A 57,671-nucleotide genomic window follows, 5' to 3' on the forward strand; every position below is an offset into this window, starting at 1 on the left:
TCATCAGAACGGCTGTCAATTCAATATGTCTACGAACGTAATTTCTTTTCTTTTCCGCTTATCTCTCAAAGCGGGTGCAAAACTAAAACTTCTTTTTAAAACCTGCAAGAAAAATTTAAAAAAAATTTGAAACTTTTTTTTCGTCTCATTTTCTAATTTTTCTTCCAGTCTACCAAGGAACTTTCCGTGTTTTGCGGGGTGCAAATGTAAAAAGCTTTTTCAATTCCCGCAAGCTTTTTTTGAACTTTTTTTAAGAAAATTTCTTTTCATTTCAATTCAACTGCCTGACGGTATTTCTAAGAGCGTTTCGCTGATGCGGGTGCAAAAGTAGAACCTTTATTTACATTTACAAGCTTTTATTTTATATTTTTTCCATGTTTTTTAAAACTATTTCTTAACCCGCTGGCAGAAGTGCTTTTACATTTTGATTATTTTTAATTTCCTGTGGGGTTTTTCTGTATTCAGACGTGTTTTTCTTATTTTACCCATCGTTTAGATTGGCAGTTTTGCGGAATTTTCAGATTTTATGCCCGCTCTATGGAAAGAATTTAAGATCCGAAAGCCTCCCTTCTGCCCCTTCTGCTCTCGCAGAGGGGCAAAGACGCCAAGTTTTTCTCCATTTTTCTTTTGGAAACTGATTTCATAGCCCCGATAGGAGCGGAAATCCTTTTTGGGGCGGGGTTCGCCCCAAAAAGATTGAAGCGGATAGCGGGAAATAGCTCCTTATATTTATTAAAATTCTTAAATTCCAGATTCCAAAAGCTCCGGCTCCGCTCAGCCGGACAAGCTGTACTTATATATTATATATGTATAAAAAAACAAACCCGGCGGGTTTTAAAACCTGCCGGGTTGTATTATAATATATATAGGTGTATTATTTTTTGTTGACCTCTTTAGCTTTTGCTTCCCAATGATTCATGAGATCGTCGTAGTTAACTGGATTTGCAGATTTTTGGTTAACCAAGCGACCTGATTCGAATGCACGAACTAATATACTTTCTATTAAATAGTCTTCATTGACTTCATAGGGTTTGTATTCTGTCTTTAAACTTATATCAAATAAATTGGCTGTGGTGTTTGATACAAAAGCTTTGAATCCACTTTTTAAAGTTTTAATTAAATCATAGGCGGTGTTTCCTGTTTGACGATGAATCAGCTTTACCAAAATTTGTCCTTGTTTTCTAGAAAGTTTCTTTAATCGGTCTTCAAACTCATTATTAAGGTAGTCTTCTACAATTTTAAAGTATTTTTTCTTTTCACGATTTGTTTTTAAACGTGCCATACCAGCATTCAAAGCAGTTAAACGATCAGAAGCCAATCGCGCATAAGGATATACCTTATATACTCTCATCTGAAGAATCTGAAACTGCTTTAATTCTTCTGGACTCATCTTCTCTCCTTTCGAAATAATAATTTCCGGCAACTGGATTGTATCGTTAAGAATAGAATCTTTCTCAGTTAATATATAACCCATTTCCTGGTTTTCTTTTGGAGTAACCTGAGCTTGGCTTGTAAACGAAATCAATGTAAAAAACAGAATACAGATGGTATATCTCATAGAGTCTTAATTTAAATGTAAAATTATATATTTATACACAACTCTAATACCAAATTTATAAATTAGCGCAAAAATATTTTTATGAGCACAAAATCAATCTTAAATGATTCTTCTATTGCTTTCCTAGAAAGCTATCTAAATAACGCTTCGCCGACAGGTTATGAAAGCGAAGGGCAAAAACTTTGGATGAATTACCTGCAACCTTATGTTGATACTTTTATTACGGATACTTATGGTACAGCAGTTGGAGTTATTAATCCAGATACTCCATATAAGGTAGTAATTGAAGGTCATGCTGATGAAATTTCATGGTATGTAAACTACATTACTGAAGATGGTTTATTATATGTAATCCGAAATGGTGGATCTGATCATCAGATTGCTCCTTCTAAAAGAGTAAACATTCATACTAAAAACGGAATTGTAAAAGGTGTTTTTGGATGGCCTGCTATTCATACCCGTTTACGTGACAAAGAAGAAATACCTAAATTAAGTAACATATTTATAGATCTTGGTTGCGAAACCAAAGAGCAGGTTGAAGCTTTAGGGGTTCATGTTGGTTGTGTAATCACTTATCCGGATGAATTTATGATTTTAAACGAAAATAAATTTGTTTGTCGTGCTATCGATAATAGAATGGGTGGTTTTATGATTGCTGAAGTAGCTCGTTTATTAAAGGAAAACAAAAAAGAACTTCCATTTGGACTTTATATTGTGAATTCAGTTCAAGAAGAAATTGGTTTACGCGGAGCTGAAATGATTGCCCACAGAATAAAACCAAATGTTGCTATTGTGACAGATGTTTGCCACGATACAACTACTCCAATGATTGACAAAAAAGTAGAAGGTGATCTTAAAATGGGAAGAGGTCCTGTTATTGGGTATTCTCCTGCGATTCAAAATAAACTACGTGATTTAATTGTAGAAACCGCTGAAGAAAATAAAATACCATTTCAGCGCCACGCAACTTCTCGTGCCACAGGAACAGATACAGATGCTTTTGCTTACAGTAACGGCGGTGTTCCTTCTGCATTGATTTCATTACCATTACGTTATATGCATACCACTGTAGAAATGGTTCATAAGGAAGATGTTGAAAATGTTATTCAATTGATTTATGAGTCATTATTGAAAATTGAGAATAACGAGACTTTCTCTTATTTCAAATAAAAACTATTCCATATTAAATTCGGCTGTTTTTGAATGGCCGAATTTATAAATTCCCCCAAGAATGAAAATACTGCTGCTCGAAGACGATTTTACATTGTCTAAGGAAATCTCGGCTTTTTTTACCACTAAACAATTCGAGTGCATTCCTTATTATGATGGTTCGTTACTATTAAAAAAATACTTTCCATACGAATATGATTTAATCATTCTGGATATTAATGTTCCAGGCACAAATGGTATAGAGGTTTGCAAAGGTATCCGAGAAATCGACAAAAAAACACCTATTATAATGTTAACCGCTTTTAGTGAAATTGAAGACAAACTAGATTCATTTAACAATGGTGCTGATGATTATTTGGTAAAACCTTTTCATTTTGAAGAATTATATGCCCGAATTTCTTCTTTATTAAGACGAAAAGAAATACCACAGCAGATAGAACACAAAATCATTATTGAAGATTTAGAAATTCTGGAAGAAGAAATGAAAGTTTTTCGTTCAGGTGAAGAAATTAAATTAACTCCAAAAGAATTCAAACTTATTCTTATTCTGGCCCATGCCAAAGGAAAAGTGCTTTCTAAGCAGTTTATTGCAGAGAAACTTTGGGATTATCACATCGAAACCAATCAGAATACTATTGAAGTTTACATCAACTTTCTTCGCAAGAAAATCGATAAAGACCAAGAAACAAAACTTATCCGCACTAAAATTGGTTATGGATATTACTTAAGCAATCACGAATGACTTTAAAAAACAGAATATCATTATTGGTAAGTTTATTGTTTACAATCCTTTTTGGATTGGCATCAACCGTGATATTTGTTTTGTATTCTAATTTTAGAAAAGAAGAATTCCGTGAACGTCTCGAAATTAAAGCACTTTCCAATATTAAACTTTTAGTTGATGTAAAAGAAGTCGATGAACAGCTGCTGAAAATGATTGACCAAAATTCAATCAATAAATTATATGATGAAAAAACATTGGTTTTTGATTCGAATTTCAAATTAATTTACAGCAGTATTGACGACGCTAAAATAAAATGGTCTGAAGAAGATTTAAAATACCTTAAAAAGAACAAAACCTTTTTTAAACAGCAGGGCGATTATGAAGTTTATGGCGTTTTTTACGACACAAAAGACAAAGATTTCTATGCTTTAATATCCGCTACAGATGATTATGGAAAACGAAAACTTCTTTTCCTTAGATATACTTTGGTGGTTTCATACATATTTTTTACTTGCATTTGCTGGATTCTGACTTCTTTCATGGTAAGAAAGGCACTGAATCCGCTTGGATTATTTCATCAGAAAATAAAAAACATTAACGAAAACAATCTTGATTCGCGTATCGTTTCCAAAAGCAAGAAAGATGAAATTGATCTTCTGGCTAATGAATTCAATTACATGATGGATCGCATTGAGATTTCCTATCAAAAGCAAAAAGAATTTACGGCTCACGCTTCTCATGAATTAAGAACGCCTTTATCAAGAATAACGGCGCAGATCGAAAACACGATTGCAGATCCGGCAACTTCTATTAAAGGAAAAACTTTCTTAAAGGCTATTTTATCTGATGTTAATCATCTTACAGAACTAATAAATTCATTATTGATTTTATCTAAAATTGATACTAATGAAGCTGAAAACAATGAAATTCATCGTATGGATGAGATTCTATTTTCTGCCATGGAAAACCTCAAAAAGAGCTTTCCTGAATTTTCTATTTTATTTGAAATTGAAGAAAGTGATAATCTCGATACTTTATTGGAAGTAAAAGGCAATAAAAACCTTCTTGAAATTGCGTTAATTAATGTTTTGAAAAATGCCTGTTTATATTCTGACAACAATCAGGCAGAAGTAAAAATAAGCACAAACGAAAATCAGCTTATAATTTCGATATTAAACACCGGAAAAACCTTAAGCGAAAAGGAACAGAAGAATCTTTTCCAGCCCTTTATGCGTGGCAAAAATTCGAAAGGAACAACTGGATTTGGACTTGGTTTACGAATTGTCCAACGCATTTTAAACCTACATAAATCAACTATAACTTACAGTATTCCAGATATTAACAGTAATTTATTTCAATTATTTTTTCATTGATAATTTATTTTAAGCTAATTTTAAGCTAGATTTTAAGCCTTATTAAAGTCTGCCGATAGCATTTTTGTATAAAATAAATTTTTGATACAATGAGAAAACTCTATGCATTATTATTACTTGTATTTCTCAATCAAGTAGTAACGGCTCAAAATGCAGTCACGCTTGAGGATTGCGAGAGCCAGTTTCTTAAAAACAATCTTTTTTTACTGGCTTCGCATTATAATATTGATGCAGCAAAAGCCTTAACTATTCAGGCTCGAATTTGGGACAATCCCAATCTTACTGCCGAATTGAATGCTTACAATCCAGAAAGAAACCAATATTTTGATATTGGAAAAGAAGGACAAAAAGCATTTGGTATCGAACAACTTATTTATTTGGGAGGCAAAAAACGAAATGAAATAAAGCTGGCCAAAACCAACGAGCAATTGGCAGAGCTTCAGTTTAATGATCTTCTGAGGAATTTAAAGCTTCAGTTACGCCAGAGTTTTTATACGGTTTATTACAATACTAAAAGTCTGGAAACTACAGATAAACAAATCGCTCATATTGAAGATTTGATCAACTCCTACTCCATTCAGGCACAAAAAGGAAATATTCCCTTAAGAGATGTTGTGCGTCTGCAAACCTTGTATCTGAACTTTAAAAATGAACGGATGGAAGTTGTCAATGATAATATTGAACAACAAGCCAATTTGAGACTTCTTTTGAATTCTAAAGAAATGATAGTTCCAAAAGTTTATGAAAATGAATTTAGTAAATATTTAAAAGAAATCCCTTTTGATATAAAAGCTTTAGAAAGTGATGCAATTGCTAACCGACCAGATTATTTGGCAAAGCAAAAAGAAATTGAAGCTAATGAACTAAATATAAAGTGGCAGAAATCACTTTCTGTTCCAGATATTACGCTTGGTGCCAATTATGACCAGCGAAGCGGTGCTTTTAACCGTGAAGCCAATCTTACCGTTGGAATTCCATTGCCGCTTTGGAACAAGAACAAAGGAAATATCAAATATGCTCAAACCATTTTGGCACAGTCTAAAGTAGAAAAACAGAATTTTGATCTGCAGTTAGAAACCGAAATTACATCAGCATGGAATAAATGGGAAGAATCCCGTAAAAATTATGCTGTAATAAAACCGACTGTAAATGCCGATTTTGAAGCTGTTTACAACGGAATCTTAACCAATTTCCAAAAACGAAATATCAGTTTACTGGAATTTACAGATTTTATGGAAAGTTACAACCAAGCCAATGTTCAAGTTAACGAATTAAAGAAAAAACTGGCTTTATCTGGAGAAGAATTAAACAGCACCATCAACAAGGATTTATTTTAAAACTAAATAATAATGAGGCATACATTACTTATAGGAATTGCGTTGGTAAGTTTATCAATTGCAAGCTGCAAAAAGGAAGTTGAAAATCCTGAAACAAAAAGTACATTTTCGCTTAGCGATAATATGCTGAAAACAACCAGTACCGCCGAAGCAAAAACGGAACCTGTAAAAAATGAATTAAGTTTTTATGGAAAAATTACTGCCGACAATAATAAAATGATTGACGTTTACCCTCTTGTGGGCGGAAGTGTCGTTAAAGTAAATGTCGAATTAGGAGATTATGTAAAAAAAGGACAAGTTCTGGCTACGATAAAAAGTACGGATATTGCTGATTTTGAAAAACAATCTATCGATGCTAAAAATGATTTACTTGTTGCCAAAAACCAACTAAAAGTAGCCCAGGAATTATTTGATGGAAAATTAAATTCTGAAAGCGATGTGCTGCAGGCAAAATCAGAAGTAAACAAAGCGCAGTCTCAATTAAGCAAAATTCAGGAAACATATAAAATCTATAACATTAGAGCAGGTTCTATTTATGAAGTAACTGCACCAATCAGCGGTTTTATCATTCAAAAAAGCATCAATCAAGATATGTTATTACGTTCAGATCGTTCTGATAACATTTTTGATATTGCGGAAATCAGCGAAGTTTGGGCAATGGCAAACATCAACGAAATTGATATCAATAAAATAAAATTGGGAATTGATGCCGATGTTACTACTTTAAGTTATCCTGACAAAATTTTTAAAGGAAAAGTCGATAAAATTTTCAACGTTATCGATCCTGAAACCAAAGCCATGCAGGCGCGAATAAAACTTCAAAATCCAGGATTTTTATTAAAACCTGATATGAATGCCAATATCAAATTGTCATACAACGAACAAAATCAATCCATGATTGCGATACCAAGTAAGGCCATTGTATTTGATAAAAGCAAAAACTTCGTCATGATCTTTAAAGACCGTCACAATATCGAAACCAGACAAGTTGATGTTTACAGAGTTGTTGGAGAAACCACTTATATCTCGGGAGGTTTAAAAGAAAATGAAAAAGTCATTACCAACAACCAATTATTTATTTATCGCGCTTTAAACGATTAAGATATGAACAAATTCATACGCAATATAATTGCTTTTTCGCTTAAGAATAAAGCATTTACCTTCTTTTGGGTTGGAATGCTGGCTGTTGCAGGTTTTATTTCATTCAAAAATATGCCCATTGATGCCTTTCCAGATGTAACCAATACACAAATCATTATTATTACACAATGGAATGGTAAGAGTGCCGAGGAAGTAGAACGTTTTGTAACAACACCAATCGAAATTTCGATGAACTCCGTACAGAAAAAAACAAGTGTACGAAGCATCACGATGTTTGGTTTATCAGTAATTAAAATCATTTTTGATGATGGTGTCGACGATACTTTTGCCCGCTTTCAAGTCAATAATTTATTAAAAAACGTAACTCTTCCTGATGATGTTGAACCAGATGTTCAGCCTCCCTACGGACCAACGGGCGAAATTTTTAGGTATATTGTTAAAAGTGACAGCAGGGACAGCCGTGAATTATTGACTTATCAAAACTGGGTTATCGACAAGCAACTACGTGCCGTTCCCGGAGTTGCTGATTTAAATGTTTTTGGAGGCCAAACCAAAACATATGAAGTGGGTGTCGATCCAATTAAATTAGCGAAATATAATATTACTCCTTTGCAAGTTTATAACGCCATTGATGCAGGAAACTTAAACGTGGGTGGTGATATTATTGAGAAAAACGGGCAGGCTTTTGTTGTTCGCGGTGTCGGACTTTTAAAATCTAGAAAAGACATAGAAAACATTATTGTAGATGATGCTGGTGGAAATCCTATTTTAGTTAAAAACGTTGCCGATGTTTACGAAAGTTCTATGCCTCGCGTGGGACAAACAGGGATTGGCAAAAATGATGATGCTGTAGAAGGAATCGTCGTAATGCGTAAAGGCGAAAATGCAAAAGAAACTTTGGCTTTAATCAAAGATAAAATCAAAGATTTAAATGAAAATGTTTTACCAAAAGACATCAAAATAGAAACTTTTTACGATCGTGATAATCTGATGAATTTCACAACCGAAACCGTAATGCATAACTTATTTGAAGGAATCATTCTGGTTACTTGTGTAGTATTCTTATTTATGGCCGATTGGCGAACAACTTTTACGGTTTCAATTGTAATTCCGCTTTCCTTATTATTTGCATTCTTATGCTTAAAAATGATGGGAATGAGCGCCAACTTACTAAGTTTAGGTGCAGTCGATTTTGGGATTATTATAGATGGCGCCGTGGTTATGGTTGAAGGATTATTTGTAGTTCTCGATCATAGGGCACATCAACTAGGAATGACAGCTTATAATAAAATTGCCAAGGGAAGCATCATTAAAAAAACAGGAACTGAAATGGGTAAAGCGATCTTTTTCTCGAAACTGATCATTATTACCGCTTTACTCCCAATATTTTCATTCCAAAAAGTAGAAGGAAAAATGTTTTCGCCTCTTGCTTACACTTTAGGATTTGCCTTAATGGGAGCTTTACTTTTTACTTTAACTCTCGTGCCGGTTTTATCTCATATTTTATTGAATAAAAATGTAAAAGAAAAGAACAATCCTTTCGTGAATTTTTGGGATAGAATTGTAGCAAAAGGTTTTGCTTGGACATTCAAACATAAGGCAAAAACACTAATTGCTTCTACGGCATTAATTGCTGCTGTATTCTTTTCGGCAACTTTTTTAGGAACCGAATTTTTACCACAATTAAACGAAGGCGCTTTGTGGGTTACCGCCGAATTACCCATGAGTACGTCATTGCCAGAAAGTGTTAAAACAGCCGCAATGATTCGAAAAGATCTTGAAGCTTTTCCTGAAGTAAAAAATGTGTTATCGCAGACAGGGCGAAGTAATGATGGAACAGATCCAAATGGTTTTGGATTTATTCAGCTGCAAGTTGATTTAAAACCAAAAGCCGATTGGAAACGAAAAATTTCTATGGACGATCTTATAAATGAAATGGACGAAAAGCTGAAAGTGCATCAAGGAATAACTTATAATTATTCTCAGCCTGTAATTGATAACGTTGCCGAATCTGTAGCGGGATTTAAAGCTTCCAATGCCGTTAAAATTTATGGTGATGATTTGGATAAATTAGACGAATTATCGAATGAAGTTTTAGCGAAAATCAGAAATATTCCAGGTATAAAAGATGTGGGGATTCTGCGAAATGTGGGACAACCAGAAATCAGCGTTATTCTGGATCGAGAAAAAATGGCAGCGTATGGTGTAACCTTAAGCGATGCACAAGCCGTTTTAGAATTGGCTTTTGGAGGAAAAACGGCAACTCAGAAATATGAAGACGAAAAGAAATTCGATGTTAGAGTTCGTTTTTCTAAAGAATATCGTAAAGATGAAGAAGATCTGGCTGAATTAAAAGTTCCCACAATCAGCGGAGCTAAAATTCCATTGAAAGAAATATGTGATATCAAAACTATAACAGGTCCGGCATTTATTTACAGAGACAATACCAAACGTTTTATTGGAGTAAAATTTTCTGTTCGTGACCGAGATTTAGGAAGTACCATCGCAGAAGCACAATCAAAAGTAACGGAAGTTAAAATGCCGCCAGGGTATACCACAGGATGGACTGGAGAATTTGAAAATCAAGTTCGTGCAAGTGCCCGTCTGGCTCAGGTTGTGCCTATCAGTTTAATTGGAATATTTGTCTTACTCTTTATATTATTTGGAAATTTCAAAGATTCACTGCTTGTTTTAGCGAATGTGCCTTTTGCAGTAATTGGAGGAATTATTGCTCTACATTTAACCGGAATGAACTTCGGAATTTCTGCCGGAGTTGGTTTTATCGCCTTACTTGGAATTTGTATTCAAAATGGAGTTATCCTAATATCAGAATTCCATCATAATCTCAAGGCAAAACTCAGTCTACAGGAATCAGTTTTGCGAGGTGTAAAAGCCAGAACAAGAGCAGTAGTTATGACCGCATTAATGGCTTCAATTGGTTTAATGCCAGCTGCTATTTCAACTGGAATTGGTTCTGAATCTCAAAAACCGCTTGCCATTGTAATTATCGGCGGACTGGTTACTGCTACTATTTTAACTTTATTGGTTTTCCCAATTTTGTTCTGGGTATTTAACCGTAAAAAGCATGAAACAATCGAATAAAAAGTAAATTAATTTTGGTTAGATTAATTTGGTTTAAGAAGGAAAAGCATCATTTATATAAATGGTGCTTTTTTGATTTATAAAATATTGATCAAAAATAAGTGCATAAAAAAACGGCCATCCGCTCAAAGAAGGCCGTTTGTACTAACTCAAACTTTTAAAAACTGTTTTTTACAAATTTTTCAGAATAGCAATTGCTTCTGTAGCATTTGATAATTGTGCATATTTTAAAGCTGTATATCCTTTTTCGTTTTTATCGTTTGGACGAGCACCTGCTGCCAACAAAACTTTAATGATTTCTACTTTGTTGTAACGAGCAGCTGTCATTAATGGAGACATATCATCAGATCTCTCATTTACGTTAGCTCCGTACTCAATGAATTTTTTTACTACTTCAATATCACCTTTACTTACTGCAACTACAAGTGGTGTTCCTTCATCGTATGCAGCTGATACTGCAACTTGATTTTTAACAGCTGTGCTGTTTGAAGCGATAGAAACATTTGCGAATGCTAATAAAGCTGCTCCTAAAAAAATAACTGACTTTTTCATAATGATTGGGTTGTTTAATTGATTGATACTTATTTTGATTGATTTTGAATTTTAAATTCTTGACAAATGTAAATTAAAATTTGGTATTATGTATTACAAGCTACCATGTTTTAACTAATTCTTAACGTTATATTAATGGATTAAAAATATTGATGTCAAAAAATCGTGATTCTATATAAAAGACGCCACAAATGTAGAAATGTTACACGAAACAGAATATTTTTTCATTTTTTGATCTTTATTTTTTAGAAAAAACAACGGCTAATCTTGTAATGTTTTAACGCCATAACATTATGATATATAAAAAAGGCAGAAAATTTTCATTAATGTTAAAATTTTAGCCTACAAAATGTGAATTTATCATTAAAATAAATTATTTTCATAAATTTAAAAATAGTAAGAAAAATACGAAACAAAAACGTGGTAGTTGCATTATTTTAACACTAATGATGATTTAATATTTCAATTTCTTTTGATAAACATTCTTTAAGTCTGCTTCAAACAATATATAGTCGTCATTATAAAATTTGATAAAATTTGGAGCACTTATTTGTCCAGGAAATGGTGCATAATAATGTGTTGGACTCATTTTATCATTTCTCCAGACTAAAACGTAACATAATTTTATTTTCCCTTGCTTTAGAGATTTTAAAAGAACTTCTGTCCACCATTCTGGATTTGGTATTGATTCTAAACCAGTTTCGGTAAATGCAGCCAGTTTATTCTTTTTGACAGCTACATCAGAAATAATTGTAAGTTTCTTTACACCTGCTTCTAAATTGTAATTTCCGTCGCGTCCAAAATCGCCATAATTATCTATCCCAAACAAATCGACATAATCATCTCCGGGATAACGTTCTAGATATTCTTCTTCTGAATTAAATCTATTATCAGGAGAAAAGGCATAAATGAAATTATGAACTCCTAATTCGTTTTTTAAATAGGAAACTGTAAATCGCCAGACTTCTATAAAATCCTCACGTGACGTATATTTTTTTCCCCACCAAAACCAATCTCCATCAAATTCGTGAAATGGTCTAAAAATCATCGGGGCTAATTTTCCGTCTTTGGCTTTTACAGAATGAGCAAAATCGGCAATTGTTTTCAAAATTTCTTTGTATTGCTCATGATGAGAACCGCCTTTTTTAATAAATGACATGGCTGGCACCGAAACCGAATCTTTCCAGTAAAATCCGCCTCCAGAAGCAGGATTATTAAAATGCCATGAAACCGTAGTTATGCCGCCGCGTTCATACGTATCTATAACATTTTGTTTTAAAGTTTTTTGGGCTTTTTCAATTTCTTCTTTTGAACGTCCAGAAAAATCACTGAAATCAATTCCCACAACGGCAGGATGCGAACCGGTCACTAATTTCACATCAGATTTATTAGGTTCATTAGACCAACCATGCCCGTATTCAAAAGCATGCTGATGTCCAAACAAAATGTGTTTTTTTGAAATGATTTTAAGATTATGATACAGATTCTGGGTTTCTTTTGTCGCTTTTTTATCAATTTGCGCCAAAAGAAAATGCCCTGCTGTGATACACAATAGCAGGGCACTTTTTTTAGTTGTTATAAAATTCATGGTTTAAATAGTTAGTTTAAACCCGAAAAGTACTATTTTGATGAAAGGTATTCTAATACGTTTTTATCAATACGTTGGTCAATATTATCAATATCAGCTTTTACAAATTTTTCACCAATGATATTTTCATATAATTCGATATATCTTTCAGAAACTGATTCGATGTATTCATCCGTCATTTCTGGAATCTGCTGTCCTTCTTTTCCTTGAAAACCATTTTCGATTAACCAGCGGCGAACAAATTCTTTTGATAATTGTTTTTGCTCCTCACCTTTTGCTTGTCTTTCGGCATATCCTTCAGCATAAAAATAACGAGAAGAATCAGGAGTATGAATTTCATCGATTAAAACAATAACACCGTCTTTTGTTTTTCCAAATTCATATTTAGTATCTACTAAAATTAAACCGCGTTCAGCAGCGATTTCTGTTCCTCTTTGGAATAAAGCACGAGTATATTTCTCAAGGATTAAATAATCTTCTTCAGAAACAATTCCTTTTGCTAAAATATCTTCACGAGAAATATCTTCGTCATGAGAGCCATTATCCGCTTTTGTTGTTGGTGTAATAATTGGTTCTGGGAATTTGTCGTTTTCTTTTAAACCTTCAGGCATAGTAACTCCGCAAAGTTTTCTTTTTCCGTCTGCATATTCACGAGCAGCGTGTCCAGAAACATAACCGCGAATTACCATTTCTACTTTAAAAGGTTCGCATAAATGTCCAACAGCAACATTTGGATCTGGAGTTGCAATCAGCCAATTCGGAACAATATCCTCCGTTAATTCCATGAATTTAGTTGCAATCTGATTTAAGATTTGTCCTTTGTATGGAATTCCTTTTGGTAAAACCACATCAAATGCCGAAAGTCTGTCAGTTGCTACCATTACCAAAAGTTCATCGTTAATGTTATAAACTTCTCTCACTTTTCCGCGGTAAACTGATTTCTGATTCGGGAAATTAAAATTTGTGGTTGTGATTGTATTGCTCATTTTTAGTTGTGTTGTTTTTTATGAATGCAAATTTAAAATTATTTCAGAGAGTTACACCATGAAATTTTTAAGAATCCTAAATAAAAAATCCCCAAACAATTATTCAGGGATTTCTATTTTTTTGAAATATAAATCGAAAATCAGCCCGCAGCTAATTCTTTGTCTAAAATTTTTGAAGCAATATATTTCGCAACACCATCTTCTGCATTGGTTTTAATTACTTCTAAATCAGGCAGCGTTTCTTTTAAAATAGCAGGAGCATTTCCCATAATTAAACCTTTTCCTGACGCCGATAACATTTGTACGTCATTAAATCCGTCTCCAAAAGATACGGCTTCAGACAATGTAAAACCTTCTCTTTCTAAAACTCTTTCAATCGCAACAGCCTTATCGATAGATTTATCCATAAATTCCAAGCAAGTTGGAAGACTGAAAGCATGATGTAAATGTTCTGAAGAATTTGCCAAAATAGCATCTTTTAGTTTTACTAATTTTTCATGATCTTCGCATGAAAAGAAAATTTTAATCGCACCAAAATCTTCTAACGTTTTATAATCAACTAATTCTGGTTTGTATTTTAATTCATGCTGAAAAGCATTTAATCTTTCGTTTATTCTGTTGGTCTGCCAAACGTTTTCTTTAAATAAAACGACTGTAATTTCGGGATCAATTTCAACATTTAAAGCTGCTTTTACTATGTCGCTGTTTAAGTTGAAAGCGAAAAGTTCTTCTTTTTCTGGTGAATGAATTCTTGCACCGTTTGAACTGACTAAATAAACCGGAACTTCAAGCGTTTCTATAATTGCCGTCGCATCAAGATGATGACGTCCTGTTGCTACAACAATAAGATAATTTTGGTTGTGAAGTTCTTGAAATACGGATTTAGTATAATCGGATATTCTGTGCGAAGGGTTGAGTAAGGTTCCGTCAAGATCACTTACCACCACTTTCATATTTTTAAGTTTTGTCATATTAATAATCAAATTGGTATGATTGCAAATTTACGGTTTTAAGCTCGGAAGACCAAAGATTACAATCTTCAGAAAGTCGAAGTATTGTAAGTTTATTATTTATTTAACTATTTGATGAAACAACAATACAATTTTTTTAATTCTCATTTTGCAATTCTTCACTTTGAATTCTATCAAAAAAATATTCGTTTTATTTATTTCCAAAAAGAAACTAAATAAAACGAATATTAATAAATGTTAAAACACAATTCATGATTTACATTTAACATTTGACTAAATTTTATTAATCGTGATTTTCTATCTGCTTATACGCATCGATTACCTTTTTAACCAATCTGTGGCGTACAATATCTTTATCATCAAGATAAATAATTCCAATTCCTTCAATGTCTTTTAGAACCAAAAGAGCTTCTTTAAGACCAGAAATCGTTCGGCGTGGTAAATCGACCTGTCCTGGATCGCCCGTAATCATAAATTTGGCATTTTTTCCCATACGGGTCAGGAACATTTTCATTTGGGAATGCGTGGTATTTTGAGCCTCGTCAAGAATTACAAATGCATTGTCAAGTGTACGTCCGCGCATAAAAGCCAAAGGAGCAATCTGAATAATTCCTTTCAGGATATAATCTTCTAGTTTTTCATTCGGGATCATATCGCGTAATGCATCATAAAGCGGCTGCATATAAGGATCTAGTTTTTCTTTCATATCACCCGGTAAAAATCCAAGATTTTCTCCTGCTTCAACAGCCGGACGTGTTAATATGATTCGTTTTACTTCTTTATCCTTCAGCATTTTTACAGCCATCGCGACACCCGTGTACGTTTTTCCAGTTCCAGCTGGTCCTACCGCAAAAACCATATCATTCTTTTTGATTGTGTCAACCAGTAACTGCTGGTTTGGCGTCATCGCTTTTACAATTTTACCGCCAACCCCGTGAACTAATATTTTGTCATGATCGTATGCTCTTTTTTCATCCTGACCATCACTCATTATTACTCGTTCAATTACATTATCATCAATATTGTTATATCGGGTAAAATGGAGCATTAATCTTTGAAATCTTTTTTCGAATTCATCTAAGACTTCTTTTTCGCCAAATGCTTTCAAAGTGGTCCCTCGCGCTACGATTTTAAGCTTTGGGTAATACTTTTTAATAATTTCTAAATGGCTGTCTTGAGCGCCCCAAAACTCTTTAGGAGCGATGTCTATTAGCTCGATTATTCTTTCGTTCAAATGAAGTAGTTTTAAATTAAATTAATTCAGTTATTATATAATTGACTGTCGGGTACTTTTTAATCGCAGTATTCAGTGTTTTTGTCACAGCATTGTCGTTTTCTCTACATTTTGTAAACCGAAAACAGAGACTTATGATTTAAAACAACAACAGAAACTGCTATATGAGCTGCTTAGCCCTAAAAAACACAAATTGTCTTTTCTTTCTTTCAATTTGTGTTTACTATTATTAGCTTTGCATTTCTCAAATTTAATGAAAATTAGATTTAAATACTATCAATAGTTATAAACAAAATTATGTCAATAATTACCCTTACTACAGACTACGGCTTGAAGGATCACTTTGTGGGTTCGCTAAAGGGTAAAATTTTATCTGAATATTCAGAGGCTCAAATCATTGACATTTCTCACGATATTGATCCATTTAATACAGCAGAAGCCAGTTATGTAATTGGTGCTTCTTATTTAAGTTTTCCAAAAGGAACAGTACATCTAATTGGAGTCGATATTGAACGCAATAAAGAGAACCAGCATATCGCCATGCAGTGGAATGACCACTACTTTATTTGTGCCGATAATGGAATTTTGAGTATGCTTACGCAGAAGATAGTACCGCAGAAAATTGTTGCCATAAATATTCACGATCGTTTTCCAATAGAATCAACTGATTTGGATATTTTTATTCAAGTAGCTTGTCATTTGGCAAAGGGCGGTTTATTGAATGTTATTGGAAAAGAAATCCCATCTGTAAAAGAAGCAACAGAATTACAGTCTGTCGTAGCCGATGATGGAAATTCGATAAAAGGATATGTTATTTATATTGATCATTTTGGAAACGTAGTAACGAATATTTCGAAAAAGCAATTTCTGGAAATTTCACGTGGTCGTCCGTATGAAATTGTCATGAAACCAAAAAGCATCAAAACCATTCTGCCAAATTATTCGGCTATTGCCACTTCAGATAAATATCCGATTAAAACTTATGAAGGTGAAAAACTGGCTATTTTTAACGAAGCAGGATTTCTTGAAATCGCTATTTTCAGAAGCAATCCTTCAAAAGTAGGTTCTGCCAATAGTTTATTAGGATTGAACTATCGTGATGTGATTACCATTAAATTTTCTTAGAAAAATTTTAGATTTTAGATATCCGATTTTAGATTTGAAAACTTTAAAATTTGAAATTTGGAATTTCTTTATTGGAATTTTACTTTTTTATAAAAACAACAATCAAATTTGGTATTTTTGCGCACCTGTAAGACTTTAGAAAAATCTAAAGTCCAAAATCAACAATCTAAGAATAACACTATGTTCGTAAGAATAGTAAAAATGAGTTTTCATGAAGATAAAATTTCTGATTTTCTGGAGAATTTTGAATCTGTAAAACACAAAATACGAAATGCAGAAGGAAATCGTTTTTTAGAATTATATCAAGATAAAAATGACAAATGCATTTTCTTTACTTACAGCTACTGGGAAACCGAAGAGGATTTGGAAAAGTACAGACAATCAGAACTTTTTAATACGGTTTGGGATTTCACAAAGAAATTATTCAATGCAAAACCAGAAGCTTGGAGCGTTGATAAATTGGTTAGTTTAAATTAATATTTGAAAACTAATTTAACCGCAAAAAACGTAAAGCTTTTGAATAAAAACTTTGCAAACTTTGCGAAAAACTTTGGGATCTTTGAGGTTAAAAAACACAAAGAAAACAAGTTGAAACCTGAAACAAGAAAAACTTGAAACAAAATAAAAACAAATGAAATCAATCATTTTAAGAGAAATAAAATCCTTTTTTGGCTCACCAATTGGCTATTTAGTCATTGCAGTTTTCTTAATCATCAACGGACTTTTTTTATGGGTATTTGAAGGAGATTACAACATATTAAATACTGGTTATGCCGATCTGACTCCGTTTTTCACATTGGCACCTTGGATTTTAATTTTCTTAATCCCTGCCGTAACCATGAGAAGTTTCTCTGACGAAAGAAAACAAGGAACTCTAGAACTCCTCTTAACCAAACCATTATCGGTTTGGGAAATTGTAAACGGAAAATTTTTCGGAGCATTTTTACTGATTATTCTGGCTATAATTCCAACCTTGATTTATGTGTATGTAATTTACGGATTAGGTTCTCCTGAAGGCAATATCGATATGGGAAGCACAATCGGTTCTTATTTTGGATTGTTGTTTTTAATTACGTCTTATTCGGCAATTGGGATTTTTACTTCTACCCTTTCAGAAAATCAAATCGTTGCGTTTATAATTGCCGTGTTTGTATGCTTTATTTTCTATTTTGGTTTTGAAGGTATAGCATCAGTAATTCCAGCACAGTCAGGCATTATTTCTGCTTTTGGAATGCAGGATCATTTTAAAAGTATGAGCCGAGGTGTTATTGACACTCGTGATGTAATTTACTTTTTAAGTATCAGCGTGTTATTTTTATCTTTTACTGTTTATCAATTAAAATCTTTTAAAGCGTAATGAAAGCATCTAATAAATTAAATTTAAAGACATTAGGCATTACAATTTTCATTTTAATTGTTTTAAATGTATTAGGAAGCTTATTTTTCCACCGTTTTGATTTAACCAAAGACAAACGATATACCTTATCTCCTACTTCATTACAAATCTTAAAACAGGTAAAAAACCCGCTTTCGATTAAGATTTATATGCAGGGTGAACTTCCTGCCGATTTTAGACGTTTACAACAGGAAACTAAACAGTTACTGGAAGAATTTCAGGCTTATAATAACAACGTTGTTTTTGAATTCGTAAATCCGCTGGAAAACGAAGACGAAAGTATGGAAATGATAAAATCACTTTATCAAAAAGGACTTACTCCAGTTAACATTACGGTTGATGATAAAGGGAAACAATCTCAGGCAATGGTTTTTCCCTGGGCAATTGCTGTTTATAACAATAAAGAAGTTAATATTCCTTTATTGAAAAACATTATGGGAGCTTCGACTACCCGAAAAGTTATTGGTTCTATACAACACTTAGAATATTCAATTGCTGATGCGATTAATAAAGTAACGAAAGACAGACAGAAAAAAGTCGCTATCATTAAAGGAAACGGCGAATTATCTGAAATTCACATTGGTAAGTTATTACGACAAATCAAAGAAAGTTATTATATCGGGCCGTTTACTTTAGATTCTGTTGCTAAAGATCCAAACGGAACTTTAGATGCTCTTAAGAAATACGATTTAGCGATTATTTCAAAACCAACAGAAACTTTTACCGACGAAGAAAAAGAAGTTCTGGATCAGTTTATCATGAATGGCGGAAAAACGTTGTGGATGATCGATCAGGTTGCTGCCGATATGGACAGCCTTTACAACGACGCTGGTGCCACACTTGCTTATCCGAGAGATTTGAATTTAAACGATATGTTCTTCAAATACGGAATCAGAATTAATCCTGATTTGGTAAAAGATGAATACGGCAGTCCAATAAAACTAGCGACTGGCGAACAAGGAAGTGCAACTCAATATCAAGAATTTAAATGGAAATTTGCTCCAATTGTTGTTCCTGAAAGCCAGCATCCAATTGTAAAAAATTTAGGCGGCATTAAATTCGATTTTACCAGTCCGATTGACACTTTGAAAAACGGAATCAAAAAAACGGTTTTGTTACAATCTTCTCTATATTCAAAAAAAATAGGAACACCAGCCGAGATCAATCTGAATATGGTGACAGAACAGACTACTCCTCAGGATTATGCCAATAAAGGAAATCTGGTGCTTTCGGTTTTGTTAGAAGGGAATTTCCATTCTGTGTTTGAAAATCGTGTATTGCCTTTCAAGGACAATTCTTTCCAGCCAAAAGGAAAACCAACCAAAATGATTGTAATTGCTGATGGTGATATTGCCCGAAACCAATTAGACAAAAACATGCTTCCGGTTGAACTTGGCTACGATCAAAGAACTGGAAACCTTTATGACAACAAGGATTTCATGATGAACTGTGTTAATTATTTATTGGACGATACAGGACTTATTAACATTAGAAGTAAAGATGTAGAACTGCCATTACTGGATAAAGAAAAGGTTTACGAAAAGTACACCTTTACCCAATTCATAACTATCGGACTTCCAATTCTAATTTTATTGATTTTTGGATTACTATTTACATTTATCAGAAAAAAGAAGTACAGCCGATAGATGTTAATAAAAAAATTACGAAACTAAGAATGTTTACGATATATTTGTAAAACCATACCTGTTCTCAAAAAATTGAGAGAAAAAGCAAAAAATAAAACAAAAGACGATGAAATTTATAGTATCGAGTTCGTACTTATTAAAACAATTACAAGTATTAGGTAGTGTTATTAATAGCAGCAATACACTTCCTATTTTAGATAACTTTTTATTTGAACTAGACAATAGTGAGTTGACTGTTTCGGCTTCAGATCTTGAAACCACAATGTCTGCTACATTATCAATCGATTCTAAAAGTAAAGGCAGCGTTGCGGTACCTGCAAAACTTTTACTTGAAATTTTAAAAACATTTCCAGAACAGCCTTTAACTTTTACTGTTGAAGATAACAACACAGTAGAAATCAGTTCTAACTCAGGTAAATATGCATTAGCATATGCTGCTGGAGAAGAATTTCCTAAAGCTGTAAATCTTGAAGAACCGTCTGTTACTTTAGTTCCTGCTGATGTTTTGGCAACCGCTGTAAGTAAAACTATTTTTGCTGCCGGAAACGACGATTTACGTCCGGTAATGTCTGGTGTTTTCTTCCAATTCTCTCCTGAAGGTTTGACTTTTGTGGCTACAGACGCTCACAAACTGGTAAAATATGCTCGTGCAGATGTAAAAGCATCTCAGGTTGCTGATTTTATTATGCCGAAAAAACCTTTGAACATTTTAAAAGGAATTTTAGGTTCTTCTGATGCTGAAGTAAAAATTGAATACAACGATTCAAATGCGACTTTCTCATTTGACAATTATATCTTAATGTGTCGTTTAATCGACGGAAAATACCCTAATTACGAAGCGGTAATTCCAAAAGAAAATCCAAACAAATTAATGATCGATCGTTCTTTATTTTTAAGTTCTGTTCGTCGTGTTGCGATTTTCTCAAACAAAACAACACACCAAATTCGTTTAAAAATTGCTGGTGCTGAATTAAACGTTTCTGCTGAAGATATTGATTACTCAAACAAAGCCGAAGAAAGATTAACTTGTGATTATCAAGGTGATGATTTACAAATTGGATTCAATTCACGTTTCTTAATCGAAATGCTTACCAATTTGCAATCAGACATGATTATGTTAGAAATGTCATTGCCAAATAGAGCTGGAATCTTAACTCCGGTTGATGGTCTTGAAGAAGGTGAAACCGTAACGATGTTGGTAATGCCAGTGATGTTAAATAGTTAACATCAAAGTTTCTTTTTGTTACAGGGATTTTTTTTAGTTTAAAATTAAAGACATATCATTGTAAAAAAAATAATATCGCTATTAACCAACCATTTTTTATACCTAGAAACCGCAATTCTTTTTTGAGAGTTGCGGTTTTTTAGTTTTAGTTGTTTTTTATTTAACCGCAAAGAACGCTAAGGTTTACGCAGAGTTCGCAAAGTTTTTTTCAAAGCCTTTGCGAACTCTGCGTTTTATTTAGTTTCATAATGATTAATTCTTTGCGTCCTTTGAGGTGAAATCATTTGAAACAAAATAACCTGAAACAAATTTTCCGTATTTTTGTAAAATGAAAATAGAAATTTGGTCGGATATCATGTGTCCGTTTTGTTATATCGGAAAAAGACAATTGGAAACGGCTTTAAAACAGTTTCCCGAAAATGAATTTGAAATCGAGTGGAAAAGTTTCCAGCTTGATCCATCTATTACACCACAACCCGGAAAAGACGTTTATACGTATTTAGCGGAACGAAAAGGCATGACGCTTGAACAATCAAAAGAAATGCACAAAGGTGTCGCAGAACGTGCTAAAAGTGTTGGTTTGGATTATAACTTTGATAAGGCTGTTATTTCAAATTCATTAGAAGCTCACAGAATTATTCAGCTTGCTAAAACTAAAAAATTAGGCGATGAAATCGAAGAGATTTTCTTTAAAGCTTATTTTACAGAAGGAAGAGATTTAAACGATGGCCCAACTTTAATTGAACTTGCTGAAAAAGCAGGATTAAATAAAGAAGAGGTTCTGGACGTATTGCAAAGCGATACTCTTTTTATTAAAGAAGTAGAACACGATATTAACGAAGCGCAGCAAATTGGTGTTCAAGGTGTTCCTTTCTTTGTTTTTGACCGAAAATATGCCGTATCAGGCGCACAGCCGGTTGAAGCTTTTGTACAGACAATAAAAGAAGGTTTGAAATAATTTTTAACACACAGAAAATAAAAACGGATGAGCTTATAACTCATCCGTTTTTATTTAATCACAAAGAAAACTAACTGCTCCCAACAAGGCCGCAATTTCATTGTCATTTGAAATAGAAACCTCGATTTTCAAACTAGATTCCTGAATTGTTTTATTGAATGAAGATAAAAACAAATCGCTTGCATTGGCAATTTTTCCGCCAATAATAATATGATCAGCTTTGAAGTTTTTAATCCACGGAATCACAACTGCCGCTAAATCCTCCCCCATTTTTCCAAATACTTTAATAGCGGACTGATCTCCGCTTTTCGCCAGATTATACAATTCTAAACCATTATTTAGCACAGTACCACTTAAAGATTTGTAATGTGATAAAAGACCTCTAACTGAAATATAATCTTCTGCCATACCATCTTGATAAGGTAAATTATAAATTTCCCCATCAACAGGAACAGAATCTCCAGAACTTATTGAAACTCCTTTGTCAATAAAACATGCTCCTAATCCTGTGCCTAATGTGACAGCCATTACTTTTTTAGAAAGATTTTTCTGTTGTTTAAAAACTTCCCCTTTTCCAAAACAAACAGCGTCATTTTCAAAAAGAACTGGAAAATCTGTAGAAAAACCAAGAGTTTCCAAAAGCAATTCCCTTATGTTTAATCCGTAAAAATGTTCGTATTTAGATTGATCTTTTATCCAGCAGATTCCATTTTTATAATCAAACGGTCCCGGCATACAAACGGCAATTCCGGTAATATTTTTTATTTTAGAATTTTCTATTGCTGTACAGATTACTTTCTTCCAAATATTCATAACCTGATCTGCGGGTAAATTCGAATCAAAAGATTCTTTACAGACCGAAAAATCCAAAACTTTCATATCTGTTTTATTGATAACCGCCGCAGTAATGTGCGTTCCTCCTATATCCAGCCCAATGGCATATGATGTATTCATTTTTACTTTTTTAGCTTTAGTACTAGATATTTTTGTCTTTTAAAATTTGAGGATAATGAATACTTGTGTGTACAATCATTTCACCAAATAAGGTATTGGCCCACGCAAACCATTTACGGGTAAACTTATTTACATCGTCTTTATGAAATGATTCGTGCATAAATCCAGTATCGGCATTGGTTTTAATTAAATTGCTGATGCAGGCCTTTATTTCTTTTTCATCAACACTGGTAATGGCTCTTAAAACTATACTCATAGGCCAGATGGTATCGACTCCTGTGTGTGGACCTCCAATACCTTCTCCTGCTTTTCCTTTGTAGAAAAACGGATTATTTTCTGATAAAACTACTTTTCTGGTATTTAAATATAAAGGATCATTTGGAGCAATAGCGCCTAAATAAGGCAATGATAATAATGAAGGAACATTCGCATCGTCCATCATGTGAAAGCTGCCGTATCCGTTGACTTCAAAAGCAATAATTTTCCCGAATTTAGGATGATTGATGATTCCGTGTTCGTTTAAACCTTTTTGAACCTGATCTCTTAGTTCTGTCGCTTTTGCCACCAAATCATTGTCTTTTAAAGCTGGAAGAGAGAAAATTTCAATTAAATAACCTAAGATTTCAATCGCAAACATATTACTCGGAATCAAATAACCAAACAAAGTAGAATCGTCGCTTGGTCTGAAAGTCGAAACAATTAACCCGCAAGGTTTTACAGGATAACCATAACCGCCCAACGGAACTCCGTCTGTTGCCCAAGCTGTCTGACGCTGAAAACTATATGGTCCGCCTTTTCCGTCTAATCTTTGCTGCTCTTTAAAAGTCTGAAGAATTAAAAGCATGGCTTCTTTCCATTTTGCATCAAATAAGCTGATGTCTCCTGTTTCTTTCCAATAGCCGTGCGCTAATCGAACTGGATAACACAAACTGTCGATTTCCCATTTTCTTTCATGAATTCCAGGCTGCATTTTGGTAAGGTCATTTTTCCATTCACTTTCTTTGGTAAAATCTTTATAAAAAGCATTTGCATACGGATCCAGCAGAATACATTTCGCTTGACGATTGATTACACCTTTTACTAATTCAGCCAATTTTGGATCTTCTTTTACAAACGGAATATACGGCCAAATCTGTGCTGTACTGTCTCTCAGCCACATGGCATCGATATCTCCTGTAATTACATAGGTATCTGGTTTTCCGTCGATAATTTCGAAATCGACTGTTGTATCTAATGTATTTGGAAAACAGTTTTCGAATATCCAAGCCAATTCAGGATTAGCAATTTGTTTTTTAATGCGGACAATGGCAGCTTCAATTGCTTTACTCGTAAATTTTCTTTCGGCAACTGGAGGTCTTTTCGAAACAAAATCTTTTAAAGGAAACTGAAAAGTATCTGAATTGAACCCAAAAGCTTCTGTTTGAAGTGCTAATAATCCTGCTGAAAAAATGCCAGCGTTTTTTATAAATTTTCTACGTGACTGCATATCTTTTTATTTTGAAATTGAATAAGAATATGGGTACGAATCTTTTGTCGTACCTCTTTGTAAATTTGGTGAACTAACCATATCAAAGTATAATTCACCACCTTTTAAAAGCTCAAAATGATTGAGATAGTTTTTAGGATAAGCTGAATCTTGCCATTTTAATTCATTTACATATCGGCTGACATCAGAATTGTTAGGTGCGTTGATGATAAGTTGTTTTCCATCTTCGAACTGTAAAGTTGTTTTCTTAAATAATGGTGCTCCCAAAACATATTCTTCTGTTCCTGGGCAGACGGGATAAAATCCCAAAGCCGAAAAAATATACCATGCAGAAGTCTGTCCGTTATCTTCGTCTCCACAATAACCGTCTGGAGTTGGTTTGTACAAGCGGTTCATAACTTCTCGTGACCAATATTGTGTTTTCCAAGGTTCGCCAGCATAATTGTACAAATAAATCATGTGCTGAATGGGCTGGTTTCCGTGAGCATATTGTCCCATATTCATAATCTGCATTTCGCGGATTTCATGAATAACGGCTCCATAATAACTATCATCAAAAATTGGCGGTGTTGTAAATACAGCGTCTAATTTTGCTGTGAAATTTTTCTCGCCTCCTATTAAATCAATCAAACCTTGAATATCGTGAAAAACGCTCCAGCTGTAATGCCAGCTGTTTCCTTCGGTGAAAGCATCTCCCCATTTAAACGGATTAAAATTCACAGGAAAACTGCCGTCTTTATTTCGTCCGCTCATTAATCCTACTGACGGATTATAGAGTTTTTTGTAATTCAGCATTCGTTTTTCTAGCAGATTGATTTCTTTTTTCGGACGATTTAATGCTTTTGCCAGTTTCCAAATCGTAAAATCATCATAAGCGTATTCTAAAGTTCGTGCCGCATTTTCGTTGATATTTACATCATACGGAACATATCCTAACGTATTGTAATATTGAACTCCTTTCCTGCCAACTGCTTCCAAAGGTCCTTCATTGTTAGCTCCGTGCAGTAAAGCTTCATATAAAGTATTGATGTCATAACCGCGTAAACCTTTCATATATGCATCTGAAACGACAGAAGCAGAATTATTTCCTACCATTACGTCTCTAAAACCAGGGCTTGACCATTCTGGCAAAAATCCGCCTTCTTTATAATCGTTTATCAAACCTTCCTGCATTTCTTTGTTTACCGAAGGATAAACTAGGTTTAACAAAGGATATAAAGCACGGAACGTGTCCCAAAAACCAGTTCCAGCATACATATAACCTGAAAGAACTTTTCCGTTATACGGACTATAGTGCACTATATCGCCATCTTTATTGATTTCATATTGTTTTTGAGGAAAACAAACAGTTCTGTACAAACAAGAATAAAATGTTTTTAATTGCTCTTGGTTCGTATCTTCTACATTAATTCTTCCTAAAACTTTATTCCATTCCTCTTTTGATTTTGCTACAGTTTCTTCAAAAGTCGATGTGCCTAATTCGTTTTTTAAATTCAATTCTGCCTGTTCTGGACTTATGAAAGAAGAAGCTATTCTCACATTTACTTTTTCTCCTTTTTTGGTTTTAAAACCAATTACAGCTCCTGTATGCAGTCCTGATGCTTCTAATTTATCTTTGGTCAGGATTTTATCTGTCCATGTTGAATGGGTTAAAAACGATTTATCAAATTGTAAAACAAAATAGTTTTTGAAGTTTTGTGGCACTCCGCCGCTGTTTCGCGTTGTATAACCAATTACTTTATTTTCTGAAGGAATTATTTTGATATATGAACCTTTATCAAAAGCATCGATTACGATAGAAGATTGCTCATTTTCAGGAAAAGTAATTTGAAAATGCGCGGCTCTTTCGGTTGTTGTAATTTCGGTTGTAACATCATGATCGGCAAGATAAACGCTGTAATAATAGGGTTTTGAAACTTCTGCTTTATGACTAAACCAACTTGCTCGATCGTCTTCGGCGAAAGCCAATTTTCCTGTAACCGGCATAATCGAAAACTGTCCGTAATCGTTCATCCACGGTGAAGGCTGATGCGTCTGTTTAAATCCTCTGATTTTTTCGGCTGTATAGGTGTAAGCCCAGCCATCGCCCATTTTTCCCGTTTGAGGCGTCCAGAAATTCATTCCCCAAGGTCTGCAGATTGCAGGATACGTATTTCCGTTTGAAAGATTATGCAGCGATTGTGTTCCCATTAAAGGATTTACATATTCTACAGGATCTAAATTTTGTGCATTTAGGAAAAAGCAGGACTGCAATATTCCTAAAAAAATTAAACTCTTTATTTTCATTTTTTTTTTGCTTTATGCTTTAAGCTTTGTCTAAATACCTACAAGGTTTTGAAAACCTTGCAGGAGTGTTGCTGAAAAATCTAAAATCTAAAATCAGAAATCTTAAATTATTGAGGTCTATCCTCTTTTTTAACTCCCCAAGTTGTTGAAGGTTTGTCTCCCATATACAATTTTAATTCTCCGCCTTTTACAATCATCTCATGTGTGATGTACGATTTTGTATAGGGTTTTCCATTGTATTCCGCTTTTTGGATATAGATATTTGAAGCACTGTTATTAACTGCATTTATCGTAAAAGAAACCTCTTTTATATGATGAATAACGGCTGTGTTTACTAGCGGACTTCCCAAAACATAAACTCCATTTGCAGGATTAACCGAATAAAATCCCATAGATGATAAAATATACCAAGCCGACATTTGCCCTAAATCTTCGTTACCACATAATCCGTCTGGTTTTACAGAATAAAATTTATCATCGATTTCACGAATTAATTTTGCTGTTTTCCAAGGCTGGCCCACATATGCATACAAATACGGAATATGATGATTGGGTTCGTTTCCGTGTGCGTACTGACCAATCAAACCGCTGATATCTGGTGAAACATCCTCACCTTCTACTTTATCCGTCAATAAGAAAAGTGAATCTAGTTTGGCGATAAATTTTTCTTCGCTTCCAAATAATTCAATTAAACCGTACGGAACCTGAGGCACCAACCAAGTGTACTGCCACGCATTTCCTTCGACATAATCGTCTTTACGGTGCGCTGACGAAAGCGGATTAAATGGCGTTCTCCAATTTCCGTTGGTTAATTTGCCACGCATAAAAGTGGTTTCTTTATCAAAATACTGTTTGTATAAATTGGCTCTGTTGGTAAAGTAATTATAATCGTCTGTTTTGTTTAAAGATTTCGCCATCAAAGCAATACAATAATCATCGATTGCATATTCTAAAGCATTTCCAACCGATTCTAATAATTTATCGGCTGGAATATATTCGAGTTTTTGAACATAATCCATTCCGTCACGGGTTTGCATTGCTGTTTTTTTGATGGCTTCGTAGGCTAAATTCGTATCGTAATCACGATATCCTTTTAAATAAGCGTCAACAATAACGGCTATAGAATGGTTTCCGTTCATGGTATTGGTTTCGTTGCCCATTAAATGCCAAACGGGTAATCTGCCTTGCTGTTCGTAAATCGCCAGAAACGATTTTACAATATCATTGATTTTTTCTGGCTGCGTAATCGTGTATAATGGATGCAAGCCACGATAAGTATCCCAAAGTGAAAAAGTCGTATAATTGGTAAAATTGGCTTTTTCATAAACTTTTTTGTCTGTTCCTCTGTAATCTCCGTTGGCATCATTAAAAATGGAAGGCGCAAACATCGTGTGGTACAATGAAGTATAGAAAACTTTCATTGTTTTTTCATCTGCCCTTATCTGAACTTTATGGAGTTCTTTGTTCCATTTTGAATCTGCTAATTTTACAACGGCATCAAAATTCCAATCTGGAATTTCTGCTTTTATATTGGCAGATGCATTTTCGGTACTTACTGGAGAAATTCCAACTTTTACTAGAATCTGTTTGTTTTTTAAGGTTTTAAAATCTAAAACCGCTTTTATTTTTAAGCCTTCTCCTTCCGCTCCTTTCACCACAGCAGTACTGTCATAAACCGCCATGTTGGTAATAGGTTCCGAAAATTCCATTGCAAAATAAACACGCTGATCTGAAGCCCAGCCTGTCGAATAACGATATCCTTCAATTTTGGTTTCGCTGATTTTTTTAATGAACGTTTTTACAGGTCTGTCCCAGCCAATTCCGTCGGCAAGATCAATTAAAATATGTGAATCGTTTGTGTCTTCGAAAGTGTATTTATGAAAACCAACTCTTTCGCTGGCCGTTAATTCGGCTTTGATTTTATATTTATCTAATAAAACGCTGTAATATCCAGGTTTGGTTACTTCATTTTTATGAGAGAAATACGAACCATAACCGTTTACCATGTCTTCTTTTGTTCCCTTCGTCAAACCGACTTTTCCGCTTACTGGAAGCACCAAAATATCATTTAAATCGCCAATTCCGGTTCCGCTTAAATGCGTGTGTGTAAAACCTAAAATGGTATTACTGGCGTAATTGTAACCGCTGCACCAATCCCAGCCTTCGAAAATATTTACAGGACCTAACTGCACCGCTCCAAAAGGAACATTTGCCCCCACGAACACGTGACCGTGACCTGCAGATCCGATAATGGGATCGACGTATTGTGTGTAATTTGTCTGTATTTGTTTGTCTTTTTTCTTCTGTGAATTTATAGGATTCACAAAAATCAGGTTTAAAGCTAAAATGCCACCAAGAGCAATTCTATTGTATTTTTTAACCATTTTGTTTGTTTTTATTATTTCAATTTAAATCAATAATCAAAAAAAGATTTAAACGATTTACGTATTTTTTAATCACCTTGCCGAGACGCACTGCGGTGCGCCTCGACACAAAACCTTTGTCAATTGTAATAACCTCTCAATAAACAATAAAATCCAATTTTCATAAGGAGACGCACTGCGGTGCGCCTCTACAGAAACCTTTTGTCAATTGCAAGAATCCTCAATAAACAATAGAATTCAATTTTCATAAGGAGACGCACTGCGGTGCGCTCTACAGAAAACCTTTGTTCCTCTGCACCTTTGCCCCTTTGAACCTCTTATTTATTTCTTTCCAAAACGTCAAACAAAGAATAAATCTTAATTTCAGATTCCGTTATTTTTCCTTCAAATGAAATTGTTTTTTCTTCACCCGCAACTAAATCAAAATAATTGTCGCTCCATTTTCCAGTGTATCCTTTGGCTGAAATACAAATATATTTAGCCGCTTTTTCTGCTTTTAAGATGATTTTATTTCCTTTTATCTGCCAGCTTATTTTCGGATTTTCTAGTTTTAAATTTATCGGACGCGTCAAATCAATTTCTGGTTTTATATCATCTCTATAGGCTTCTTTTATGGCATACCAAGCAGCTTTCGGTTGTCGGTTCTCATAATCCGAAATACTCCAGCTTGCAACCGGCCAGCAGTCGTTTAACTGCCAGACTAAAGTTCCCATATTATAAGGTGCTTTTGAACGGTGAATACCTACAATATTTTTTATGGAATAATAATGCATACATTGGCTCAAATAGGCATAATCTTCCAAGTTCATCTTTTTTATTTTAGAGGCATCAATGAAATATCTACCGAGATAAGAGTCTAATTTTTCAAAACCTTTTCCTGCTTTTAAATGTACTTTTAATACATCTGAATATAAACGACGGTCTTCTTCTGAAGTGAAACTTTCGACTGAAGCATAATTCGGGAAAGACAACATTCCATATTCGCTTACAAAACGTCCGGTTTTCGTATTGGTTTCTTCAATATCCTTCAATCCCCACCAAATTCCCCAATAATGACTGTCACCATTTGTAACACTTTTATCTTTAGACCAATGATACAAAGGCGATGAACTTAAATAAGGACGTTTATCATCAACTTCTTTTACCCATTTCGGAATACTATCGTGAAACAAACGCGTATAATCTTTCCATAAACGAATAGAATCCTGCTTTGAGATTTTGAAGCTTTTCATCCAGCCCCAGTTTTTAAAAGCTTCATCTGATTCGTTATTGCCACACCACAAAACAATACTTGGATGATGACGCAGACGTTTTACTTGATAATGAACTTCTTTTTTTACATTATCAAAAAAAGCATCGTCTCCAGGAACCATTGTTCCTGCAAACATAAAATCCTGCCAGACGTTTATTCCGTATTTGTCGCATAAATCATAGAAATAATCATCTTCATAAATACCACCGCCCCAAACACGAAGCATATTCATATTGCCCTCTTTGGCTAAGGCAATTACTTTTTCATATTCTTTTTTGGTTACACGCGAAAGAAAGGCATCTGACGGAATATAATTCGCTCCTTTCATATAAACTGGTTTTCCATCAATCTTAAAATAAAACGATTGTCCCAAACTGTCAGGTTCTTGTATTAGTTCAATTTTGCGATTTAGAACATATGGTTGTTCAGGAGTTTTTTCGTTATAAGCTTCTAATCGAGGAACTTTCGTAATACCACAAGTTGTAAACTTCGGTCCCCAATCCCAGCCAAAATGATACTGTGCTTTGCGGACATAAGCGCGCGGATTGTCTGGAATGACAAATGGATACTCTTTTTTAGCCAGCGAATCGACAACATTTTGTGCCGATTGAAATACGATCCGTAAATCGTTATTTCCTGATTTCAAAACTTTTTTAACATCAACACGCCATTGACGAAACATATTATCGGCTTTTAAAACCAGTTGGTTGTTTACATATATTGAGGCATAAGTATCTAATCCGTCAAAAACTAATTCTGTGTTTTTCTTTTTTAGTATCGAAGCTGTTGCCTGAAAAGTTGTTTTGTATTCCCAATTTTTTCGTTCAATCCATTGCAGTTTTTTTTCGTTGTCTCTATAAAATGGATCTGGTATTAATTTGTTCTTTAATAAATCAGTATGAATTTCTCCGGGAACGCTGGCCGGATACCATTTTTGAGTTTTTTCTTCTCGGTAACTCCAGTTATTTTTTAAATCAACATTCTGAGCCAAAACTTTTGATGAAAAGCCAGCCAGAAAAATGCCAATTAAAAGATAGAGTTTTTTGTTGTAAATCATTGTATTGTATAACAGTTAAAGCTTTTTCTTAAGTACAAAAGAAAGAGCAATTTACTAATTTGGCAGTTAAGAGAAGGAACGGACGTACAATTATTCCTTCTCTTTGTTGGATTGTATTGACTGTTAATAACTCAAAAAATCTTCAGTAATATTTTTCCTTAATCTGCCATATTCTTTATTTTCTATTTTGGTTTAATTTGTTTCTTTTTTAAACCGAATTATCAATACAATAAAACATTCCGATTGTTTGGATTTGTGTTTCCTTTATGAAATCCCTTCTTTTTCAGCACTGGCACTCTTTGTCACTGCGAAAAAAAAGACATTCAGCATTCTAAATCCTTTTTTTCTAAATGTTTTTTAATTGATAAAAGATTTAAAAATAAGCCGGGTATCAGGTTACCCGACTTATTCTAACTAACCAACCTAATTTAAAAATTATTTATCCCACCAGATTCTAGTGGTCATTAAATCTAAACCTTGACGTTGAATGGCTTCTTTAAAATTAGCCGCATTGGTAATCAATTCTGACTGATCGTAAATTAATCTTCTTGGAATTGTACCGTTTGTTTCTCCAGTTGGATCATTTACAGGAACTAAAACTGGGTAACCTGTTCTTCTGTATTCTGAAAATGCTTCGAAACCATTGAATAACAATACAATCCATTTTTGAGTAATGATTTGCTCAATTTTTTGAGCTTCTGTTCCAGCAGATTTAAATGGATATGTTGTAATGTAAGTGTTATATTCTGCTGGTGTAACTGCAGGCACTTTATCGCCAAAAATCGTTAAAATGTTCATCGCTGCTCTTACTCCGTTTTCATAATACGTTTGTGCTGATCCGCCAACGTTCCATCCTTTTACAGATGCTTCTGCCAATATAAATTGAACTTCTGCAAATGACATAATCAAAGTTGGAGCATCTAAACGTAGTACTGTAGAGGTATTGGGATCTGAGAAAACTTTTTTATCTCCTCCTGGAAATTCTTTAGCATCATTTGCAAGTCCTTGCTGATTTGCAGGATTGTTATCGCCTGTCGCTTCAATTTTGGCATAAATTCTTAAACGTGGATCGTTTGTATTTTTCAATAAATCAATAAAAGTTTTACTGAATTTTATGTTAGATTCTCCTCCGTTCAAATCATTTCGTACCCATGAAGAAGTAATTGGATTGGTTTTAACTCCCGCTGGACCTGCATCGTGTTTTAAAACAAGACTATCATCGTTTGAAGTAAATACACCTTTTGAATACGCTTTTTCTACATATTCTTTTGCTTTCGCAGGATTTACTTTCGACAAACGCATAGCTACTCTTAACATCAGCGAGTTTGCTAATTTTTTCCATCTTGCCACGTCTCCTTGGTAATATAAATCGGCACTGCCTACAAAACCTTTTCCGGCATCTAAAGCCGTACCCGCTTCATCAAGTTCTTTTAAAAGGTCATTATAAATCGCTTCCTGAGTATCATATTTCGGGTTGAAAATATTTCCGTTATATCCTTTTACAGCTTCAAAATAAGGAACTTCACCATACGTATCGGTTAACTTCTGGAAAAGAAAAACTTTCATAATACGACACGCCTGAATCATGTTTGAATTTTCAGGACCTTCTGGTATAACCGACATTAATTGGAAAATTTGATTTAAACCTTTTCCGTAGGTTTCTCCAAAAAGTGCCGCTGAATATTCAGAAGAATAGGTGTATTTTGAACCTGGTCCGCCTAATGAAGAAAAGTGCTGTACGATTTGTGCTGCGTATAAATTATTTCCTCTGGTGTTAGAGAAATCCTGCCCGTCTACATAAATCTCTGCTAATGTAAACATTGATTTTAAAGCTGGATCTGTTAACGCATTTGGATTCTTATTCATTTCTTCGAATCCTTTGTCGCATGAAGCCAATGTAAAAGCACCAACTACTGCAATACAAAATATTTTTATATATCTATTTTTCATCTTTACTAGTATTAGAATTTAACATTAAGTGTTAAACCATAGTTTCTGGTCAATGGCATAGAAGCTCTTTCCATACCTTGTGCATTACTATTTGAATAATTTGATTCAGGATCGATATTTGGAACTTTATCATAAATTGTCCATAAGTTATGAGCAGAAAATGCTAAACTGATCGATTGAAATGGTGTTTTCTCTAAATACATTTTCGGGAAATTGTAAGCGAAAGAAATTGCTCTTAGTTTCACAAAGTCAGCATCGTAAACAAAATTTGACGTAACATCACTATAACTTCTCCAGTAGTTGTATGCCGAAACTGTTTGATTAACAGCATTTCCATTTGCATCTTTTCCTGAAACGGCAATACCGCCTTCACGACCCGGAAGTGTAATTTCTGATAATCCGTAACGAGTTCCTAACTGATTGGTTGCTGAATAGATTTCACCTCCAAATTTAGCATCAACAAATACTGAAAGTGTAAAGTTTTTATATGAGAAATCATTTGAAAGTCCCATTGAAGTTGGCGCAACACCTTGTCCTGCAATGATTAGATTTCCTCTTAAGAATCTTCCGCTCGAATCTAAAATAATATTTCCTTGCGCATCTCTTAAATAATCGTAAGCTTTAATTACTCCAAATGGCTGTCCTTTTTCTAAAACTACGTTAGCTCTTCCATCTCTATTTCCTTCAAGAGATTTTGTAGTGATTTTATCCGAAAGGTTTAAAACTTCACTGTCATTATACGCAAAATTATATCCTACGCTCCAAGAAAAGTTTGGTGTTTTAATGGCTTTATAATTAATAGCAAACTCCACCCCTTTGTTTAAGATTTCACCCACATTGATTTTTGTTGTTCTATAACCAGAAGCCTGAGAAACGTCAGCATCGGTAATATCGTTTGTTGTTTTCTTGTAGTAAAAAGTCAAATCTGTACTTAATCGGTTATTGAAGAACGTGTTTTCAAAACCAAACTCAATAGTGCTTACGTTGTACGGTTTTAAAGTTCTATTTGGAATTGTTTCTCCGTTAACCCCTAAAATTGGCTGTCCTAAAGAATCCGTTTGTCCGTCAGGAATTGTATACGTCAATGCTAATGCATACGCTTCAGGAAGTGCTCCTCCTACGTTACCCCAGCCTGCTCTTAATTTACCGTAAGTAATCCATTCTGGTAATTTGATAATTTCAGAGTAAATTAAACTTGAACTTACAGAAGGATAAAAAGTTGTATTATTGGATGGATCTAATGTTGAGAACCAATCCTGACGTCCTGTTAAACTTACGTACAAGAAATCTTTGTATCCAATATCAGCAGAATAAAAAAGAGAGTTTACTTCGCTTTCTGAGAATAATTTTTCTGTTTTATCGGGCTGTGTGTTGGCATAGAAATATTTGAATGGAACAATAAAGTTGTTTCCTTTCATTTTGATACCGCTGTAACGGTTGTGCTGACGGTTGGCACCAATGAAAGCATCAAGTGAAAGATTTTTTACAATATCGCCTTTGTACCCTAAAAATCCTGAAGCATTTACCTCAGAACGAGTTTCGATTCTGTTTTCGATAGATCCACCCGGACTGTAATTAATTCCTGTAGGTTCTATTTCAGTATATTCATAATTAATATCATCAATTCCAAGCACAGCTTTTGCATAAATCTTATCTGTAATGTTGTAGTTTACTTTTGCAGAACCAATAAAACGCTTTCTAAGATCATCATTTAAGGGTGATTTTGTAGCGAAATAAGGATTTGTGTGGTATACGTTTGCACCTAAGAAATCTTCTTCGCCTCCGTTTGCATCATACGGGTTGCTCAACCATCTAATATCACTTCCTGGTGTCATGAAAGTAGTTGGGAAAGAAGGGTTTCTTGGAGAATCGTTTAGATAAGGTCTGTTATGACTTTTCTCTGAAATATACTGAGCATTGCTCTCAATACTGATTCTTTTATTTGGAGCTGAATTCAAACTCAAAGCCACGTTATTTCTTCCGAAAGTCGTTCCCGGCATAATCGATTCATCTTTAGTATTTCCGAAAGACAATCTGAAGTTTGTTGTTTCATTTCCACCTGAAATTGCCAATGTATTGCTGAAAGAATATCCAGTTCTGTAGAAATTTTCAACATTGTCTTTTCCATAAGGTTTGTATGGTCTTGTAGCACCATCAAGTGATAATGAACTTGTTCCGTCATATTTATCACCCCAAGCAAAATAATACGAATCTCTTAATTCTTGTAAGTTCGTAAATCTTTTAGGTACACCGTTTGCATCTGGCGCTCCAGCACCGTACTGATCCTGCCAGTTTAATAAACTTGCTGGTGTATTAAAAGTTGAGTTTGTACTGAAATCTACTCCAATTCCTGTTCCGTTTTTACCCTTTTTAGTTGTAATCAAGATAACACCATTTGATCCTCTGTATCCATAAAGAGCAGAAGCAGCACTACCCTTTAAAACTGAAATCGAAGCAATATCGTCTGGGTTGAAAGATGACATACCATCACCTTTATCGGCACCTCCCCACATTCCGGCATTTCCTTGCTGTGTGTTGTCAATCGGGATTCCGTCTACCACATACAACGGCTGGTTCAGTCCAGATGCCGAAGTAGCTCCACGAATTACAACACGGCTTGAACCTGATGGTCCAGTTACTGGCACAGAAACGTTAACACCGGCAATTTTGCCCTGCAAAGCATTTCCTAAGTTGATTTCTTTATTTTTAGTCAGTTCCTCGCCTTTTAATTCTCCAACGGCGTATCCCAGACTTTTCTTTTGTTTTTTTACTCCAAACGAAGTTACCACTACGTCTTTTAATTCCTGTCTGTTTTCAATTAATACAACAGAAACTCTTGTTTCATTCTCCTGAAGCACTACTGATTTGGAATCAAATCCAATAGAAGATACATTCAGAGTAACTTTACCTTCGGGAACATTCATTCTAAATCGCCCTTCGGCATCTGTAATAGCACTAAATGGTTTTCCCTGAACTTCTACCGTTGCGGCAACAATTCCCTTGTTTTCTGCATCAGCTACTATACCGGTTATCAATCGATTTTGCGCCACAGCACTTAAGCTGCTCAGCAATACCAGTCCTAACACTGCTAATATTCGTTTCATAAGCATTCTTTTTGGTTATTTGTTTTTGATTTGTGTTTGTGTTTGTGTTTGTTTTTTTCTGCTTTAAATAATTAATAAAATTTGAACTTGATTCTCAATAAAAACCTTTTCTAAAGTGTGAATGATTCTCTAAAAAACACTACTCTATATGGGCTTTATTATTTTTATAAGCTTTGAAATTTAGAAGTGTAAATCCACTAAAATCAAGGCTTTGTTTTACTAAAACGTTTTAGTAAAATGAGCAAAAAAAAGCCGTAACTTCTTTTCTCATTTCTTTATTTTTCTGCTAAATGATCTGTAAACTTAAACCGACTCTCTCACAATTAAAGATCCTTTTTTGAGCACTTTTTCGACTTTAAAATCTTCCAGACTTGTCATTTGACTCATTAACAGCTGAATCGATTTAACTGCTATTTCTTCTATGGGCTGGGCAACAACTGAAATGGTCGGTGTATACATTTTAAAACTATCGTGATCGTCAAAACTAATCACGGCTATATCATCGGGAATTTTATATTTCAAACTTTTAAAAGCTTGAAGACCTGCAAGACCTAAATAATTTGCCAGAAATAATACGGCATCAATTTCTGGTCTTTCCTCAAAAAAGCGTATGATCGAATCGATTCTGTTTTTTTCATTACTGTGATAATCCAACAGCAGTGTATAATTTTCGTTATACTTTCTTTCCTCCTTCAATGCTTCGACGTAACCTTTTTCACGTAATTTCATCTGAATCATTCCAGATTTATTATTTACCACTGCAATGTTTTTATATCCTTTCTCAAGTAAAAATTTCACTGCCGCATACGACCCTTCGTAATTATCCATCACGACGTGGCTTACTTTTTGGTTGGCAAAATAACGGTCGATCAGTACCACCGGTTTTTGTATTTTTAAAAGATGGCTTATTGTTTTCTCTAAATTTTTAGTGGGTGTAATAATAAAACCTTCAACATTGGCCTGTAAAAGACTCTGCACTAATTCTTCTGAGCGGTTATTATCATCACCCGTACTACAATAAAAAACTCGATAATCAATACTTTTCGCTTCGTCTTCAATTACACGTGCTAAGTCAGCAAAGAACTGATTTGAAATATCCTCTACAATTAGTCCAATAGATCTGGTTTTTCCAGTTCGCAGGCTACTTGCAATCATGCTGGGTTTGTATTGTAATTTTTGGGCAACATCCTGAACTTTTTTAATAACCGCAGGACTGATTGCCATTTTTTCGCCCTTTCCATTGATTACAAAAGATACGGTTGATATCGAAACCTGCGCTTTTGTAGCAATATCTTTAATTGTAATCTTTTTCATCGGGTATATAAACTATAAGTGGATATTTTATTACATCGCAAATATATGCAAACCAAACTTACAAAATCGTTTTAGTAAAATTTATTTTTAATTAAATGTTATTTTTATGCCAAAATAAAGTGAAATTATCAATAAATACAGGTTTTTACACTCTTATTGTCATTTTGACTTTTTACAGCGTTTGCATTGGTTTTATGCAGATTTGATGGGTTTTTGATGTGGAAGTTTGCATATTCAGCAATATTCACTTTTAAAAAAAATGCCAAAAAATTATATTTCTTAACACACTAATAGCATCTAAATAGTCATAATTTCATTATCTGCTGACCAATAAAAAAAGCTTCAGGATTTTTCGAAACCTGAAGCTTTTTTATATGCTTATGCGTTGAAACAAAGTTTAAATTACGCCCATTTTCTGCATTAAGAAAGTGGCACTTTTATTTTTACAAATACCGTTTCGAAGTTTGTAATCAAAGTATAATTCATTATTTTGAATTTCGACTTCAAAACACTGATTGGTTAAAATATCTGGATACTCATTAGTGGTTAGACAAACTTCAATATCGTGTGTAGCAATCGCACCAACTGCCTTTTTTGCAATGATTTTTTTCACGACTTCAATAGTTCCGTTTCGTTTGTCATCAGAATTTGTTCCTCTCAAAATTTCATCCAGAAGAACAAAAGCGGGACGTTCTTCCAAAACATCCATAATTTGTTTTAAACGTTTAATTTCAGCAAAGAAATACGACTCGCTGTCGGCCAAAGAATCCGATAATCGCATTGAAACTAAAACTTGAAGTGGATGTATTTTAGCTTCTGAAGCACAAACAACTGAGCCAATTCCGCCTAAAACCATATTAATTCCAAGACTTCTTAAAAAAGTACTTTTTCCAGACATATTCGAACCTGTTAAAATCATATACGATTGCGGGTAAAAATCAACAGTATTCCTTACCCTGCCATTCGGATTTAGTAACGGATGACTCAAGTTTTCAAATCCGATTTTAAAGTCTGAATTGATTTCTGGGAAAACAAAATCAGGATTATTATAGGCTAAATTGGCAAGACTGTTCAAGGCTTCAAATTCACCTAAAATATTAATCCAGTTTTCAAGTTGATCAGAATAGTCCTTTTTCCATTTTAAAAGTGCTCTAAGAACATGCAGATTGAACAAGAATGAACCGTTAAAAACAATTGCAGTTACAAAATTGCTTATGGTATCCATTCTTGAAAATAATTCTGATAATTGTTTTAAATGCGAACTTGCCGACTCGTTTTTAAAAACAAGCTGTTTTTGAAGTGTAATTAATTTTTCTGATTCAAAGTTTTCAGATTCTATTTTCTGAACTAATAAACTATACTGTTTAATGATTTTGTCGACATTATCTGCTTTTGCAATTTCAGATTGAATTCGTTTTAAAGCTCTTCCTAAAACAGCCAGATTAGCAATAAAAATATACGTTAAATACGATAAAAAAATGGCTTTTGAAGTAATGAAATAAGCTGCTAAAACCCCAAAAAAAGCGGTTGGAAGAATAATAGATAGTGCAGTTAAAACTTTAGGTAAAGAATTCTTTTGAAATGATTTCCAATGTACTATAGAATCATAAGTATTTTTTGTGTCAGAACTGACAATGGCAAGGGATTGAAAATCCTGGCGCCAATCAATTTTCTTTGCTAATTCAGCAATGGCTTTTTGATTTTTTAAAATTTCGTCGTTTGCAAATTGATGCAATAATGTATGAGCTAATGTCTTTTTTCCAATAAAAGTTGCGGTTCGATTTAGATTTTGAAATAAAGAATGTTCTCCAAAAATATCGAGATCATAAGCGTAGGGATGATGGAAATCGTTAAACTCGATTCCGTTTTCAAATGACAATTTTTCTCTTTTCAGATAAGCGATTTCGTCTTCGTTTATTTTCAAGATTGCTTTTGTCAATTCTCTCTTAAATGAAAGCCTGGAATGTACTCTCATTAAAAAAAGAAAACCAGCAAAAGATAGAAAAGCAAATCCGGCGTAGCTTATTTCATTAGTCTTGATGTAATAAAACAACATTGACAAACAAAGAAATATGCTTAAAAGCCTTAAAATACTAATGCTGTTGTATCTTTTACTGATTTCTGTATATGTTTTCGAAAAATGCTCGACTTTACTTTGGTAGATATCCATTTTATAATTTTAATGAATCACAAATATAAGTTTTACACTTCAAAACAAGAATTAACTTCTATCTGATTTCTAACTTTCATGCATTACCAAAACGGGAATTGAAACTTCTTTGGCTATCTTTTTAGTAAAACTAGAATCAAAGATTGACTCAAAAAATGATCGTTTATGTGTAATAGTGGTAAGAATATCAATGTCTTTGTATAGAATAAAATCCAGAATGGTTTCTTTTACCTCGTCACTAGGAAGCACCAGGAATTCTACATTATCAGTAGCAAATTCTTTTTCCCATTCTTTAATCGTAGCATCCGTAACATCAGTTCCGGAAGACTTTACATATAAACTTTTGACTTTAGCATCCATCTTTTTAGCAATCTTCAGGATTCTGCGAAGTACTTCTTTATCTTTTTCACGATAACGGGTTGTAAAACCTATAGTTTTAACTTTCTTAAATTTAGCATCAGCTGGCACACATAATACTGGCACTTTTACTTCTGAAATCACCGAATTGGTATTAGATCCTGTGAAAAACTTCGTCCAGTCTGAGGCACCTGTGGTACCCATGATAACAAAATCAATCTGGTCTTCTTCCACTGCATTTCGAAGGTTATAAATGAGGTCGCCATCCATTAAACGGTGTTTTATTACAATATCATCAAGCTTTCTTTCGGCAGCAATAGTTCGGAGTTTCGGAATTTCGTCTTTAAACATTTCAAATTTCGCCAGTTCGATTGAACTGTAAATTGAAGCGTAATTTTCTGGAAAAAACTGACTGTCATAAACCGGAATCTCAAATGTATGAAGTAAAACCAGTTCGGCTTTGACAATTTTTGCAAATTCTAAAGCATGTACAAAGGCATTAGTAGCGGCTTCAGAAAAGTCTGTAGGGAATAATATCTTTTTCATTTTATTTCAGATTATAGGTTTCTTACTCAAATTTAATCATTCTAAATGCAAAAGAAACTGACAATTATCAGGATTTTAACACTTAATGATTTCTTAATAAAGTTACGAATAATTCTGAAATTTAACCAGATTCAAGAGCTTTATCACGTTATTCCTTTTTCATACCTTTGCAGCATGATAAATCAAGATTCTATAGTTGCATTGGCCACACCGTCTGGAGCGGGAGCTATTGCTATCATCCGTATCTCGGGAGCTGAAGCGATTTCTATTGGAAATTCGGTTTTTAAATCCATCAAAAACAAGGATTTAACCAAACAAAAAACGCATACACTGCATTTAGGTCATATTGTTGATGATACTAAAATTCTGGATGAAGTTCTCGTTTCGGTTTTTAAGGGGCCTAACTCCTATACCGGCGAAGATACGATTGAAATTTCCTGCCACGGATCTACTTACATTCAACAGCAGATTATTCAATTGTTATTGAGAAAAGGTTGTAGAATGGCTGATGCAGGAGAATTTACACTAAGAGCCTTTTTGAACGGAAAACTAGATTTATCGCAGGCAGAAGCTGTTGCTGATTTGATTTCTTCTGATAACGAGGCTTCTCACCAAATCGCCATGCAGCAAATGCGCGGCGGATTTAGTAATGAAATTGCCAAATTACGCGAAGAACTTCTGAATTTCGCTTCTCTTATAGAGCTTGAACTGGATTTTGCCGAAGAAGATGTAGAATTTGCAGACCGCACTCAGTTTCATGAATTATTAAACCGAATTGAATTTGTTTTAAAACGTCTGATTGATTCTTTTGCGGTTGGGAATGTTATTAAAAACGGAATTCCGGTTGCTATTGTTGGCGAGCCGAATGTAGGTAAATCTACTTTATTGAATGCTTTGCTTAATGAAGAGCGTGCTATTGTTTCTGACATTGCTGGAACAACGCGTGATACAATTGAAGACGAACTCGTAATTGGCGGTGTTGGTTTTAGATTTATCGATACGGCTGGTATCCGCGAAACCAAAGACGTTGTAGAAAGCATCGGAATTAAAAAAACATTTGAAAAAATAGATCAGGCACAAGTGGTCATTTATCTTTTTGACGGTTTGAAATTCAAAACTTCAAGCTTAGAATTTGTTTCGGAAATTGAACAGATTAAAAATAAGTATCCGTTGAAACCCCTGATTATTGTAGTCAACAAAAAGGATATTTTATCTGAAGAAGAAGTTTCGAACATTACCAGTCAGCTTACTGATTTAAATGCAATACTGCTTTTAATTTCGGCAAAACAAAAAATTGGTGTTGAAGATTTGAAAAACCAGCTGCTTTCATTTGTAAATACAGGAGCGCTTCGAAATAACGAAACAATCGTTACGAATACAAGACATTATGATTCTTTACTTAAAGCGCTTGATGAAATTCAAAAAGTGAAATTTGGTCTTGAAACAAACCTTTCAAGTGATTTAATTGCATTGGATATTAAAGAAGCTTTATACCAATTTGGCTTGATTACTGGTCAGGTTTCTAATGACGAATTACTGGGAAATATCTTCGCTAATTTCTGCATCGGAAAATAGAACTGTAAATTTAGAATGCTTACCTAAATCAAGTTCTATTTTTTTGCTTTTTGTCAGAATAACAGTAACTATAGCTATAGTTCTTTGATTAGAATATTGCGAAAGTATACTTTGTCTCCGTGATCTTGTAACGCTATCCTTCCTTTTTTAAAGGTTCCAAATTCAGGCCATCCTGCAAATTTACTATCTGCAATGCGCTTTTGAAAAGCCGCGTCCCAAAGCACTGTTTCTACTACAATAACTCCATTTAGGATAAAAGTTAAGTTTCCATTCTTGCTGATAATTTCAGCTGTATTCCATTTACCGGTTTCTCTCACTGGTTCTGATCTGCTCTGGATTAAATCGTACAAATCTCCTGCGCGGTGTTTTTTAATTTTTCCATCAGGATGTTTTTCATTATCAAGGATCTGCATTTCCAAACCGGTACTATATGTATTTTGATATTTTTGCGCATCTTCGTTGACATAAAAAATAATTCCGCTGTTACTGCCTTTTTCTGTTTTCCAATCTAATTTTAAATGGAAATTTTGAAATTCAGCATCCGTTACCAAATCTCCACCCTGCCCATTAACTGCCGCTTGAGGATCAAAATAAAGTATGCCGTCTTGTGCTTTCCAGCCTGATCCTGCAGCAGTTTTTCCGTAGGAATGCCAGCCAGCTGTTGATTTTCCATCAAAAAGAGCTTTAAAATCTTTTTGTGCCTCAATTGTTCCTATACATATTAAACTTAGTAAGACTGCTAACTTTTTCTTCATTTTTATAATTCTTTATTTATTACTAACTATTAAATTATTTCTTAAAAGCTTCTTTGATACATCTCCTATATTCAAAACTGCTTTTTCTATTATAAAGATCCTAAAAAACATTGATAATACCATACCTTTACATAACACAAAAATCTGCTAGTGTGTATCGAGTTCGACTTCACCTCCATTTTTAAAAAGGTCATGCGAAATAAAATAGCTATTGTTTAACTTTCCATTGATCTTGATAGCTTTCAGATTTCTTCTTTCTGAGTTATTTCTAATTCTGAGCTTTTTCCAAGATGGCATGATCCAAACCACCTCCTTAAAAATTGGAACGGTAACAAGGTATTCTGGATCAGCTGGTGACAGCGGATATAGTCCTAACGCACCAAATACATACCAAGAAGACATTTCACCAGCATCATCCATTCCGGACATGGCTAATTTTTCAGGCCCTATTCCGTACATGGTTTCCAAAATTTCGTCAATCCTTTTTTGTGATTTTTCAGGTTTATCTACAAAATAATACGAAAACGGCGCTTCGTGATCTGGCTGGTTTCCATGACAGTATTGGCCAATAAAACCTGAAAGATTCCAAGCAATATAATCTGGATTCCACGGTTTGGTAAAAAACTGGTCTAATTTTTTTTCAAAAGCTTCTGCTCCTCCATACAAATCAACGAGTCCTTTCATATCATGAGGAGCAAAAAACGAAACCTGCCATGCATTGGCTTCGCGGTACATATATTCATAATACGGAAATTCAGGATTAAAAGGAGTAATCCAATTGCCATTTTCGAGTCTGCCACGCATAAAGGCTGTTGATGTATCAAAAACATTTGCATAGTTTTTTGAACGTTTCATCAGGTCATTAAATAACAGTTAAATGAAAAGCTGTAAATTATATAATCAGCCTTCAAAAAATATATAAAACATTAATAAACAGTCTTTTGTAACTTACCTATTAATTTTATAGGTCATGAAAGCTACCAAAATGCCCATACCTCGTAATGAAGCGCAGCGTCTTGACGCCTTAAAACGTTATAACATTCTGGATACGCTTCCCGATAACGCCTTTGATGATGCTACAGCCCTTGTGTCCTACATTTGCGGAGTTCCGATTGCTTATATTTCCTTTATCGATGAGAACCGTCAATGGTTTAAATCTGAAACTGGACTAGGCGTCTCGCAAGTACCAAGAGAAATCACCTTCTGCCGCTATACAATCATGGATTCCAAATTGGTTGAAATTCCCGATACTCTCCTCAGCGAACGTTTCAAAGATGATCCCAATGTAACAGGCGGTTTTAAAATACGTTTTTACGCAGGAGTTCCTCTTACCACTCCTGATGGCTATCATATTGGCGTGCTTTGCGCAGCAGATCATGTGCCTAAAAAACTCAATGCGAGGCAGCGCAGTGCGCTTAAGATTGTGGCTCGCCACGTTATCAACACTCTGGAACTCGAAACCAAAAACAATGAACTTGCCAGTCAAAAAAAAATAGCCGAACGCGCCGTGGCGGCTAAAGAAAATTTTCTAGCCAATATGAGCCATGAAATCAGAACACCGCTGAATGCCGTTATCGGATTTACGGAACTTCTGGCTGGCACCAAACTCGACCAACAGCAGCGCATATTTGTGCAAGATGTGCAGACGGCTGGAGAAAACCTGCTGTTGATTGTTAATGATATACTCGATCTTTCTAAAATTGAATCAGGAGGACTTACACTTGATATACAGCCTTTTAATCTCAAAAAAGCACTGCGTCATGTTTATGATTTGCTCAAGGTCAAAGCCGTTCCTGAGGTAGAATTCAACCTATATCTCGATGCAGAACTTCCTGAAATGGTTTCTGGAGATCAAGGAAGACTCAACCAAATACTGGTCAATCTGGCAGGAAATGCACTGAAGTTTACCAGTGAAGGCGAAGTGACGATTTCGGTCAAAAAAACTGGAGAAACACACGACGCTTACCAGCTCCGTTTTTCGGTGAAAGATACTGGGATAGGTATTCCCCAAGAATACCTTGATACGGTTTTTGAACGTTTTACTCAGGCCGAGGAAAGCACCACACGAAAATTTGGAGGCACTGGACTTGGTCTTAATATTGTTAAACAGCTTGTAGAACTGCATGATTCCCAGATACAAGTTAAAAGCCGCGAGGGATACGGCTCGGAATTTTTCTTTACGGCTTCTTATAAAAAAGCCTCGTTTGAGGAAGAGCAGCGAGAAAGCAAACCCGTAAACGACTTGGGAAGACTCAGTATACTGCTCTGTGAGGACAATAGGCTGAATCAGAAACTCGCACAGAATGTTATTGAAAGTTTCGGATTTGAAATTGATACTGCTGAAAATGGCGAACAGGGAATAGAATTACTATCGCACAAGAAATATGATTTGGTGCTGATGGATCTTCAGATGCCGGTAAAAGACGGTTACCAAACCACAGAATATATCCGCCGTGAGATGAATAATCCTATTCCCATTATTGCGATGACGGCGCATTCGCTCGCTGGCGAACAAGACCGCTGCTACAAAGCCGGAATGGACGGTTATGTGCCAAAACCCTTTAAACAGCATGAACTGCTTCAAGCTATTAAAACTGCCGTGAAAAAAGAGAGTCGCAATTTACAGCGCCCAAAAGCAGATTTATCCCAAATAGAAGAAACAGATCGAATTAAACCAGGCTGGAAAAAAGAAGTGACAAGCCAGTTTATCGAAAAGGCACCCATAGAGCTTAAAGAATTGCAGAGCGCTGTAAAACGAAATGATTTCGAAACAGTGCTGCAAACCGCAGAACAGCTCCAACTATGGCTTCATCTCTTTCTTCTGGAAAGTCTCAGCGAAAATCTGCGTGCTGTTGAAAGAGAAGCTATCGGAAGAAAATTTACAGCCGAAACAGCCGATCATCTCGATATACTGCACTGTTGTATTCTTGAAATTATAAAAGATCTCAAAGGGAAGTAAAAAGACAGTCTTTTCTGTAAATTGAAATCATTTTTCTGTAAAAACTGCTACCTTTTATTACAATACTCTAATTAAATTATTTTAAAGTTCAAATTCTCAATTTTAACACAGTTGTGACAAATAATAAAAAATTAAACAATAGTGTTAAATTAAAATTTAAATTTTCTTTTTTCGTGTAAAATTTCATACCTTAATGTAATATTTGATCGACCAAAAGCAAAAAACACCGATATACTGCTTAAAAGGGCACTACAACTTTTAAGTTTTGTTTAGACTGCAGCTAACCATTATCATGTTTTTTCTTCTGTCTTTCGAATTAATCTCAATATTTAAATTGCAGCTATAGAAAAACAACTACTTTAATAAATTTTAATTTTTTATTTATTGCAGAGGCACTTTACAGTGTCTCCGGTTTTCTACATCTGTTATCTAAAATTTGAGAAGCAAATAGTGGCACTCAGCCTATTTTTTAAATTTTAATTATCAAATTATGAAAAAGCTTTTCTTTTCATTCATACTGCTTTTAGCTGCTCAGTATGTTATTTCATTAAACTCAAATCCATTTTTATCTAAGCCCTTACTAAAGGAAAACGCATTCTTAAAATTTAAAGACCCAGCTCCCGAATTTAAAAGTGCATTAGAAGTGGAAAGACACCGTGTATGGCTTAATCTGACCAATCCCGAAGGCCTTTTTAAACAGCTGCTCATAGGATATATTACAGGAGCAACCAATGGATGGGATCATCAATACGATGCCCCTACTATCGACGGTAATGTATATGCCGATTTTTACAGTATTAATGAAGATAGAAAGCTGGTAATTCAAGGCCGTGCCGTGCCCTTTGATCCATCAGATATTGTTCCGCTTGGCTACCGATCATCCATAATAGGAAACCTTACCATTTCTATTGACCATGCAGATGGTATTTTAGAAACACGGGATATATTTCTAAAGGATAAAGTAACAGGAAAACTGCACAATCTGAAAAAGGGTTCTTATACCTTCTCTACTCTCGCAGGGGTTTTTCAAGATCGTTTTGTACTGTTTTATGATCCAGATATCAAATTAGGAATGAACGATGATGTGAAAAATAATTTACAGCCTCTTTTTGTCACTTCAAAAGATAAAGTGATCAGTCTAAAATCTGAAAATGCACCTTTACAGGAAGTTGCTGTTTATGATATTTCGGGAAAAATTCTTTTCAGCAGCCAAAAGATCGGAGCGCCGCAGCTCGAAATCAATTCCATTGACTCAGGCAGCCAGATTCTATTGGTTAAGACCACTTTAGAAAATGGTCTTGTAATGACTAGGAAAGTGCTATTCTAGCTTTTATGATCCTAAAAATTACGCATACCGATTAAAGTTTCTGTTCTACTGTGTTAAAACAGTAAACTAAACTAACAGGAAACTTATTTTTGTATGTCAACAAATTATAGTTCATTTTGTACTGTTTGTAATTTGGGAAATATCTCAATGTAACCATAAAATGAAACTTCTATAGAGCACAAGGTTTACTTCTTCTTAAACCTTGTGCTTTATTTTTATAAATAAAAAACAGTTGTTCCTCGTTGTCCCTATCTGATCTGTAAATCCCATAATGATTTATTACATAGATTTGTTAGATTTGTTAATTCCAGAAAATGAGAGAACCTATTTATTCTACTATTGGAAATTAGATTGAGTATTTGCCGACATAAAAAACTAAAAAATGAAGTTTAAAACGAAATTAATCATATTTGTAGTAGCCGTTCAATTGCCGGCTATTTTATCTGCACAATCAAAACAGCATCTGGTTACAGTCACTTCTCCAGATAAAAAGCTTGAGGTTCAAATTCAACAAACCAGCGCAAATACCATAGAATATAATTTTCGGGCAGATAATCAGGTATTGATAAAACAAAGCAAACTTGGACTCGAATCTGCAAATACCATCCATTGGAATAAAGTCAGCAGTTCGTCTGTAAAAAGTGTTTGGAAACCAATTTGGGGTAAAAGAAAAAATGTTCCCGATAATTACAATCAAATTATAATAGATCTTACACTCTATCAAATTAAAGTAAGAGTATACAATGATGGAATGGCTTTTAGATATGAAGGATTAGCTTCAGAAAAAGAACTAACAGAATTCAATTTTGCGGCCAACTATTCAGCTTGGTATTATAATGGAGAAAGGCATAATATAGGTCCTGAAAAATTAAATGAGGCAGCTGATATTCGAAAGCCTGTTATGGTTATCAAAGCAGCAGAAAATAGTTATATGGCCGTGCATGAAGCTGATCTCGAAAGCGGTGAGCCTTTACTTTTGCAGCCGCAAAAAGGAACTACTTTATTTTCCGTGCCTTCAAAAAATGCTAAAGCATGGAGAGTAGTGATGTATGGAAGGAGTCCAGGAGAATTAACGGATTCTCATTTAATTGAATTACTTAATCCTGAACCCGCTAAAGGAGCAGATTTTTCATGGGTAAAACCCGGTATAGCTGTATGGGACTGGCGTACTGATGGTGCGCAAGCTGATGGCTTTAAATATGAAATGTCACTAGAATCGTGGAAACGCATGATCGATCTGGCATCTGCAAATGAAATGAAATCGTTAGTATTAGACGCCAACTGGTATGGGGAAGAATTTAACAAAGAGTCCGATCCTTTAAAAGGTGGTAAAGTACAGCAGGTACATCAAATCATTGCGTATGGAAAACAAAAAAATGTAGGTGTCTGGCTGTATTTAAATGATGTTGGAGGAAAAAATTATCCTTTAGAAAAAACATTGAAACAATATGGAGACTGGGGAGCGGCCGGTGTAAAATATGGTTTTATGCAGGGAACGCCAGAGCAAAAAAACATACATACACAACTTATCACAAAACTTTGTGCGGAAAACCATTTAATGGTTGATTTTCATGATGATCCGGTTCACCCTTATGGACAAATGAGAACCTGGCCTAATGCAGTTACGCGAGAGTTTTGTCAGGCGCAATCCGATGCACGCAGGGTATTTGAGCCCAAAACATTTGTAACCTCTGTCTTTGTCAACATGGTAGCGGGACCTATTGATATGAACAATGGTACCTTCGATATGGAGCAGAAAGGAAGAGTCGACAATCCAATGCCGGTACCTTCTACCATTACAGCAGAAGCGGCACGCACACTTATAACCTTTTCTGGCGCAACCATTATTCCTGATATTCCTGAAAACTACAATAAATACCCTGAATTATTAACTTTTATACGTTCACAAAAACAACCTTGGCAGGAAAGCAAAACAATCAGCGGGGAAATTGGACAGTATATTGTGATGGCACGTCAGGCTGTAGATGGAAACTGGCTGATAGCCGCAGCCACAAATGAAGATGGCCGTTCGCTCCGTATTCCTCTAACAGTATTAGGAAAAGGCACTTACAAAGCAATGATTATTCAAGATGGAAAAGACGCCGATTTCAGAAGCAACAAAGTGAGTCATGAAACCATTTCCAAAGAAGTGACCAGCCATGACTTTATTGATGTTACACTTGCGCCAGGTGGAGGAGCTTGTATTTTATTACAAAAAGAAAAATTGTCCTTGAAAAAGTAAACGGTTTATTTGAAAAAGTATATTTCGAAACTAAACCTTGTAAATAGAATAGTAACTACCCAAAAGTGAAATTAATTTTTACATGCATTAGTACCTTTTTACGGCTCATGTGTAAGTATTAACTAATTTCTAATGATGCTTTCTTTTATTTTAACAAAATAATAGCCATTATTTTGACCAAAATCTTCAAAATCATGCGTAATATTTGAAAAATTATCCAATTAACTGATAAAAGTTATAGATTTGCTATAAAAACACAAGCAATTCTATTCCTTTAATGGAAAATACCACCACAGATATTTCTTTATGGCAGCAGATTAAAAAAGGTGACATTACCGCCTTTGAAAATCTGTACGATAGTTATGCTGATGTTTTATTAACTTTTGCACTTCAATATACAAATGAAGCATCAGAAGCTCAAGATGCTGTACATGATGTTTTTTTAGATCTCTACCGCTATAAAAACAATCTTTCTGATCCTGTAAATGTAAAATCTTATCTTTTAAAAATTACCCAGAGAAATATTTTGCGTAAGAACAAAAGCAGAGAAAAGTTATTTATATATGATGAAGACCATCAGCAGAAAGCTTTAGAAGAAACTTCATTTGAACAAACCTTAATCGAAGAGGAAAAAATTTTAGAATTAAATTCAAAATTGGCTTTTGCAATGCAGGACCTTACCGAAAAACAGCGCAAAGCTTTGTTTTACCGATTCAATGAAAACAAACCATACGAAGAAATTGCTTACATCTTAGATATATCTGTCGAATCATGCAGAACATTGATTTACAGATGTTTAAAAGAATTGCGAAAAAAACTTTAAAAAAAGGTTATTTTTTTTGTCTATGTTTTTAGAGAAACGTTCTCTATATAAATATACACCCCAAAAAAAATAATCAGGATGCAAATTAATTTTAGACAATTATCAGATGAAGAAAAAAAATCCACAAAGGAAAAGATTCATCATGGATTAATTGAACTCCAAAGAAAAGAAGTCCGCCGCAATAGAAACAAAAAACTTTTCACAGTACTTTCCTCAGCAGCTTGTCTTTTGTTGGTGACATTTTTTGTGTTCTACAATACATCCGATTCTAAAAGTAGTCCACAATCAGATTTGGAACGTTTTGCTGAAACACAGCCATCGATAGATTCAAATAGCAATTTAGATAATGTCTCGCTTATTTTGCAAGACCAGAAAACTATAGCAGTACAGGACAGTTCTGTTATCAGTTATGGAAAAAATGGCACAAAACTAACTGTTGGAACACAAACCATTAATACAAGCCCTACTAGTTCTTCTTTTAATACCGTTAGAGTTCCGTACGGCAAAAGAACACAGATCGTGTTGAGCGATGGAACAACAGTATGGCTCAATTCAGGTTCATCCTTAATTTATCCAACCCAATTTGATGGATCAATCCGTGAAGTATATTTAAACGGTGAAGCAGCGTTTGATGTAAGTCATAACAAAGCAAAACCATTTTTTGTAAAAACAAAAGAATGTAATGTACGCGTTTTGGGAACGGTTTTCAATGTGAGTTCATATGCAGAAGACCAAACTATTCAAACAGCATTATTGCAAGGAAAAGTTCGAATTACCTACAATAAAAAAGGATTCATGAGCAATCAGGAACTTCAGCAAGACTTAACGCCTGGAATGATTGCTACAATTGATAAAGATACAAAACAGCTCAAAGTTGAACGAAAAGATGTTGCCTCAATATTGTCGTGGAGAGATGGTTATTTTACCTTCAAAAGCCAATCTTTAGGAACTATTTTAAACAAACTTTCAAAATATTATAAAATAGAATTTATAAAAAGTGCCCATTTAAACCTTGACGCTAATTATTCGGGATCATTAGCTTTAAATGAAAACCTTAATTCGCTGGCAAGCACATTATCCAGTATTACCAATAACAGCTGTACTGTTAACGCCAACCAAAGAACTATTACAATCAAATAAATAAAAAATCAATTCTAAAACCACCAAAGCCTATGATATAAGACCAGAGATACACATATCAACCTTATTTATAAACTAACCAAAAAAAAACCAAAAGATGTTGGCGCATCTTTTGGCAGTTGTAGAACAGCGGCCAATCCTAATTGACTGCATCTTAATCCAAAACAAAATTATGAATAAAAAACATAATTCAGAAAAATTATTTTCTGAACGATACCACTATTACCTATATCTGCTGCTTATGAGATCTCTTACTGCATTTATCTGGATAAGTATGTGTAGTTTATATGCGAACCCTTCTTCAGGGCAAAATAAAATACATGTTCGTTTCAAGAACGCACCGCTCACGGAGGTATTTTCTACTTTAGAAAAACAGGCGAATTATGTCTTTTTCTATAATGATGATGTACTTAATTCTGCCACTACAATTACATTGGACAAAGAGGCAACTTTAGAGGAAATTTTAAACAATGCTTTCAAAAACAATAATCTTACGTATGATATTATCGATAAACAAGTTATTGTAAAGAGAGCTAAAAAAAGACCCGAACAGCTGGAATATGAATTAACAGGGAAAGTGACCGACAAAAAAGGGGCGCCGCTTATTGGCGTAAATGTTATCTTAAAAGGAAAACAAACCTGGGACATTACCCGAAAGGAAGGTGATTATCGCATGAGAGTTGCTCCAAATGATACTATCGTTTTTAGTTCTTTGGGTTTTAAAACCGTAACCATTCCTGTAAACAATAAGAGAATAATTGATGCCGTGCTTGTTCCAGACGTAATGGAACTTCACAGCGTAGAGATTTCTGTTTCTAACGGATATACCGAAATTCCAAAAGAAAGAGTAACCGGATCTATTGGCATAATTAGCGCAAAAGAATTGGCAGAAGTGCCTACAGTAGATATTCAATCAAGACTGGAAGGAAAAATTGCCGGTGTAAATGTAGATCCAAGAACAGGTTCTATCAGCGTGAGAGGAACTAATAATTATGGAGGAACTGGACAGCCGCTAATCGTAATCGATGGTTTTCCGCAATCAAGAGAAGATTTTGCTTTTTCTAAAAGAGGTGTGCCGGGATCTTCTATTTTAAGTTATCTTAATCCAGATGATGTAGAAAGCATTTCGGTTTTAAAAGATGCTGCTGCAAGTTCGATCTGGGGATCTGCGGCTGCCAACGGGGTAATTGTAATCACCACCAAAAAAGGTAAAAAAGGCGAACCAATTATAAATTTTAACACCACAACAACTGTAGGAGAAAAAATTGATTTGGGAAAACTGCGTGTCATGAATTCGGCGCAATATATTGATTACGAAAAAGACCTTGTAAATGGCGGTTTCGCTGCTGATAATATTTCCAACTGGCAGGCTCTTAACCCAAGCGCGGCGCAGGAAATTATGTTTAGACAAAAAAGAGGTGAAATTTCTGAGGCACAAAGAGATCTTCTGCTAAACCAGTTATCACAAAATAATAATTTGAATCAAATAGACCGATACTTACTTAGAAATTCCTTTACCACGCAATATGATTTATCTATAAATGGCGGAACCGAAAAAAGCACTTACTATTTGTCTTTAGGTTATAACAAAGATAATGCGGCAATGCAGGCAAATGATTCTAAATCGTATAACATCACGTTAAACAACTCTTTTCAGCTCAAAAGTTTCTTAAAACTGAATACAGGAATCAATTATGTTCCAACAACATACCAAACCAATACTGTTGCAAATGAAGCTTTATCAAATGTATCGGCTACAGCTTTGCGTCCGTACGATATGATTGCCGATGAAAATGGAAATGGAATTGATCGTTATTTTCTTTTTAGGCCAGAAGTTTCACAAGGATTTGAGGCAAAAGGATATTTACCATGGTCTTACAATTATTTAGATGAACTGAATTATTCTAATGTAATAACAAAAGGAGCTAATTTAAGATTAAATGCCAGTTTAACCGCAACAGTTACCAATTGGTTAAATTTTGAAGCATCGGGAATGTATACTTCTATCACAAATAAAACCAAATCTTTGAGTGAATTAGATAGTTATTATACCCGAAATATGATCAATCAGGCGACATCTGTTAACTCCGCTGGAAAATTAGTGTATGGTATACCGCTTGGATCTTATCTATATAACACTAACACCAACAACGATACTCAGAGCATGCGTTTTCAGATGAATATCAATAAGAATTTTAATGAAGATAACAGCTTACACTTTTTAGCAGGTACAGAAATAAGAGAAGAACGCAGAGAAGGTTCCAGCCAAAGATACTATGGTTATAACGTGGACACTAACTCGGGACAAGCTGTAAATCCAACAGTTTATTACACTACCGTTTACGGATGGCAGAGTATAATTGGAAGCTCAGATACTAGTATTAATAAATCAAGAAACCGCTATTTATCGTACTATGGATTAGGCTCGTATGATTTCATGAACCGCTACCATATTTCAGGAAGTATTCGTTTTGATGACACCAACCTATTAGGAGCTTCCAAAAAAAATAGAGCGGTACCGCTATGGTCTGCAGGAGCAAAATGGGATGTTAATAAAGAGTTTTTCTTAAGAGATGTTAGCTGGCTGAGTACTTTAGCTTTTAGAGCTACTTATGGTAAAGCGGCAATCTCTCCTGCTGGTGGTTTTGGAAGCCAAAGCCCTGTAATCAGCATTGGATCTGTCGATTTTAATACGCAATTGCCAATTGGATCTATCAGTGTTCCCGAAAATCCAGAGATTAGATGGGAAACAACCATAACAACAAATTACGGTTTAGATTATGGCTTTTTCAACAATCGTTTACGAGGAAGTGTTGATTTATATTATAAAAAAACAAATGATATTTTAGTAAATCTGCCATTTAACCCAACTTACGGCTGGTCATTTGTAAATTATAACACCGGAACTTTAAAAGGACATGGAGTAGACTTTAGCATTTCAGGAGCTATTTTTAATGGCGATTTTAAATGGAACAGTACTGTAAATCTTGGTTACAATACCAATGAAGTTACCGACTCTCGTTTTAAAGCGACCACTACCAACCAATATCTGTCTGGTGTAACCACAGAAGGTAAAAAGATTGGATATGTGTATGCCTACGACTGGGCGGGATTAGACAGCAACGGACAATCTACCATACGCAAAAAAGACGGTACAATTGTAAATTCAAGTCAAGGAATTGCAGCAGTAGATAAAGACGATTTAAAATATATGGGAACCACATTTGCTCCTTATTCTGGAGGTTTTATGAATGATTTCTCGTTTAAAAACTTCAGATTGGGAGTGCAGATCACCTATTATGGAGGACATGTATTCAGAAATACGGTTTTACAGAATTACCCTTCTTACACAGGAGTGCAATACGGTGCTGTTGCAAAAGATGCCCTTGTTGCAGATCGTTGGAGACAAGCCGGAGACGAAGCCAATACTAATGTTCCTGGTCTGGCAAACATCAGCTTTAATAGTTTAAACCGTTACCAAATGGCAGACATTAATGTACTTCCAGCAGATAACATTAGATTACAGCAGGTTTCATTAGGTTATAATGTGCCAAGCCAATGGTTGGAAAAAACTTTTATAAAATCATTGAGTTTTAATTTTGCAGCAAGGAATTTAGGATTGTTATGGGTTAAAAACGATTTAGGAATCGACCCTCAGTATTTGTCAAACAACAACTACAACACCCTTCCTCCACAGCGTACCTACTCTTTACAATTTAACTGCGGTTTTTAATTTTAAAAAACAGATTTATGAAATTTCTTAAATTCACACTATATATTCTGCCTGCACTTTTGCTAAACTCTTGTAGAGATTATGTTGAAGTAGAGCAAGTTGGAAACAACAGAATTTTAAAATATACTTCAGATTACAGAGCTATTGCTAATGCCTATAATGACATTAGCGGTTCTGGAGGTATTTATTTATTGGCCAATGCCGATGTAGAATTTCCTACGACTTATCAAAATAGTGTAAGTACCATTTGGGCAAACAGCTATACATGGCAGGATAGAATCTACGATCCGTCTCAGGGCGACTCAGACTATATCGGGTTATACAAAGCCATTTATTACAGCAACGTTCTTCTGGATGGTGTTATGAGCAGTGAAAAAGGAACAGATGCCGAGAAAAAAGAAATCTATGCCGAAGCATTTGTTCATAGAGCATTTGCGTACCTTCAGTTAGTAAATACTTACGGTCCTCAGTTTGATCCAGCTTCTGCTAATTCAGAAAAAGCGGTTCCATTATTGTTGAAACCAGAACTGTTTTCGTCATTAGAAAGAAGTACAGTGGGCCAGATTTACGATCAGATTATTTCTGATTTAAAAAGTGCTTTGGCAAATGATATTCAGGATACCCCTCCTTTTAATGTGCTTCCATCCAAAAAAGCAGTTTATGCATTATTAGCAAGAACGTATCTTTATATGGGTCAATATCAATTGAGTCTTGAAAATGCGGAGAAAGCTCTGCAAATGCAAAATGGATTGATTGATTTAAAAACATTTGCAACTGGTTACAGTTATCCCGTTTTAATTCAGAATCCGGAGGTTATATTTTCTAAAACTTTGCTGTTAACGTATAACAGAGCACCTCTTTCTAATGATTTGCTAAGTAGTTTTGGAACCAATGATTTGCGATATGATTACTACACAATTGCTGGTAACGTTGCTATTTCTCCAACTTACACCGGAAGAGGTTTTGGAATTGCTACCTACAGCAATACAAACGGAATTAACGTTGGCGTTTCGGTTCCCGAAATGTATTTAATCGCTGCTGAGTGTTATGCCAGAACAGGGCAAAGTCAAAAAGCCGTGGATTATCTTAATATTCTTAGAGCAAAAAGATTCAGAGCCAATGCCGCGTATCAAGTAAGTGCCACAACAAGTACTGAAGCTCTAAATCTTGTTTTAACAGAAAGACAAAAAGAATTTATAGGAAGAGGTTTCCGCTGGTTCGATCAGCGAAGATTAAATCTTGATCCGGCTTTTCAGAAAACATACACACGAATTTTTAAAGGAAATACCTTTACCCTTGCTCCTAACAGCGATGGATATGTATTCCCAATCAATCAAAATTACATCGATTTAAACCCGGAACTGGGCAAATAAATTCATTACAATGTTAAAAAAATTAAATATCAAACTTTTGGTATTGGCATTTTGCGCCCTTACCATAAAAGTTTCGGCTCAAGAAGTTACATCCAGATTACAAGGAATGGCAGACATTCCTATTCCTGGAACGACTATACATATGACGTATGATCCAAAAGGTGGTCCATTAGAAAACATACAAGAAATCAACGGTTATGCGTATGTTTTCAATGATTACAGATGGGAAATTGAAGATATTAAAATGAAAAAAAATGGCAGTACTTGGAATGCTGATTTTACGGTTCCGAAAAACTGTGCTTTTATGGCTTTCAAATTCTATGGTAATACCGAAAATGGATTAGTTACAGACACTAATCAGGATAAAGGTTATATGCTGGTCGCTTTTAAAGAACCAAAAGTAAAAATGCCCGGAGCCGATTTGGCTTGGGCAACTTTTAGAAACAAAAACTTTAACGGAGAATTTAGCGGGTATTTTAAAGATTTTTCTATTGATGGAGATGCAACCGAATATTGGTTAAAAAAAGAAGTGCAAGACCATCCAGACCGATTTCCTGAATTTTTTGATACCTACATCAAAATCCTAAAAAAACAAAAACCTGAAAAATTTGAGGAGATTGCGCCTAAAATTTTAACGCAATTTTCAAAAAACACAAAAGGAATGCCCGAAGAAGTTTTTGTAAAACTCCGCAATATTTATCTGTTTGATTTAAAAGATCAGAAAAAAGCAGATTCATTAGAAACAGTTATTGAAAAGCAATTTCCAAATGGTGCTCATTCAAGGTTTAAAGCCTATCAAAAAATCAACAAAATTGCTGATGCAGCTGAGAAGTTTAAA

Annotated in this window: 39 protein-coding genes (1 of these 39 running past the window's edge); 21 read left to right on the forward strand and 18 right to left on the reverse strand. The window is 34.6% G+C overall.

Features of this window, described 5'->3' with window-relative positions; all coding sequences use genetic code 11:
• Window positions 1–874 precede the first annotated feature (874 nt).
• Window positions 875–1,558: a DUF4294 domain-containing protein gene (locus P2W75_RS14445; protein WP_276381010.1), complete on the reverse strand. Its 684-nt coding sequence runs from the start codon at window positions 1,556–1,558 to the stop codon at window positions 875–877.
• Window positions 1,559–1,639: 81 nt separating this feature from the next.
• Between P2W75_RS14445 and P2W75_RS14450 the strand changes: the two genes are divergently transcribed.
• The 6 genes from P2W75_RS14450 to P2W75_RS14475 all read left to right on the forward strand — a co-directional run bounded on the left by P2W75_RS14450 (window position 1,640) and on the right by P2W75_RS14475 (window position 10,365).
• On the forward strand, window positions 1,640–2,728 hold the full coding sequence (locus tag P2W75_RS14450) for a M42 family metallopeptidase (protein WP_207296153.1): 1,089 nt from the start codon (window positions 1,640–1,642) through the stop codon (window positions 2,726–2,728).
• Window positions 2,729–2,789: 61 nt separating this feature from the next.
• The gene (locus P2W75_RS14455; RefSeq protein WP_276381011.1) at window positions 2,790–3,470 is read left to right on the forward strand and encodes a response regulator transcription factor; all 681 of its coding nucleotides are present in this window, start codon (window positions 2,790–2,792) and stop codon (window positions 3,468–3,470) included.
• Window positions 3,467–4,825: a HAMP domain-containing sensor histidine kinase gene (locus tag P2W75_RS14460; RefSeq protein WP_276381012.1), complete on the forward strand. Its 1,359-nt coding sequence runs from the start codon at window positions 3,467–3,469 to the stop codon at window positions 4,823–4,825. Before P2W75_RS14455 ends, P2W75_RS14460 begins: the two co-directional genes overlap by 4 nt.
• Window positions 4,826–4,914: 89 nt before the next feature.
• Complete coding sequence (locus tag P2W75_RS14465) at window positions 4,915–6,162, forward strand: TolC family protein (RefSeq protein ID WP_276381013.1); 1,248 nt, start codon at window positions 4,915–4,917, stop codon at window positions 6,160–6,162.
• 12 nt (window positions 6,163–6,174) lie between these two features.
• Window positions 6,175–7,263: an efflux RND transporter periplasmic adaptor subunit gene (locus tag P2W75_RS14470; RefSeq protein WP_276381014.1), complete on the forward strand. Its 1,089-nt coding sequence runs from the start codon at window positions 6,175–6,177 to the stop codon at window positions 7,261–7,263.
• 3 nt (window positions 7,264–7,266) lie between these two features.
• Window positions 7,267–10,365: an efflux RND transporter permease subunit gene (locus tag P2W75_RS14475; RefSeq protein WP_276381015.1), complete on the forward strand. Its 3,099-nt coding sequence runs from the start codon at window positions 7,267–7,269 to the stop codon at window positions 10,363–10,365.
• 171 nt (window positions 10,366–10,536) lie between these two features.
• Here the strand turns inward: P2W75_RS14475 and P2W75_RS14480 are convergent, their stop codons facing one another.
• The 5 genes from P2W75_RS14480 to P2W75_RS14500 all read right to left on the reverse strand — a co-directional run bounded on the left by P2W75_RS14480 (window position 10,537) and on the right by P2W75_RS14500 (window position 15,696).
• The gene (locus tag P2W75_RS14480; protein WP_276381016.1) at window positions 10,537–10,917 is read right to left on the reverse strand and encodes an ankyrin repeat domain-containing protein; all 381 of its coding nucleotides are present in this window, start codon (window positions 10,915–10,917) and stop codon (window positions 10,537–10,539) included.
• Window positions 10,918–11,371: 454 nt separating this feature from the next.
• Window positions 11,372–12,505, reverse strand: coding sequence for a glycoside hydrolase family 26 protein (locus P2W75_RS14485; RefSeq protein WP_276381017.1), 1,134 nt, complete (start codon window positions 12,503–12,505; stop codon window positions 11,372–11,374).
• 32 nt (window positions 12,506–12,537) lie between these two features.
• Entirely contained in the window at window positions 12,538–13,491 is a 954-nt protein-coding gene (locus tag P2W75_RS14490) for a phosphoribosylaminoimidazolesuccinocarboxamide synthase (protein WP_276381018.1), read from the reverse strand.
• Between the two features lie 140 nt (window positions 13,492–13,631).
• Window positions 13,632–14,462 carry a Cof-type HAD-IIB family hydrolase gene (locus P2W75_RS14495; RefSeq protein ID WP_276381019.1) on the reverse strand — a complete coding sequence of 277 codons (831 nt, stop codon included), beginning with the start codon at window positions 14,460–14,462 and terminating at the stop codon, window positions 13,632–13,634.
• A gap of 283 nt (window positions 14,463–14,745) precedes the next feature.
• Window positions 14,746–15,696: a PhoH family protein gene (locus tag P2W75_RS14500; RefSeq protein WP_207296143.1), complete on the reverse strand. Its 951-nt coding sequence runs from the start codon at window positions 15,694–15,696 to the stop codon at window positions 14,746–14,748.
• A 297-nt stretch (window positions 15,697–15,993) separates the two neighbouring features.
• Between P2W75_RS14500 and P2W75_RS14505 the strand changes: the two genes are divergently transcribed.
• The 6 genes from P2W75_RS14505 (at window position 15,994) to P2W75_RS14530 (ending at window position 22,046) form a co-directional block, all read left to right on the forward strand.
• Window positions 15,994–16,821, forward strand: coding sequence for an S-adenosyl-l-methionine hydroxide adenosyltransferase family protein (locus P2W75_RS14505; protein WP_207296142.1), 828 nt, complete (start codon window positions 15,994–15,996; stop codon window positions 16,819–16,821).
• Between the two features lie 180 nt (window positions 16,822–17,001).
• Window positions 17,002–17,298 (forward strand): putative quinol monooxygenase, encoded by a 297-nt coding sequence (locus P2W75_RS14510; protein ID WP_276381020.1) that lies wholly within the window; start codon window positions 17,002–17,004, stop codon window positions 17,296–17,298.
• A gap of 154 nt (window positions 17,299–17,452) precedes the next feature.
• Window positions 17,453–18,178 carry a gliding motility-associated ABC transporter permease subunit GldF gene (gldF, locus tag P2W75_RS14515; RefSeq protein WP_276381021.1) on the forward strand — a complete coding sequence of 242 codons (726 nt, stop codon included), beginning with the start codon at window positions 17,453–17,455 and terminating at the stop codon, window positions 18,176–18,178.
• Entirely contained in the window at window positions 18,178–19,863 is a 1,686-nt protein-coding gene (gene gldG, locus P2W75_RS14520; protein ID WP_207296139.1) for a gliding motility-associated ABC transporter substrate-binding protein GldG, read from the forward strand. The genes gldF and gldG overlap by 1 nt, the downstream gene beginning before the upstream one ends.
• Window positions 19,864–19,969: 106 nt before the next feature.
• Window positions 19,970–21,088, forward strand: coding sequence for a DNA polymerase III subunit beta (gene dnaN, locus P2W75_RS14525; protein WP_207296138.1), 1,119 nt, complete (start codon window positions 19,970–19,972; stop codon window positions 21,086–21,088).
• A gap of 328 nt (window positions 21,089–21,416) precedes the next feature.
• The gene (locus tag P2W75_RS14530; protein WP_207296137.1) at window positions 21,417–22,046 is read left to right on the forward strand and encodes a DsbA family oxidoreductase; all 630 of its coding nucleotides are present in this window, start codon (window positions 21,417–21,419) and stop codon (window positions 22,044–22,046) included.
• A gap of 54 nt (window positions 22,047–22,100) precedes the next feature.
• On the opposite strand, the gene P2W75_RS14535 is transcribed toward P2W75_RS14530, so the two are convergent.
• From P2W75_RS14535 to P2W75_RS14580, 10 genes are all read right to left on the reverse strand, one after another.
• Window positions 22,101–23,000 carry an ROK family protein gene (locus P2W75_RS14535; protein ID WP_207296136.1) on the reverse strand — a complete coding sequence of 300 codons (900 nt, stop codon included), beginning with the start codon at window positions 22,998–23,000 and terminating at the stop codon, window positions 22,101–22,103.
• Between the two features lie 22 nt (window positions 23,001–23,022).
• Window positions 23,023–24,486: a glycoside hydrolase family 125 protein gene (locus P2W75_RS14540; RefSeq protein ID WP_207296135.1), complete on the reverse strand. Its 1,464-nt coding sequence runs from the start codon at window positions 24,484–24,486 to the stop codon at window positions 23,023–23,025.
• Between the two features lie 6 nt (window positions 24,487–24,492).
• Window positions 24,493–26,772 (reverse strand): GH92 family glycosyl hydrolase, encoded by a 2,280-nt coding sequence (locus tag P2W75_RS14545; protein WP_276381022.1) that lies wholly within the window; start codon window positions 26,770–26,772, stop codon window positions 24,493–24,495.
• Between the two features lie 107 nt (window positions 26,773–26,879).
• The gene (locus P2W75_RS14550) at window positions 26,880–29,156 is read right to left on the reverse strand and encodes a GH92 family glycosyl hydrolase (protein WP_276381023.1); all 2,277 of its coding nucleotides are present in this window, start codon (window positions 29,154–29,156) and stop codon (window positions 26,880–26,882) included.
• A 317-nt stretch (window positions 29,157–29,473) separates the two neighbouring features.
• Window positions 29,474–31,465, reverse strand: a complete 1,992-nt coding sequence (locus P2W75_RS14555) for a glycoside hydrolase family 2 protein (protein ID WP_276381024.1) — start codon at window positions 31,463–31,465, stop codon at window positions 29,474–29,476.
• A gap of 435 nt (window positions 31,466–31,900) precedes the next feature.
• Window positions 31,901–33,415, reverse strand: a complete 1,515-nt coding sequence (locus tag P2W75_RS14560) for a SusD/RagB family nutrient-binding outer membrane lipoprotein (RefSeq protein ID WP_276381025.1) — start codon at window positions 33,413–33,415, stop codon at window positions 31,901–31,903.
• Window positions 33,416–33,426: 11 nt separating this feature from the next.
• The gene (locus tag P2W75_RS14565) at window positions 33,427–36,519 is read right to left on the reverse strand and encodes a SusC/RagA family TonB-linked outer membrane protein (RefSeq protein WP_276381026.1); all 3,093 of its coding nucleotides are present in this window, start codon (window positions 36,517–36,519) and stop codon (window positions 33,427–33,429) included.
• 303 nt (window positions 36,520–36,822) lie between these two features.
• Complete coding sequence (locus P2W75_RS14570; RefSeq protein ID WP_276381027.1) at window positions 36,823–37,833, reverse strand: LacI family DNA-binding transcriptional regulator; 1,011 nt, start codon at window positions 37,831–37,833, stop codon at window positions 36,823–36,825.
• A gap of 397 nt (window positions 37,834–38,230) precedes the next feature.
• Complete coding sequence (locus P2W75_RS14575) at window positions 38,231–40,003, reverse strand: DNA mismatch repair protein (RefSeq protein ID WP_276381028.1); 1,773 nt, start codon at window positions 40,001–40,003, stop codon at window positions 38,231–38,233.
• Window positions 40,004–40,072: 69 nt separating this feature from the next.
• Window positions 40,073–40,906, reverse strand: coding sequence for a universal stress protein (locus P2W75_RS14580; RefSeq protein WP_276381029.1), 834 nt, complete (start codon window positions 40,904–40,906; stop codon window positions 40,073–40,075).
• Between the two features lie 174 nt (window positions 40,907–41,080).
• Here P2W75_RS14580 and mnmE point away from each other — a divergent pair, with 174 nt between their 5' ends.
• The gene (gene mnmE, locus P2W75_RS14585; RefSeq protein WP_276381030.1) at window positions 41,081–42,481 is read left to right on the forward strand and encodes a tRNA uridine-5-carboxymethylaminomethyl(34) synthesis GTPase MnmE; all 1,401 of its coding nucleotides are present in this window, start codon (window positions 41,081–41,083) and stop codon (window positions 42,479–42,481) included.
• Between the two features lie 74 nt (window positions 42,482–42,555).
• Here the strand turns inward: mnmE and P2W75_RS14590 are convergent, their stop codons facing one another.
• Window positions 42,556–43,236: a DUF1080 domain-containing protein gene (locus P2W75_RS14590; RefSeq protein WP_276381031.1), complete on the reverse strand. Its 681-nt coding sequence runs from the start codon at window positions 43,234–43,236 to the stop codon at window positions 42,556–42,558.
• A gap of 147 nt (window positions 43,237–43,383) precedes the next feature.
• Window positions 43,384–44,091 (reverse strand): glycoside hydrolase domain-containing protein, encoded by a 708-nt coding sequence (locus P2W75_RS14595; protein ID WP_276381032.1) that lies wholly within the window; start codon window positions 44,089–44,091, stop codon window positions 43,384–43,386.
• 115 nt (window positions 44,092–44,206) lie between these two features.
• Here P2W75_RS14595 and P2W75_RS14600 point away from each other — a divergent pair, with 115 nt between their 5' ends.
• The 8 genes from P2W75_RS14600 to P2W75_RS14635 all read left to right on the forward strand — a co-directional run.
• Entirely contained in the window at window positions 44,207–46,195 is a 1,989-nt protein-coding gene (locus P2W75_RS14600) for a GAF domain-containing hybrid sensor histidine kinase/response regulator (RefSeq protein ID WP_207296123.1), read from the forward strand.
• 490 nt (window positions 46,196–46,685) lie between these two features.
• On the forward strand, window positions 46,686–47,522 hold the full coding sequence (locus tag P2W75_RS14605; RefSeq protein WP_276381033.1) for a T9SS sorting signal type C domain-containing protein: 837 nt from the start codon (window positions 46,686–46,688) through the stop codon (window positions 47,520–47,522).
• Window positions 47,523–47,904: 382 nt separating this feature from the next.
• Window positions 47,905–49,764 (forward strand): glycoside hydrolase family 97 protein, encoded by a 1,860-nt coding sequence (locus tag P2W75_RS14610; protein ID WP_276381034.1) that lies wholly within the window; start codon window positions 47,905–47,907, stop codon window positions 49,762–49,764.
• A 277-nt stretch (window positions 49,765–50,041) separates the two neighbouring features.
• Window positions 50,042–50,587, forward strand: coding sequence for an RNA polymerase sigma factor (locus tag P2W75_RS14615; RefSeq protein ID WP_207296120.1), 546 nt, complete (start codon window positions 50,042–50,044; stop codon window positions 50,585–50,587).
• A gap of 78 nt (window positions 50,588–50,665) precedes the next feature.
• Entirely contained in the window at window positions 50,666–51,727 is a 1,062-nt protein-coding gene (locus P2W75_RS14620) for a FecR family protein (RefSeq protein WP_207296119.1), read from the forward strand.
• A 172-nt stretch (window positions 51,728–51,899) separates the two neighbouring features.
• Window positions 51,900–55,460 carry a SusC/RagA family TonB-linked outer membrane protein gene (locus P2W75_RS14625; RefSeq protein WP_207296118.1) on the forward strand — a complete coding sequence of 1,187 codons (3,561 nt, stop codon included), beginning with the start codon at window positions 51,900–51,902 and terminating at the stop codon, window positions 55,458–55,460.
• A gap of 17 nt (window positions 55,461–55,477) precedes the next feature.
• A complete protein-coding gene (locus P2W75_RS14630) occupies window positions 55,478–56,833 on the forward strand; it encodes a RagB/SusD family nutrient uptake outer membrane protein (RefSeq protein ID WP_207296117.1) in 1,356 nt (451 codons plus the stop codon).
• A 10-nt stretch (window positions 56,834–56,843) separates the two neighbouring features.
• Window positions 56,844–57,671: the 5' portion of a TlpA disulfide reductase family protein gene (locus P2W75_RS14635; protein ID WP_207296116.1), read on the forward strand. The gene runs 1,146 nt beyond the window's last position; only the first 828 of its 1,974 coding nucleotides appear in the window; its start codon is at window positions 56,844–56,846; its stop codon lies beyond the right edge, outside the window.

This window comes from Flavobacterium sp. H4147, from assembly GCF_029360735.1.
Classification (GTDB): Bacteria; Bacteroidota; Bacteroidia; order Flavobacteriales; family Flavobacteriaceae; genus Flavobacterium; species Flavobacterium endoglycinae.

Coding starts and splice junctions, on each gene's coding strand:
- P2W75_RS14610 (WP_276381034.1), top strand. CDS start 47,905: ATGAAGTTTAAAACGAAATTAATCATATTTGTAGTAGCCGTTCAATTG.
- P2W75_RS14530 (WP_207296137.1), top strand. CDS start 21,417: ATGAAAATAGAAATTTGGTCGGATATCATGTGTCCGTTTTGTTATATC.
- P2W75_RS14450 (WP_207296153.1), top strand. CDS start 1,640: ATGAGCACAAAATCAATCTTAAATGATTCTTCTATTGCTTTCCTAGAA.
- P2W75_RS14495 (WP_276381019.1), bottom strand. CDS start 14,462: ATGACAAAACTTAAAAATATGAAAGTGGTGGTAAGTGATCTTGACGGA.
- P2W75_RS14615 (WP_207296120.1), top strand. CDS start 50,042: ATGGAAAATACCACCACAGATATTTCTTTATGGCAGCAGATTAAAAAA.
- P2W75_RS14560 (WP_276381025.1), bottom strand. CDS start 33,415: ATGAAAAATAGATATATAAAAATATTTTGTATTGCAGTAGTTGGTGCT.
- P2W75_RS14630 (WP_207296117.1), top strand. CDS start 55,478: ATGAAATTTCTTAAATTCACACTATATATTCTGCCTGCACTTTTGCTA.
- P2W75_RS14485 (WP_276381017.1), bottom strand. CDS start 12,505: ATGAATTTTATAACAACTAAAAAAAGTGCCCTGCTATTGTGTATCACA.
- P2W75_RS14620 (WP_207296119.1), top strand. CDS start 50,666: ATGCAAATTAATTTTAGACAATTATCAGATGAAGAAAAAAAATCCACA.
- P2W75_RS14470 (WP_276381014.1), top strand. CDS start 6,175: ATGAGGCATACATTACTTATAGGAATTGCGTTGGTAAGTTTATCAATT.
- P2W75_RS14555 (WP_276381024.1), bottom strand. CDS start 31,465: ATGATTTACAACAAAAAACTCTATCTTTTAATTGGCATTTTTCTGGCT.
- P2W75_RS14545 (WP_276381022.1), bottom strand. CDS start 26,772: ATGAAAATAAAGAGTTTAATTTTTTTAGGAATATTGCAGTCCTGCTTT.
- P2W75_RS14595 (WP_276381032.1), bottom strand. CDS start 44,091: ATGAAACGTTCAAAAAACTATGCAAATGTTTTTGATACATCAACAGCC.
- P2W75_RS14625 (WP_207296118.1), top strand. CDS start 51,900: ATGAATAAAAAACATAATTCAGAAAAATTATTTTCTGAACGATACCAC.
- P2W75_RS14465 (WP_276381013.1), top strand. CDS start 4,915: ATGAGAAAACTCTATGCATTATTATTACTTGTATTTCTCAATCAAGTA.
- P2W75_RS14590 (WP_276381031.1), bottom strand. CDS start 43,236: ATGAAGAAAAAGTTAGCAGTCTTACTAAGTTTAATATGTATAGGAACA.
- P2W75_RS14605 (WP_276381033.1), top strand. CDS start 46,686: ATGAAAAAGCTTTTCTTTTCATTCATACTGCTTTTAGCTGCTCAGTAT.
- P2W75_RS14600 (WP_207296123.1), top strand. CDS start 44,207: ATGAAAGCTACCAAAATGCCCATACCTCGTAATGAAGCGCAGCGTCTT.
- gldG (WP_207296139.1), top strand. CDS start 18,178: ATGAAAGCATCTAATAAATTAAATTTAAAGACATTAGGCATTACAATT.
- P2W75_RS14505 (WP_207296142.1), top strand. CDS start 15,994: ATGTCAATAATTACCCTTACTACAGACTACGGCTTGAAGGATCACTTT.
- P2W75_RS14460 (WP_276381012.1), top strand. CDS start 3,467: ATGACTTTAAAAAACAGAATATCATTATTGGTAAGTTTATTGTTTACA.
- P2W75_RS14570 (WP_276381027.1), bottom strand. CDS start 37,833: ATGAAAAAGATTACAATTAAAGATATTGCTACAAAAGCGCAGGTTTCG.
- P2W75_RS14535 (WP_207296136.1), bottom strand. CDS start 23,000: ATGAATACATCATATGCCATTGGGCTGGATATAGGAGGAACGCACATT.
- P2W75_RS14565 (WP_276381026.1), bottom strand. CDS start 36,519: ATGAAACGAATATTAGCAGTGTTAGGACTGGTATTGCTGAGCAGCTTA.
- P2W75_RS14575 (WP_276381028.1), bottom strand. CDS start 40,003: ATGGATATCTACCAAAGTAAAGTCGAGCATTTTTCGAAAACATATACA.
- dnaN (WP_207296138.1), top strand. CDS start 19,970: ATGAAATTTATAGTATCGAGTTCGTACTTATTAAAACAATTACAAGTA.
- P2W75_RS14550 (WP_276381023.1), bottom strand. CDS start 29,156: ATGGTTAAAAAATACAATAGAATTGCTCTTGGTGGCATTTTAGCTTTA.
- gldF (WP_276381021.1), top strand. CDS start 17,453: ATGAAATCAATCATTTTAAGAGAAATAAAATCCTTTTTTGGCTCACCA.
- P2W75_RS14490 (WP_276381018.1), bottom strand. CDS start 13,491: ATGAGCAATACAATCACAACCACAAATTTTAATTTCCCGAATCAGAAA.
- P2W75_RS14445 (WP_276381010.1), bottom strand. CDS start 1,558: ATGAGATATACCATCTGTATTCTGTTTTTTACATTGATTTCGTTTACA.
- P2W75_RS14510 (WP_276381020.1), top strand. CDS start 17,002: ATGTTCGTAAGAATAGTAAAAATGAGTTTTCATGAAGATAAAATTTCT.
- P2W75_RS14480 (WP_276381016.1), bottom strand. CDS start 10,917: ATGAAAAAGTCAGTTATTTTTTTAGGAGCAGCTTTATTAGCATTCGCA.
- P2W75_RS14540 (WP_207296135.1), bottom strand. CDS start 24,486: ATGCAGTCACGTAGAAAATTTATAAAAAACGCTGGCATTTTTTCAGCA.
- P2W75_RS14475 (WP_276381015.1), top strand. CDS start 7,267: ATGAACAAATTCATACGCAATATAATTGCTTTTTCGCTTAAGAATAAA.
- P2W75_RS14455 (WP_276381011.1), top strand. CDS start 2,790: ATGAAAATACTGCTGCTCGAAGACGATTTTACATTGTCTAAGGAAATC.
- P2W75_RS14580 (WP_276381029.1), bottom strand. CDS start 40,906: ATGAAAAAGATATTATTCCCTACAGACTTTTCTGAAGCCGCTACTAAT.
- mnmE (WP_276381030.1), top strand. CDS start 41,081: ATGATAAATCAAGATTCTATAGTTGCATTGGCCACACCGTCTGGAGCG.